The organism is Kribbella sp. NPDC004138 (assembly GCF_053603655.1).
In genome coordinates, this window is the sequence record NZ_JBSGFZ010000031.1 from 57,672 (window position 1) to 114,402 (window position 56,731).

At 69.3% G+C, this 56,731-nt stretch carries 50 protein-coding genes and 1 riboswitch (1 of these 51 running past the window's edge); of the genes, 18 read left to right on the forward strand and 32 right to left on the reverse strand.

Annotated features, from left to right (window positions below):
• Positions 1-296 carry the end of a flavin-containing monooxygenase gene (locus ACWEOO_RS35400; protein ID WP_452146774.1) on the forward strand. The gene continues 790 nt to the left of window position 1, outside the view, so the window shows 296 of its 1,086 coding nt (coding positions 791-1,086); its start codon lies beyond the left edge, outside the window; the stop codon is at positions 294-296.
• A 33-nt stretch (positions 297-329) separates the two neighbouring features.
• Positions 330-1,964, forward strand: coding sequence for a LuxR C-terminal-related transcriptional regulator (locus ACWEOO_RS35405; protein ID WP_452146775.1), 1,635 nt, complete (start codon positions 330-332; stop codon positions 1,962-1,964).
• On the opposite strand, the gene ACWEOO_RS35410 is transcribed toward ACWEOO_RS35405, so the two are convergent.
• Positions 1,949-3,445 (reverse strand): FAD-dependent monooxygenase, encoded by a 1,497-nt coding sequence (locus tag ACWEOO_RS35410; RefSeq protein ID WP_452146776.1) that lies wholly within the window; start codon positions 3,443-3,445, stop codon positions 1,949-1,951. The two genes, ACWEOO_RS35405 and ACWEOO_RS35410, sit on opposite strands and share 16 nt — an antisense overlap.
• A gap of 50 nt (positions 3,446-3,495) precedes the next feature.
• Between ACWEOO_RS35410 and ACWEOO_RS35415 the strand changes: the two genes are divergently transcribed.
• Positions 3,496-4,137 carry a TetR family transcriptional regulator gene (locus tag ACWEOO_RS35415; RefSeq protein WP_452146777.1) on the forward strand — a complete coding sequence of 214 codons (642 nt, stop codon included), beginning with the start codon at positions 3,496-3,498 and terminating at the stop codon, positions 4,135-4,137.
• A 35-nt stretch (positions 4,138-4,172) separates the two neighbouring features.
• Entirely contained in the window at positions 4,173-4,697 is a 525-nt protein-coding gene (locus tag ACWEOO_RS35420; RefSeq protein ID WP_452146778.1) for a hypothetical protein, read from the forward strand.
• Here ACWEOO_RS35420 and ACWEOO_RS35425 read toward each other — a convergent pair.
• Complete coding sequence (locus ACWEOO_RS35425) at positions 4,672-5,679, reverse strand: pirin family protein (protein WP_359932617.1); 1,008 nt, start codon at positions 5,677-5,679, stop codon at positions 4,672-4,674. The two genes, ACWEOO_RS35420 and ACWEOO_RS35425, sit on opposite strands and share 26 nt — an antisense overlap.
• Positions 5,676-6,719: a PHP domain-containing protein gene (locus ACWEOO_RS35430; protein WP_452146779.1), complete on the reverse strand. Its 1,044-nt coding sequence runs from the start codon at positions 6,717-6,719 to the stop codon at positions 5,676-5,678. The genes ACWEOO_RS35425 and ACWEOO_RS35430 overlap by 4 nt, the downstream gene beginning before the upstream one ends.
• Before the next feature lie 34 nt (positions 6,720-6,753).
• Here ACWEOO_RS35430 and ACWEOO_RS35435 point away from each other — a divergent pair, with 34 nt between their 5' ends.
• The 6 genes from ACWEOO_RS35435 to ACWEOO_RS35460 all read left to right on the forward strand — a co-directional run bounded on the left by ACWEOO_RS35435 (position 6,754) and on the right by ACWEOO_RS35460 (position 13,356).
• Positions 6,754-7,968: a PucR family transcriptional regulator gene (locus tag ACWEOO_RS35435; RefSeq protein WP_452146780.1), complete on the forward strand. Its 1,215-nt coding sequence runs from the start codon at positions 6,754-6,756 to the stop codon at positions 7,966-7,968.
• Between the two features lie 79 nt (positions 7,969-8,047).
• Positions 8,048-9,241, forward strand: coding sequence for an acyltransferase domain-containing protein (locus tag ACWEOO_RS35440; RefSeq protein ID WP_452146781.1), 1,194 nt, complete (start codon positions 8,048-8,050; stop codon positions 9,239-9,241).
• Complete coding sequence (locus ACWEOO_RS35445; protein WP_359932605.1) at positions 9,238-10,227, forward strand: beta-ketoacyl-ACP synthase III; 990 nt, start codon at positions 9,238-9,240, stop codon at positions 10,225-10,227. Before ACWEOO_RS35440 ends, ACWEOO_RS35445 begins: the two co-directional genes overlap by 4 nt.
• A gap of 77 nt (positions 10,228-10,304) precedes the next feature.
• A complete protein-coding gene (locus ACWEOO_RS35450) occupies positions 10,305-10,553 on the forward strand; it encodes an acyl carrier protein (protein WP_130380551.1) in 249 nt (82 codons plus the stop codon).
• Positions 10,554-10,693: 140 nt separating this feature from the next.
• Entirely contained in the window at positions 10,694-11,929 is a 1,236-nt protein-coding gene (locus ACWEOO_RS35455) for a beta-ketoacyl-[acyl-carrier-protein] synthase family protein (protein ID WP_452146782.1), read from the forward strand.
• Between the two features lie 2 nt (positions 11,930-11,931).
• Complete coding sequence (locus ACWEOO_RS35460) at positions 11,932-13,356, forward strand: carboxyl transferase domain-containing protein (RefSeq protein ID WP_452146783.1); 1,425 nt, start codon at positions 11,932-11,934, stop codon at positions 13,354-13,356.
• Between the two features lie 263 nt (positions 13,357-13,619).
• On the opposite strand, the gene ACWEOO_RS35465 is transcribed toward ACWEOO_RS35460, so the two are convergent.
• From ACWEOO_RS35465 to ACWEOO_RS35475, 3 genes are all read right to left on the reverse strand, one after another.
• The gene (locus ACWEOO_RS35465; RefSeq protein ID WP_452146784.1) at positions 13,620-14,117 is read right to left on the reverse strand and encodes a DUF3145 domain-containing protein; all 498 of its coding nucleotides are present in this window, start codon (positions 14,115-14,117) and stop codon (positions 13,620-13,622) included.
• Between the two features lie 192 nt (positions 14,118-14,309).
• A complete protein-coding gene (locus ACWEOO_RS35470) occupies positions 14,310-15,293 on the reverse strand; it encodes a hypothetical protein (protein ID WP_452146785.1) in 984 nt (327 codons plus the stop codon).
• Between the two features lie 38 nt (positions 15,294-15,331).
• Positions 15,332-16,342, reverse strand: coding sequence for a LacI family DNA-binding transcriptional regulator (locus tag ACWEOO_RS35475; protein ID WP_359932589.1), 1,011 nt, complete (start codon positions 16,340-16,342; stop codon positions 15,332-15,334).
• Positions 16,343-16,540: 198 nt separating this feature from the next.
• Here ACWEOO_RS35475 and ACWEOO_RS35480 point away from each other — a divergent pair, with 198 nt between their 5' ends.
• Positions 16,541-18,727, forward strand: coding sequence for a glycoside hydrolase family 9 protein (locus tag ACWEOO_RS35480; RefSeq protein ID WP_452146786.1), 2,187 nt, complete (start codon positions 16,541-16,543; stop codon positions 18,725-18,727).
• A 293-nt stretch (positions 18,728-19,020) separates the two neighbouring features.
• Positions 19,021-19,437 (forward strand): hypothetical protein, encoded by a 417-nt coding sequence (locus ACWEOO_RS35485; protein WP_363713982.1) that lies wholly within the window; start codon positions 19,021-19,023, stop codon positions 19,435-19,437.
• A gap of 51 nt (positions 19,438-19,488) precedes the next feature.
• Here ACWEOO_RS35485 and ACWEOO_RS35490 read toward each other — a convergent pair whose 3' ends face one another.
• From ACWEOO_RS35490 to ACWEOO_RS35500, 3 genes are read right to left on the reverse strand one after another with little or no spacing between them, the layout of a single operon-like run.
• Complete coding sequence (locus ACWEOO_RS35490) at positions 19,489-20,442, reverse strand: VWA domain-containing protein (RefSeq protein ID WP_355688744.1); 954 nt, start codon at positions 20,440-20,442, stop codon at positions 19,489-19,491.
• Positions 20,442-21,404 carry a DUF58 domain-containing protein gene (locus tag ACWEOO_RS35495; RefSeq protein ID WP_355484560.1) on the reverse strand — a complete coding sequence of 321 codons (963 nt, stop codon included), beginning with the start codon at positions 21,402-21,404 and terminating at the stop codon, positions 20,442-20,444. The genes ACWEOO_RS35490 and ACWEOO_RS35495 overlap by 1 nt, the downstream gene beginning before the upstream one ends.
• Positions 21,405-21,433: 29 nt before the next feature.
• Complete coding sequence (locus ACWEOO_RS35500; RefSeq protein WP_355688746.1) at positions 21,434-22,468, reverse strand: AAA family ATPase; 1,035 nt, start codon at positions 22,466-22,468, stop codon at positions 21,434-21,436.
• A 277-nt stretch (positions 22,469-22,745) separates the two neighbouring features.
• Here ACWEOO_RS35500 and ACWEOO_RS35505 point away from each other — a divergent pair, with 277 nt between their 5' ends.
• Positions 22,746-23,600 (forward strand): hypothetical protein, encoded by an 855-nt coding sequence (locus tag ACWEOO_RS35505; protein WP_452146787.1) that lies wholly within the window; start codon positions 22,746-22,748, stop codon positions 23,598-23,600.
• Here ACWEOO_RS35505 and ACWEOO_RS35510 read toward each other — a convergent pair.
• From ACWEOO_RS35510 to ACWEOO_RS35585, 16 genes are all read right to left on the reverse strand, one after another.
• Positions 23,597-23,851 (reverse strand): CBU_0592 family membrane protein, encoded by a 255-nt coding sequence (locus tag ACWEOO_RS35510; RefSeq protein ID WP_363713988.1) that lies wholly within the window; start codon positions 23,849-23,851, stop codon positions 23,597-23,599. The two genes, ACWEOO_RS35505 and ACWEOO_RS35510, sit on opposite strands and share 4 nt — an antisense overlap.
• A gap of 23 nt (positions 23,852-23,874) precedes the next feature.
• Positions 23,875-23,940, reverse strand: a riboswitch (guanidine-III (ykkC-III) riboswitch).
• On the reverse strand, positions 23,940-24,758 hold the full coding sequence (locus tag ACWEOO_RS35515) for an aldo/keto reductase (RefSeq protein WP_452146788.1): 819 nt from the start codon (positions 24,756-24,758) through the stop codon (positions 23,940-23,942). (Overlaps the previous riboswitch by 1 nt.)
• A gap of 66 nt (positions 24,759-24,824) precedes the next feature.
• A complete protein-coding gene (locus ACWEOO_RS35520) occupies positions 24,825-27,284 on the reverse strand; it encodes a LamG-like jellyroll fold domain-containing protein (protein WP_452146789.1) in 2,460 nt (819 codons plus the stop codon).
• Between the two features lie 87 nt (positions 27,285-27,371).
• Positions 27,372-28,946 carry a CocE/NonD family hydrolase gene (locus ACWEOO_RS35525; RefSeq protein WP_452146790.1) on the reverse strand — a complete coding sequence of 525 codons (1,575 nt, stop codon included), beginning with the start codon at positions 28,944-28,946 and terminating at the stop codon, positions 27,372-27,374.
• Between the two features lie 58 nt (positions 28,947-29,004).
• Complete coding sequence (locus ACWEOO_RS35530; protein WP_452146791.1) at positions 29,005-29,934, reverse strand: oxidoreductase; 930 nt, start codon at positions 29,932-29,934, stop codon at positions 29,005-29,007.
• A 38-nt stretch (positions 29,935-29,972) separates the two neighbouring features.
• Positions 29,973-31,433 (reverse strand): M36 family metallopeptidase, encoded by a 1,461-nt coding sequence (locus tag ACWEOO_RS35535; RefSeq protein ID WP_452146792.1) that lies wholly within the window; start codon positions 31,431-31,433, stop codon positions 29,973-29,975.
• Between the two features lie 560 nt (positions 31,434-31,993).
• On the reverse strand, positions 31,994-32,224 hold the full coding sequence (locus tag ACWEOO_RS35540; protein WP_452146793.1) for a hypothetical protein: 231 nt from the start codon (positions 32,222-32,224) through the stop codon (positions 31,994-31,996).
• 275 nt (positions 32,225-32,499) lie between these two features.
• Positions 32,500-34,155 (reverse strand): type IV secretory system conjugative DNA transfer family protein, encoded by a 1,656-nt coding sequence (locus ACWEOO_RS35545; protein ID WP_452146794.1) that lies wholly within the window; start codon positions 34,153-34,155, stop codon positions 32,500-32,502.
• On the reverse strand, positions 34,152-35,204 hold the full coding sequence (locus ACWEOO_RS35550; RefSeq protein WP_452146795.1) for a M48 family metalloprotease: 1,053 nt from the start codon (positions 35,202-35,204) through the stop codon (positions 34,152-34,154). The genes ACWEOO_RS35545 and ACWEOO_RS35550 overlap by 4 nt, the downstream gene beginning before the upstream one ends.
• A 92-nt stretch (positions 35,205-35,296) precedes the next feature.
• On the reverse strand, positions 35,297-36,151 hold the full coding sequence (locus tag ACWEOO_RS35555; RefSeq protein ID WP_452146796.1) for a hypothetical protein: 855 nt from the start codon (positions 36,149-36,151) through the stop codon (positions 35,297-35,299).
• Between the two features lie 315 nt (positions 36,152-36,466).
• Positions 36,467-37,087, reverse strand: a complete 621-nt coding sequence (locus ACWEOO_RS35560; RefSeq protein ID WP_452146797.1) for a hypothetical protein — start codon at positions 37,085-37,087, stop codon at positions 36,467-36,469.
• A 189-nt stretch (positions 37,088-37,276) separates the two neighbouring features.
• Positions 37,277-39,289 carry a hypothetical protein gene (locus ACWEOO_RS35565; protein WP_452146798.1) on the reverse strand — a complete coding sequence of 671 codons (2,013 nt, stop codon included), beginning with the start codon at positions 39,287-39,289 and terminating at the stop codon, positions 37,277-37,279.
• Positions 39,286-42,276, reverse strand: a complete 2,991-nt coding sequence (locus ACWEOO_RS35570) for an ATP-binding protein (protein ID WP_452146799.1) — start codon at positions 42,274-42,276, stop codon at positions 39,286-39,288. Before ACWEOO_RS35570 ends, ACWEOO_RS35565 begins: the two co-directional genes overlap by 4 nt.
• On the reverse strand, positions 42,273-42,836 hold the full coding sequence (locus tag ACWEOO_RS35575; RefSeq protein WP_452146800.1) for a hypothetical protein: 564 nt from the start codon (positions 42,834-42,836) through the stop codon (positions 42,273-42,275). The genes ACWEOO_RS35570 and ACWEOO_RS35575 overlap by 4 nt, the downstream gene beginning before the upstream one ends.
• On the reverse strand, positions 42,836-43,123 hold the full coding sequence (locus ACWEOO_RS35580) for a hypothetical protein (protein ID WP_359932543.1): 288 nt from the start codon (positions 43,121-43,123) through the stop codon (positions 42,836-42,838). The genes ACWEOO_RS35575 and ACWEOO_RS35580 overlap by 1 nt, the downstream gene beginning before the upstream one ends.
• A gap of 49 nt (positions 43,124-43,172) precedes the next feature.
• A complete protein-coding gene (locus ACWEOO_RS35585) occupies positions 43,173-44,126 on the reverse strand; it encodes a conjugal transfer protein (RefSeq protein ID WP_452146801.1) in 954 nt (317 codons plus the stop codon).
• 769 nt (positions 44,127-44,895) lie between these two features.
• Here ACWEOO_RS35585 and ACWEOO_RS35590 point away from each other — a divergent pair.
• Positions 44,896-45,771: an aldo/keto reductase gene (locus ACWEOO_RS35590; RefSeq protein WP_452146802.1), complete on the forward strand. Its 876-nt coding sequence runs from the start codon at positions 44,896-44,898 to the stop codon at positions 45,769-45,771.
• Between the two features lie 150 nt (positions 45,772-45,921).
• Positions 45,922-46,311: a thioredoxin gene (trxA, locus tag ACWEOO_RS35595; protein ID WP_359932534.1), complete on the forward strand. Its 390-nt coding sequence runs from the start codon at positions 45,922-45,924 to the stop codon at positions 46,309-46,311.
• Between the two features lie 24 nt (positions 46,312-46,335).
• Here the strand turns inward: trxA and ACWEOO_RS35600 are convergent, their stop codons facing one another.
• The 3 genes from ACWEOO_RS35600 to ACWEOO_RS35610 all read right to left on the reverse strand — a co-directional run bounded on the left by ACWEOO_RS35600 (position 46,336) and on the right by ACWEOO_RS35610 (position 48,661).
• Complete coding sequence (locus tag ACWEOO_RS35600; RefSeq protein ID WP_452146803.1) at positions 46,336-46,785, reverse strand: GNAT family N-acetyltransferase; 450 nt, start codon at positions 46,783-46,785, stop codon at positions 46,336-46,338.
• Positions 46,786-46,790: 5 nt separating this feature from the next.
• A complete protein-coding gene (locus ACWEOO_RS35605; protein ID WP_363714023.1) occupies positions 46,791-47,186 on the reverse strand; it encodes a VOC family protein in 396 nt (131 codons plus the stop codon).
• 209 nt (positions 47,187-47,395) lie between these two features.
• Positions 47,396-48,661 carry an NAD(P)/FAD-dependent oxidoreductase gene (locus ACWEOO_RS35610; protein WP_452146804.1) on the reverse strand — a complete coding sequence of 422 codons (1,266 nt, stop codon included), beginning with the start codon at positions 48,659-48,661 and terminating at the stop codon, positions 47,396-47,398.
• 90 nt (positions 48,662-48,751) lie between these two features.
• On the opposite strand from ACWEOO_RS35610, the gene ACWEOO_RS35615 reads away from it, so the two are divergent.
• Positions 48,752-50,290, forward strand: a complete 1,539-nt coding sequence (locus ACWEOO_RS35615) for a helix-turn-helix domain-containing protein (protein ID WP_452146805.1) — start codon at positions 48,752-48,754, stop codon at positions 50,288-50,290.
• Positions 50,291-50,505: 215 nt separating this feature from the next.
• On the opposite strand, the gene ACWEOO_RS35620 is transcribed toward ACWEOO_RS35615, so the two are convergent.
• The 3 genes from ACWEOO_RS35620 to ACWEOO_RS35630 are packed head-to-tail and all read right to left on the reverse strand — an operon-like array spanning position 50,506 to position 53,095.
• The gene (locus tag ACWEOO_RS35620) at positions 50,506-51,531 is read right to left on the reverse strand and encodes an NAD(P)/FAD-dependent oxidoreductase (RefSeq protein WP_452146806.1); all 1,026 of its coding nucleotides are present in this window, start codon (positions 51,529-51,531) and stop codon (positions 50,506-50,508) included.
• 5 nt (positions 51,532-51,536) lie between these two features.
• Entirely contained in the window at positions 51,537-52,049 is a 513-nt protein-coding gene (locus ACWEOO_RS35625; protein WP_452146807.1) for an isoprenylcysteine carboxyl methyltransferase family protein, read from the reverse strand.
• Positions 52,049-53,095: a type III polyketide synthase gene (locus ACWEOO_RS35630; RefSeq protein ID WP_452146808.1), complete on the reverse strand. Its 1,047-nt coding sequence runs from the start codon at positions 53,093-53,095 to the stop codon at positions 52,049-52,051. The genes ACWEOO_RS35625 and ACWEOO_RS35630 overlap by 1 nt, the downstream gene beginning before the upstream one ends.
• Positions 53,096-53,113: 18 nt before the next feature.
• On the opposite strand from ACWEOO_RS35630, the gene ACWEOO_RS35635 reads away from it, so the two are divergent.
• Positions 53,114-53,926 (forward strand): UbiA family prenyltransferase, encoded by an 813-nt coding sequence (locus ACWEOO_RS35635; RefSeq protein WP_452146809.1) that lies wholly within the window; start codon positions 53,114-53,116, stop codon positions 53,924-53,926.
• A 104-nt stretch (positions 53,927-54,030) separates the two neighbouring features.
• Here ACWEOO_RS35635 and ACWEOO_RS35640 read toward each other — a convergent pair whose 3' ends face one another.
• Positions 54,031-54,903, reverse strand: a complete 873-nt coding sequence (locus ACWEOO_RS35640; RefSeq protein ID WP_359932511.1) for a LysR substrate-binding domain-containing protein — start codon at positions 54,901-54,903, stop codon at positions 54,031-54,033.
• Positions 54,904-55,027: 124 nt separating this feature from the next.
• On the opposite strand from ACWEOO_RS35640, the gene ACWEOO_RS35645 reads away from it, so the two are divergent.
• Positions 55,028-56,551 carry an MFS transporter gene (locus ACWEOO_RS35645; protein ID WP_359932508.1) on the forward strand — a complete coding sequence of 508 codons (1,524 nt, stop codon included), beginning with the start codon at positions 55,028-55,030 and terminating at the stop codon, positions 56,549-56,551.
• Positions 56,552-56,731 lie beyond the last annotated feature (180 nt).

Sequence of the window (56,731 nt, forward strand, 5' to 3'; positions counted from 1 at the left end):
GGGACGGCCGGCCACAGCTCGCGAACGGGCGGGTGCTAGATGTCGCGAACGTTGTGTGGGCGACCGGGTTCCGGCAGGTGTTCGACTGGATCAAGACCCCGGTGACCGGTGCCGACGGCTGGCCGCGGGAGTACCGCGGTGTCGCCCAGGGCGCGCCCGGGCTGTTCTTCTGCGGACTGTCCTTCCAGTACGCGTTCAGCTCGATGGTGCTGCCGGGCGTCGGCCGGGACGCGGCGTACGTCGCCCGGCGGATCGCGGCCCGTGCGGCCGCGGACCGGAGTCTTGCCGCCGCGTGACCCGACGGCGCATGCTCACCTCAAGGGGCACGGATGGGCATTGTCGACGATCTGCAGCGAGCCCGGTCCGCGTACGAGCGGCGGGACTGGGCTTCGGCGTACGACCGGCTCGCCACGGTGGACGGCGAGCCGGGGTCGGCCCTCGGCCCGGACGAGTTGATGACGCTGGCCACGGCCGCGTTCCTGCTCGGCGACACGGACAGCTGCATCCGCGCCCTGCAGCGCGGCTACCGCCTGCGGACCGACGCCGGGGAGGTGCTGGGCGCGGTCCGGTTCGCCTTCTGGCTGGCCCTTGTGCTGAACATCCGCGGCGAGGTGGCGGTCGGCAGCGGCTGGGCCGCGCGCGCCCAGCGGCTGCTCGCGGACCAGCCGGACGACGTGCTCGAACGCGGCTACCTGCGCGTCCACGACTTCTTCCGGTGCCTGGACGCCGGCGACTTCCCCGGCGCGCTCGCGGTCAGCGAGGACATGATCGGCATTGCCCGCCGGCACGCCGATCCCGATCTGCTGGCCCAGAGCCTCGTGTGCAAAGGCCGGCTGCTGATGTACTCCGGGCGGGTGCCGGAGGGGCTCACCCTGCTGGACGAGGCGATGGTCGCCGTCGCGGCCGGTGAACTGTCGCCGATCTTCGCGGGCAACGTGTACTGCGCGATGATCGAAGCCTGCCAGGAAGTTCTGGACTTCGCCCGTGCGTCCGCGTGGACGACGGCGCTGACGCGCTGGTGCGACAGTCAGCCCGACCTGGTTCCGTTCACCGGGCAGTGTGCGGTGCATCGCGGTCAGATCCTGCGGGTGCACGCGGCGTACCCGGAGGCGCTGGCCGAGTTCGAGGACGCCTGCCGCCGGTACGCGGCGTCGGGTTCCCAGGCCGCGGCCGGCCTCGCGCTGGCCGAGCGGGGCGACGTACTGCGGATCCGTGGCGACGTTGCGGCAGCGGAGGCCTCGTACGACGAGGCGGCCGGGTTCGGGTACGAGGCGCAGCCGGGACGGGCGCTGCTGATGGTCGCGCGCGGACGCGTGCCGGGCGCGCTCGCCGCCGTCCGCCGACTGCTGGCGGAGACGGGCGACCCGGTCCACCGGTCGCGGTTGCTGGCGGGCGCGGTCGAGGTACTGCTGGCAGGTGACGCACGGTCGGACGCGGAGGCTGCCGCGGACGAGTTGGCCGCCATCGCGCAGGGTTTCGGCTGCGCGGGGTTGCGGGCGTCGGCGGCGTACTGCTCGGCCTTGGTGGCGTTGGCCGGCGACGATCCGGACAGGGCGCTGCCGCACGCCCGGACGGCGGCGCGGTTGTGGGACGAGCTGCGGGCGCCGTACGAGGTGGCGCGCGCGAAGGTGCTGGTCGGGCGCGCGGTGCGGCTGCTCGGCGACGAGGACTCGGCGGCGGCGGAGCTCACCGCCGCCTGCCGGTCCTTCGCCGAGATCGGTGCGGCGCCGGCGCGGCAGGAGACCGAGAAACTGCTCGGCCGGAGTACGGCGGGCGGGCTCACCGGACGGGAGCTGGACGTCCTCCGACTGGTTGCTGTCGGCAACAGCAATGCCGAGATCGCGCACCGGCTGGTGCTGAGCGACAAGACCGTCGCCCGGCACCTCACCAACATCTTCGCCAAGCTGGACGTACCGTCACGGACGGCGGCCGCCGCCTATGCCCGCGATCACGACCTGATCTGAGGTACCCAGGTCGCCAGCGCCTCGTCCAGTCCAGTCACGGCGCCGTCCGCCGCGGCCCACGCGACATACCCGTCGGGCCGGATCAGTACGCCGGTGAGGTCGCCGCCGTACTTCGTGGTCAGTACCCGCACCCGCTCGGACGCGAGCTCGCGCAGCTGCGCGGAGTCGGACAGGTCCAGCAGCAACGACGTGCCGTCGGACAGGTACTCCCCCAGCCGCGTGCCGTCCGCGAACTCGAAATCGGGCGCGGCCGACCCGACGAGCTCATGCTCGCCCGCGATCGAGTAGCGGTGCAGGACGCCGGACAGCTTCTTCGCCAGGTACGTCGAACCGTCCGCCGTCCGGAGCAGATCGGTGACCACGTCGCGCAATGCGGCGGTCCGGGAATCCGTGCGCATCAAGGCGATCTGGGCCCGCGTCCAGTCCAGCACCCACGCGCCGACCGGATGCCGCTCGGTCGTGTAGGTGTCGAGCAGGCCCTCGGGCGCGGTGCCCTGGATCGTCGCCGCGAGCTTCCATCCGAGGTTGACCGCGTCGCCGATCCCCAGGTTCAGCCCCTGCCCGCCGAACGGCGAGTGCACGTGCGCCGCGTCGCCCGCGAGCAGCACCCGGCCCGTGCGGTACGACGTGGCCTGGCGCGCGTTGTCGGTGAACCTGGTCGCACTGTGCACCGCCGTGACCGTGACGTCGACGCCGGTGACGCGTCGCAGGCTGCCCTGGATCTCGTCCGCGGTGGTCGGCGCATCACGGTCCTCCGGCGGGCCGTCGAACTCGACGGTCAGCACGCGTCCCGGGACCGGACCGTGGGCGTAGAGACCGGTCGGCGTGTAGTTCCAGCTCCGCTGCAGGCCTTCGGCACCCTCCAGATCCACGATCGCCTGGCGGCCCGTGATCGCGGGCTCGGTGCCCGGGAACTCGAAGCCGGCCAGCTTGCGCACCAGACTGCGTCCGCCGTCACAACCGACCAGCCAGCCCGCGCGCACCACGTCGTCGCCCAAGCGGACGGTGACGCCCTCGTCGTCGGCGTCGAACCCGGTGACCTCGGTCCCGCGCCGGACCTCGACGCCGAGCTCGGCGGCCCGGGCGCCGAGGATCGACTCGACCGCCTGCTGCCCGACCGCGAAGACCGACCGCGCGGGTCCGGCGTCCCGGAAAGCGGGATCGTCGAAGTGCACACCGGCCGAGCTGACCATGATCCCGGCGAAGTGCCCGGCCGGCGGCGGGCCGCTCGGGCCCTTCCCGGCCCGGAACGCCTTCATCTGCTCGAACGCCTGCTGCTGGTGCTCCTGCAGAGCCGGCAGCATCCCGCGCCGGTACAGCGCCTCGGCGGTCGGCACGTTGATCGAACCGGCCTTGATCGTCGGGTCGATCTCCCGCAGCCTCTCGACGACCAGCACGTCGACTCCGGCCAGCGCCAGCTCGCAGGCGAGCATCAGCCCGACCGGCCCGCCGCCGGCGATCACCACATCTCGGTTGTCCATGGGACGAATATTAGACCGAGTACAAAATTTGGTCCAGTATAATTCTGGCCATGGCCGAACAGGGGCTGCGCGAGCGCAAGAAGCAGGCGACCCGGCGAATGATCTCCGACGTCGCCACCGGGCTGTTCGTGCGACGCGGGTTCGACGCCGTCACGGTCGCGGAGATCGCCGATGCGGCCGGGGTGTCCAAGATGACGGTCTTCAACTACTTCCCGCGCAAGGAAGACCTGTTCCTGGACCGGCACGACGACCGGCTGCGTGAGCTCGAGGCCGTCGTCCGCGACCGGCCGGCCGGTGAGCCCGTCGCGGTCGCCATGCGCCGGTACCAGCACGAACTGCTGGCCGCGCGCCATCCCCTGTCAGGCGCGATCGAGGGCGTGCGCGGCTTCTGGAGCGTGCTCGAGTCCAGTCCCGCGCTCGTCAGTCGCAGCATCGAGCAGGAACACGAGATCGCCGCGATGCTGGCCGGGGTGCTGGCAGCGGAGACCGGCGACGAGCTCAGCGCTCGCCTGGTCGCCAATCTGCTCACGGCGACCCTCACGACGATCTACCACACCTCGGTCGCACGGATCATCGCCGGCGACGACCTCGCGCAGGTGCAGGCCGACCAGGTCGCCGTGATCGACCGCGCGTTCGACGTCCTGGAGCAGGGAATCGGTCCTGGGAGGGATCGAGTTCACTCCGACGGGTGAGGTAGCGACGTACCGGTCGGGCGGATGCTCGGGGCGTGAGCACAACAGAGCGTCCCGTCCCGCGCTGGGCCTACCGCCTCGCGCACGCGATCCCCTTCCTCACCCTGCCGTCCGGCCTGTGGCGACTCGGACTGGTCTTCGGCTCGTCGATGGGCATGCTCGACGACTCCCACCAGCCGGCCCACCTGATCGGGTTCGGTCAGAAGCTGTACGTGGTCTGTCTGACGATCTTCTCCGAGCTCGTCGCGCTGACCGCGCTCGGCCTGGTCAGCCGGTGGGGCGAGATCGTTCCGCGGTGGATCCCGTTCATCGGCGGCCGTCGCGTCGCGCCGTACGCCGCGATCGTCCCGGCGGTGCTCGGGGCGCTGAGCCTGATCGCGATCTGGACCTACGGCTTCCGCGACGTGTTCTCGAAGGAGTTCATCCCCTTCTCCAGCACGCCGTGGGCAGCGCTGATGATCACGTGTTACGCGCCCTTGCAGCTGTGGGGCCCGTCGCTGCTGGTCCTCACCTGGGCCTACTACCGGCGCCGGGTCAGCGTGCCCGCGGTCGCGGTCTGAGTGTGGTCGCGGGCAACGGCGGAGCCGGCAGCGGATCGCCGTCGTAGCCCGGCACCATACCGAAGCGGTCGTTGCCCGCAGCATCGATCGCGGCCTGCCAGGCGTCCCGGGCGGCGACGATCTCCTCGTGGGTGCGGCCGATGAAGTTCCACCACATCACCAGCTGCTCCTCGAACGGTTCGCCGCCGAGCAGCAGGAACCGCACACCGCCCTCGGCGGCGACGAGGTCGATCGCGTCCCGGCCTGCCCCCAGGTAGACCATCTCGCCGAAGCCCGGCGTCAGGTCCCCGACCGCCAGCGATCCGTCGACCACGAGGACGGCGTACTCGTTGGACGGGGTCAGCGGGAGCGTCAGGGACCGCCCCGGCGCGACCGTCACGTCGGCCCCGACCAGCGGGGTGTACGCCGGTGCGGGCGAGGTGACCCCGGCGACGGTCCCGATCATCACCGTCACCTGCGCGCCGTCGAGGTCGAGCCGCGGCAGGTCGGCGTACGCGTTGAAGGCGGGCGGCGTCGTCGTACGGACAGCGTCCGGGAGCGCGACCCACAACTGGGCGCCGTGCAGCTTCGGCGGCGCGTCCGGCGTGGACACCTCGGAGTGCGCGATCCCGTTGCCGGCCGTCATGATGTTCAGCTCGCCGGGCCGGACGAGGGCGTGCGACCCGACGCTGTCGCGGTGCTCGATCTCGCCCTCGAACAACCAGCTCACGGTCTGCAGACTCGTGTGCGGGTGCGGCGGGACCTGCATACCGCGCTCCCCCGGTACGTCGTAGGAGTCGACGCGCCGGGTCAGGTCGTCCGGCCCGTAGTGGTCGACGAAGCACCACGCGCCGACCATCCGCCGGTTCTTGTTCGGCAGCAGCCGGCGGACCGTGGTGGACCGCCCCAGCACGACCTCCCGGCCCTCGAGCATCTCCAGCGCGGGCCCCTCACAGTCCGCGAATCCCAGGACCTCGGCCGGGTCCTTCTCCAAGTCGCTCATGATGCTGTCCATTCGAGAAGTTGTTGCTGGTCCCAGGTGTTGACGACGCGGCCGGCGGTGACGCCGCAGTCCTCGGCGCGCTCGCAGCCGTAGACCTGCCAGTCCAGCTGGCCGGGGGCGTGCGCGTCGGTGTCGATCGAGAACAGGCAGTCCATCTCGACCGCCATCGCGAGCAGCCGCTTCGGCGGGTCGAGCCGCTCGGGGCGGGAGTTGATCTCGACCGCCGTCCCGAACTGGCGGCACGCCTCGAACACCACCTCGGCGTCGAACTCCGACTCCGGACGGGTCCCCCGGCCGCCGGTGATCAGCCGGCCGGTGCAGTGCCCCAGGACGTCCACGTGCGGGTTCGCGATCGCGCGCACCATCCGCTCGGTCATCGGCTCCGAGGCCATCCGGAGCTTGGAGTGCACACTCGCGACCACCACGTCGAGGCGGGCCAGGATCTCCGAGTCGCAGTCCAGCGCACCGTCGTCGAGGATGTCGACCTCGATCCCGTTCAGGATCGTGAAGCCGTCCAGTTCGTCCTGCAGCTTCTTGTTGAGCTCGGCAACGACCTCGAGCTGCTGCAGGCGCCGCTCGCGGGACAGCCCGTTGGCGACGGTCAGCCGCGGCGAGTGGTCGGTGAGCGCCATGTAGGAGTGCCCCAGCCGGTGCGCCGTACGGGCCATCTCCTCGATCGGGCTGCCGCCGTCCGACCACTCCGAGTGCAGGTGCAGGTCCGCCTTCAGGTCGGCGCGCAGGCCCTTGCCGGCCGTGGTCAGCTCACCCGCCGTCTCCTCCAGCTTCACCAGGTACGACGGTGTGGCGCCGTCCATCGCCTCGACGATCACGGCCTCTGTCTTCGGCCCGATCCCCGGGAGCTCGGTGAGCGTCCCGGCCCGGCGCCGCGCCCGCACCTCGGTGGCCGGCAGCGCGGCGATCGTGTCGGCGGCCCGCCGGTACGCCTTCACCCGGTGCGTCGGCTGCCGGTCACGCTCGAGGTAGTACCCGATCGCCCGCAAGGCCGCGATCGCGTCGGCCACACCCGCCTTGTCCGTCATACGCCCATCATGGCAGTGCGCGTATGGTCTGGGCGTGGTGACGAAGGCACATCTGGCGCGGGCCGAGCGGTTGCAGAACGCGACCGGTGCGCTGGCGACCGCCGCGATGGCGGCGATGGACGCGAAGCTGCCGTGGTTCGCGACGCTGTCCGCGCAGGACCGGTCCTGGATCGGCCTGGTCGCGCAGTCCGGGATCTCCGCGTTCGTCGAGTGGTTCCGCGACCCCGAGGCGCACTCGTCGATGCCGACCCGGATCTTCGGGTCCGCGCCGCGTGAGTTCACCCGGGTGATCTCGCTGCACCAGACCGTCGACCTGGTCCGCACCACGATCGAGACCATCGAGAACACCATCGGCACCCTGCTGCCGCCGGACGACGTGCCGATCGTCCACGAGGCCATGCAGCGCTACGCCCGCGAGGTCGCGTTCGCCGCCGCGACCGTCTACGCGCAGGCCGCCGAGATGCGCGGCGCCTGGGACGCCCGGCTCGAGGCCCTGCTCGTCGACTCCGTGATCCGCGGCGAGGCCGACGAGTCGGTCCGCTCCCGCGCCTCGGCGCTCGGCTGGACCGGAACCGTCGGTACGACGGGATCGGCCGAGGTCGCCGTGGTGGTCGGCCGCGCCCCGGTCGCCGAGACGCCCCCGGCGAACAACACCGGCTCGAACGTCGCGGACATGGTCCGGCACGCGGCGCGCGAGGCGGGCGCTGACGCACTGTGCGCGATTCAGGGCGACCGGCTCGTCGTCGTACTCGGCGGTACGAGCCAACCTGTCGAGACTGTACAAAAACTCGCCCGCTGGTTTGGACCCGGCCCGATCGTCGTCGGGCCGGTCGTGAAAGACCTGATGTCGGCCGTGACCTCGGCCCGCGCCGCCGTCGCCGGTCTGCGCGCCGCGGCGGCCTGGCCGGGCGCCCCGCGACCGGTACCGGCCGACGACCTGCTCCCGGAGCGGTCACTCTCCGGAGACGGCCACGCCCGCCGTCAGCTCGCGACCGAGGTCTACGGCCCGCTCACCGTGGGCGACGGCGTGCTCCTCGACACGGTCTCGGCCTACCTGGACTCCGGTGGCTCGATCGAGGCGACCGCCCGGGCGATGTTCATCCACGCCAACACCGTGCGGTACCGGCTGAAGCGTGTGGCGGACCTCACGGGCTACAACCCGCTGAATCCCCGCGACAGTTTCACACTGCGTGTCGCACTGACCTTGGGTCGCCTGCTGCATCCCGAGCCCGGATCCACCGTTTTGTAGGATCTCCACAAAAGCGGCCCGGTAGAATTCGTGCTCGCCGTGCGGCTCGCGGCGGGCCCGGCTGAGGGAGAGTTGTCACGTGCTCGTCATCGTCGCGCCCGGTCAGGGTGCCCAGACCCCAGGTTTCCTCGAGCCGTGGCTGGCCGATCCCGTGTTCGAGAGCCGGCTGAACTGGCTCTCCGCGGTCGCCGGCCTCGACCTCGCCCACTACGGCACCGAAGCCGACGCGGACACGATCCGGGACACCGCGATCGCGCAGCCGCTGCTGGTCGCCTCCAGCATGCTGGCCGCGCTGGCGGTCTTCCCGCACCCCGCCGACGCGTTCGCGAAGGTCGGCGCGGTCGCCGGGCACAGCGTCGGTGAGCTCGCGGCCGCGGCCGGCACCGGCGTCCTGACCGCCGAGCAGGCGATGGTCCTGGTCCGCGAGCGCGGCAAGGCGATGGCCGCCGCGGCCGCGCTGACGCCGACCTCGATGACCGCGGTGCTGGGCGGCGACCGCGACGAGATCCTGGCCAAGCTCGCCGAGCACGGCCTGACCCCGGCCAACGACAACGGCCCCGGCCAGATCGTTGCCGCTGGCACCGTCGCGGAGCTCGAGGCGCTGGCCGCCGACCCGCCGGCGAAGGCCCGGCTGATCCCGCTGTCGGTCGCCGGCGCGTTCCACACCCGGCACATGGAGCCGGCCGTGCAGACGCTGGCGAAGTACGCGACCGCGATCAGCACCCACGACCCGCGGACCCGCCTGATCTCGAACCGCGACGGCCACGTCGTCCACGACGGCCGGGACGTCCTGCAGCGGCTCGTCACCCAGGTGAACGCGCCGGTCCGCTGGGACCTGTGCCTGCAGACGATGTCCGACCTCGAGGTGACCGGCATCCTGGAGCTGCCGCCGGCGGGCACGCTGACCGGGATCGCGCGCCGCGCCCTCAAGGGCGTCGAGACGTTCGCGCTGAAGACGCCGGACCAGCTCGACGACGCCCGCGCCTTCGTCGACAAGCACGGCAGCCCGTCCGAGATCGACGCCACGCCGACGTGGCGGCTGCTGGTCGCCCCGATCAAGGGCACCTTCAGCCGCGCCGCGCAGACCGGTCGCGAGGCCGGTGACCACGTGGGCGCCGGCGAGGTCGTCGCGAAGGTCAGCAGCCTCCGCGACGAGGTCGAGGTGACCGCGCCGCACGGCGGCATCGTGGTCGAGTGGCTCGTCGAGGAAGGCGACCCGGTCTCCCCCGGCCAGCCGCTGGTCCGCCTGCACCCCGCCGGGACCCCGGCATGATCACCGCGTCGACCGGCGCGACGTACGCCGGCATCCTCGGCATCGGCTCCTACCGGCCGCGCCGCGTCGTACCGAACTCGGAGATCCTCGAGCACATCGACTCCAGCGACGAGTGGATCCAGACCCGCTCCGGGATCAAGGAGCGGCGCTGGGCCGAGGCGGACGAGACCGTCCTGATGATGTCGGTGCACGCGGCCAAGGACGCGATCGCCGAGTCCGGCATCGACCCGGCCGACATCGGCTGCGTGATCGTCTCGACCGTCACGCACCTGTACCAGACGCCGGCGATCGCGACCCGGATCGCGGTCGAGGTCGGCGCCCCGACGGCGGCGGCCTTCGACGTGTCGGCCGCCTGCGCGGGCTTCTGCTACGGCGTCGCGCTGGCCAACGACCTGGTCCGCGGCGGCAGCGCGAAGTACGTGCTGGCGATCGGCGTCGAGCGGCTCAGCGACCTGACCGACCGCACGGACCGCAGTACGGCGTTCATCTTCGCCGACGGCGCCGGCGCCGCGATCGTCGGGCCGACCGACGAGCCGGGCATCGGCCCGGTGGTCTGGGGCTCGGACGGCACGCAACACCAGGTGATCAGCCAGAAGGAGTCCTGGCAGGAGGTGCACGGCAACCACAACTGGCCGCACCTGACGATGGACGGCAACCCGGTGTTCCGCTGGGCGTCGTTCGAGATGGCCAAGACCGCGCAGCAGGCGCTGGACGTCGCCGGGGTGAAGGCCGAGCAGCTCGACCTGTTCGTCCCGCACCAGGCGAACATGCGGATCACCGACGCGATGCGCCGCACGCTGAAGCTGCCCGAGCACGTCAAGGTCGCCCGCGACATCGAGCGCCAGGGCAACACCTCGGCCGCCTCGATCCCGCTCGCGATCACCGCGATGCGTGAGGCCGGCGAGGCCAAGAGCGGCGACCTCGCGCTGATCATCGGCTTCGGCGCGGGCCTGGTGTACGCCGCCCAAGTGATCCGCCTGCCGTAGTTCATAGTTGTCCGGGGCGGCTCAGGTGGCCGCACCGGCTGAAGCAACCAGCAGAAATCCGAAAGGGAACCCAAGAAATGGCCAGCACCGAAGAGATCCGTTCCAGCCTCGCCGAGATCGTGAACGAGATCGCCGGCATCCCGGTCGAGGACGTCCAGCTGGACAAGTCCTTCACCGACGACCTCGACGTCGACTCGCTCTCCATGGTGGAGGTCGTGGTGGCCGCCGAGGAGAAGTTCGACGTGAAGATCCCCGACGACGAGGTCAAGAACCTCAAGACCGTCGGCGACGCCGTCGCGTTCATCGAGCGCGCCCAGAACGGCTGACCTCCGTCACCGTGCTGGCCGGTGCTCATCGGGTCACACCGATGAGCACCACGCAGTACCCCTGAAGCACCCCTGGAGTACCCCGCAGTACCACCCCTCGCTCCCAACCGCAGATCTCTCATGTGAAGGATGAGGTAACCATGTCGAAGACCCGGGTCGTCATCACTGGGCTCGGTGCCACGACCCCGCTCGGGGGCGACGTGACCAGCACCTGGGAAGGGCTGCTGGCCGGCCGCTCCGGCGCGCGGCGGCTGACCGACGAGTGGGTGCAGAACCTGGCGGTGCAGATCGCCGCGCCGGCCGCGGTCGAGCCGACCGAGGTCATCGAGCGGGTCAAGGCCCGCCGCCTCGACCGGACCGCGCAGCTCGCCGTTGTCGCGGCCCGCGAGGCCTGGGCCGACTCTGGCCTGGCGGACTCCGGGCTCGACAAGGAGCGGCTCGGCGTGGCGGTCGCGTCCGGGATCGGCGGCCTGCACACCACCCTGGCGAACTACGACGCCCTGCGGTCCAACCCGCGCCGGGTGTCGCCGCTGGCGATCCCGATGCTGATGCCGAACTCGTCGGCGGCCTACGTCAGCCTGGAGTTCGGCGCGCAGGCCGGTGTGCACACCCCTGTCTCGGCGTGCGCCTCCGGCAACGAGGCGATCTGGCTGGGCCTGGACCAGATCCGGCTCGGTCGCGCGGACGTGGTGATCGCGGGCGGCTCCGAGGGCGCGATCATGGCGCTGCCGCTGGCCGCGTTCGGGATGATGCAGGCGCTCAGCAAGCGCAACGACGAGCCGGAGAAGGCCTCGCGGCCGTGGGACGTCGACCGCGACGGGTTCCTGCTCGGTGAGGGCGCCGGAATCCTGATCCTGGAGTCGTACGAGCACGCCAAGGCGCGCGGCGCGAAGATCTACGCCGAGCTCGCCGGCGCCGGCATCTCCGCCGACGGCCACGACATCGCACAGCCCGACCCGACCGGTTCCGGCGCCCGCCGGGCGATGGAGCGGGCGCTGTCCGAGGGCGACCTGACCCCGGCCGACATCTTCCACATCAACGCGCACGCCACCTCGACGCCGCAGGGCGACATCGCCGAGTCGATCGCGATCCGGCAGGCGCTCGGCAAGGACGCCGACCACGCGGTCGCCACCGCGCCGAAGTCGATGATCGGCCACCTGCTCGGCGGCGCCGGCGCGGTCGAGTCGGTCGCCACCGTGCTCGCGCTGAAGAACCGGGTCTCGCCGCCGACCATCAACATCGACAAGCTCGACGACCAGATCGAGCTGGACGTCGCGACCGAGCAGCGCAAGCTGCCCGACGGCGACATCGCCGCGCTGAACAACTCGTTCGGCTTCGGCGGCCACAACGCCGCCATCGCCTTCAAGTCGGTGTAGCGATGACCGTTGCCCCGGCGAAGCCTGCCAAGCTTCCGCGCGAGCAGGACCCGCGGAACCCGGTCATCCGGCTCACGACGCTGCTGGATCCGGGCAGCCTGGAGCTGATCACCCCCGACAACCTGTCGGGGATGGTCGCGGCCCGCGGGACGATCGCCGGGGCGGCGGTCGTGGCGTTCTGTTCCGACGCGACCGTGATGGGCGGCGCGATGGGCGACGAGGGCTGCGACGTCGTCGTCAAGGCGTACGACGTCGCGCGGGCCGAGCAGGTGCCGATCATCGGCCTGTGGCACTCCGGCGGCGCCCGGCTGGCCGAAGGGGTGCTCAGCCTGCACGCGGTCGGCAAGATCTTCTACGCGATGACACAGGCGTCCGGGAAGATCCCGCAGATCTCCGTCGTCCTCGGCCCGGCGGCGGGCGGAGCGGCGTACGGGCCGGCGCTGACCGACGTGGTCGTGTTGGGTCCGGAGGGCCGGATCTTCGTGACCGGCCCGGACGTTGTCCGCTCGGTCACCGGTGAAGACGTCGACATGCTCCGCCTCGGCGGCCCCGAGCCGCACGGCCGGCGGTCGGGCGTCGTCCACATCACCACCGACACCGAGGCCGACGCCCTCGAGCAGGCCCGTCGCCTCACCGATCTGCTCGCCAACCAGGGATCCGTGGCCACGGACATCCCCGACCTCGACCTGTCCGGGTTCCTGCCCGAGTCGGCCAAGCGCGCGTACGACGTCCATCCGCTGGTCGGAGGGGTGCTCGACGAGGGAACCTCCGTCGAGCTCCACCAGCGCTGGGCGCCGAACATCGTCACGACGCTCGGCCGCCTCGGCGGTCGCACGGTCGGCGTGATCGCCAACAACCCGCTCCGGCTGGGTGGTTGCCTCGACGCCCTGTCCGCGGAGAAGGCGTCCCGGTTCGTGCGGATGTGCGACGCGTTCGGCGTACCGCTCGTCGTCCTGGTCGACGTCCCCGGCTACCTGCCAGGCGTCGGTCAGGAGTGGGACGGTGTCGTGCGGCGCGGCGCCAAACTGCTGCACGCGTTCGCGGAGTCCGTCGTACCGCGGGTGACGCTGGTGACCCGCAAGACGTACGGCGGGGCGTACATCGCGATGAACGCCCGCTCGCTGGGCGCGACCCGGGTGTTCGCCTGGCCGCGCGCCGAGGTCGCCGTGATGGGCGCGGTCGCGGCGGTCCGCGTCCTGCACCGGCGCAAGCTCGCCGAGGTGCCTCCCGAGCTCCGTCCGCAGGTCGAGGCCGAGCTCGCCGCGGAGCACGAGAAGATTGCCGGAGGCATCGACCGGGCCCGCGAGATCGGCGTCGTCGACGAGGTCGTCGAGCCCACCCGCACCCGCACCGCGTTGGCCGCCGCGCTCGCCAAGGCCCTGGCCGACGGACCGGTGCGCGGCAACCACGGCAACATTCCGCTCTAACGTCCGAAGAAGCGGAGGTACGTGTCCGCACTTGTTCGGACGTAAGCGGATTCGGACGGCAAGAAGGGCACGGATCCGCAGATCCGTGCCCTTCACGTGGTGCGGCCGCTGTTGTTAGACAACCACCGGGGGTGTCCCGACACCCGGTGGCCCAGCGGCCACGGCCCCTCCCACCCTTGTACGACGTCTGATGCTCAGTCTCATCGAAAAGTTCGGCGCTGTCCTGGCTTTCACAGGTTTCTTCTGAAGTTCTCAGGATCCGTTCAGACGACCTGATGCAGCCAGCGGACCGGGGCGCCGTCGCCGGCGTACCGGAATGGTTCGAGCTCGTCGTCCCACGGGCGACCGAGCAAACGCTCGACCTCCTCGGTCAGGTCGGCCTCGCCGCTCGCCGCCTTCAGCATCGCGGCCTTCAACCGCTCCTCGGGCACCATGATGTCGCCGTGCACGCCGGTGGTCGCATGGAAGATCCCGAGCTCGGGCGTGAACGAGTAGCGCTCGCCCTCGACGCCGTTGCTCGGCTCCTCGGTGACCTCGAACCGTAGCTTCTGCCAGCCGCGCAGGGCGGAGGCCAGCTTGGCCGCGGTACCGGCCTCGGCCTGCCAGGACAGCTCGGCCCGGTACGTGCCCTGGGCCGCCGGCTGCGGAGTCCAATCCAGTTTCACGGGCACGCCAAGGATGCCGCCCGCGGCCCACTCGACATGCGGGCACAACGCTGACGGCACCGTGTGGACGTACAGAACGCCACGAGTCGTCGCCACCGGGACCTCCTGTGCTCGAGGGGCGCCTTCCCCAGCGTTCTCGAACAGCCGTCGATCCGGCGGATCAGTCTCTTTACAGTTCTACAGGGCACCACAAGACACCCCGCGAAACTTCTGTACATCTTGCACCACCGCCCCCTGGAACACCAGTAACCTCGCCGTGTCAACTACATCACCGTCGTGTCGCGAACCTCAGTCGGTCAGCAGACCCGCGGCCAGGGTCCGGTGGGCTTCGTCGGCCCACCAGTCGAGGTCGGCCCGCTCGCGGGCACGGATCGCCGGGTCCTCGTGCTCGGCGGCATCCAGGGCCTTGTTCCAGCCCAGCCAGAGCAGGCCGGCCAGCAGAGCCAGGCGGAGGGCCGGCTCGTCGCGGCCGGCTTCGACCAGTTCGCGGAAGTCCTCGATCACCTGCTCGCGAGTCGCGTCGACCACCGAGGCGCAGCCGGCCAGGAACCTCGCCAGGTCGAGCGCGGCCGGCGCCTCCGCCGGCATGCTCCAGTCCAGCAACGTCAGCCGCTCCTTCTCGAACGCCATGTTGACGGTCGCGAGGTCGCCGTGCACCAGCGTGCAGGGCCGGGCCTGCAGCGCCTCCACCAGCGGTCCCGGCTGGGCGAGCAGCCGGAGCACCGGTTCGGCGACGTCGGGCGGCACCATGCCGGGGAACAGGTCCCAGCCGCGCAGGACCAGTCCCGGCAACGGGTTGGCACCGCCGGCATGCCGCCGCACGCGATCCGGCGTGAACATGCCGACCAGGGTCGTCAGCGGAGTGAGGCTGGACGGGACACGGCCCAGGAACCCGTCGTACATCGAACCGACCGCGGCGAACAGCCGGCGGCACTGTTCCCGGCTGAGCCGGTCGTCCCAGCTGAGTACGGCGTCGCCCAGGTCGCGCATCACCAGGACGGTGACGTCACCGTCCTGCCAGCCGTCGACGATTGCATGCCCGACCGCGGGCGGAAGCTGGTCGAGCACTCCGCTCGACCACATCAGGTATTCGCGCCCGAACGAGTCACCCGACAGCGCCATCAGCAGGTCGGTATCGGGCGAGGACCGCTTCACGACGAGGCGCCGGCCGTCCGCCAGCACGAGCCGCTCCAGCGTGGCGCCCGACTTCCCGACGTGACCGGACATCGGCGTGCGCTCGACCGCGGTCTCCAGGTAATCGTGAGGTTCCACCCGTCCAGAGTCCGCCTGAACGGCCTGCCCCGCCAGGGTCAGGTCGAGGCGCGCCGGACCAGGCGGGTGGGGAGGATCAGCGGCGTCGGGTCCGCGCCGGACATGACCGCGAGCAGCATCCGGGCCATCTCCCGGCCAAGCGCCTGGATCGGCTGACTGACCGTGGTCAGCGGCGGGCTGGTGTGGCGGGCGGTGCTGATGTCGTTGAAACCGACGAGCCCGACGTCGTCCGGTACGGACCTGCCGGCGTCGCGCAGGACCCGCAGGGCGCCGATCGCCATCTGGTCCGACGCGACGAACACGCCGTCGAGATCCGGGTGCGCGGCGAGCAATTCCTGCATCGCGCGCGTGCCGCCCTCCTCGGAGAAGTCGGCGTGCGCGACGCGGCCCGCGTCCAGGCCGGCCACCGCGAGCGCCTCCTGGTACCCCTTGAACCGCGCAGTGCCCGCACCCTCGTCCATCCGGCCGGTGATGGTCGCGATCCGCCGCCGGCCGGTCGCGACCAGGTGCTCGGTCGCCAGCCGGGCGCCGCCGCGGTTGTCGGCGTCCACGGAGTACCGCGGCTCGAAGTTCACCGGCGAACCGCCGAACACCACCGGTACGTCGGCTTTCTCGGCGAGCTGTGCCAGCGGGTCGTCGCCGTGCATCGACATCAGCATCACGCCGTCGGCCTGCCGCGTCCGCAGCAACTGCTCGAGTCGCGTCTGCCCGCGGCTCGAGGTGGCCATCATCAGCATCAGCTCCAGGTCGGTGTCCTCGAGCACCGAGCTGATCCCGATCACGACCTCCGCGAAGAACGGGTCGGCGAACACCTGCGCGTTGTCGCTGGAGATGGCCAGCACGACGGCGCCGGCCTGCTGGGTCGCGAGCGCGCGGGCCGTTGCGTTCGGCACGTATCCGAGGTCGCTGACCGCCCGCTGCACGGCCTCCCGCTTGGCCTTGCTGACATGCGGGGCGTTGTTGATCACCCGGGACGCCGCCGACCGGGACACACCAGCCCGCTCAGCGACTTCGTCGAGCGTCACTTGGCGTTTCGGGAGGTCGGCCACCGGATCGTCCTTAACGATTGAGTGGCACGAGGGTAAACCATCGGGACGCCGGGTTCGAGCTGGAAGCGCTCCCGAGACTTGTCGCCACACCGGAAAGCGCTGGATTCAAGGTGCTGCGCCCTTGACGCGCCGCCGGTCGGTCGGCACGATGCGGAGTCAAACTGGAAGCGCTCCCGGCCCTCGATGGAGGCTCGCCCCATGCCCACCGCCCGCCAACGCGCCACCGTCACCCTCACCGCCACCGTGCTCGTCAGCACGCTCCTCACGGGACTACCGGCGGTCGCCGCGGACCCTCCGTACGAGCGGGTGCTGAACGGGACGTTCGACGCCGCGAAGGAGCCCTGGTGGTCGAGCGGGAACACCCCGGCCGCCGTCATCGAGGGGCGGCTCTGCGCGCAGGTCCCGGCCGGCACGGTCAACCCGTGGGACTCGATGATCGGCCAGGACGACTTGCCGATCGAGCAGGGACAGCCGTACACGCTGCGGTTCGAGGCGTCGGCGAGCCGCCCGGTCCAGTTCCACGCCGTACTCCAGCAGGCGGCTGCCCCGCATGCGACGGTGCTGAACAAGACCGTCGCAGCCACGACGACCGCCCAGACCTTCACGTTCACCGGGACCTCGCCGGTCACGGACACGCACGGCCAGATCTCGTTCCAGGCCGGCGGCGCGACCGAGCCGTACACGCTCTGCCTGGACAACATCTCCGTGACCGGCGGCATCGTCCCGCCGGGCGGCGTCCGCGACTTCGGCCCGCCGGTGCGCGTCAACCAGCTCGGGTACGTCGCCGACGGCCCGAAGCGTTCGACCTACGTGACCACCGCGACCACACCGTTCGACTGGCGACTGATTGCCGCGGGCAACCAGGTGGTCGCGAGCGGCCGTACCGAACCGTATGGCCTGGACGCCCTGTCCGGCGACACCGTCCAGCTGATCGACTTCGGCGGTTATCGCGGCACCGGGACGGATTTCCGGCTGGCGGTCGGCGACGACGTCAGCGAGCCGTTCGACATCGGCAGCCACGTGTACGCAGGGCTGCGCCGCGACGCGCTCGCCTACTTCTACAACAACCGCAGCGGCATCCCGATCGAGGCGCAGTACGTCGGCACCGGGTACGCGCGCGCGGCCGGGCACCTCGGCGTCGCCCCCAACCAGGGCGATACGTCCGTCCCCTGCTACCCGGGTACCTGCGACTACAGCCTGGACGTGCGCGGCGGCTGGTACGACGCGGGCGACCACGGCAAGTACGTCGTCAACGGCGCCCTCGCCGCCTGGCAACTCCTCGATCTGTACGAGGAGACGGGGCCTGGCGTGAGCCTGAAGATCCCCGAGGCCGGCAACCGTGTACCGGATGTGCTGGACGAGGCCCGGTGGGAGCTCGAGTTCCTGCTCCGCATGCAGGCGCCGAGCGGCATGGTGCATCACAAGGTGCACGACGAGAAGTGGACCGCGCTCGGGACTCCCCCGGCGGCCGATCCGCAGCCTCGCTACCTCTCTCCGGTGTCGACCGCGGCAACGCTCAATCTCGCGGCCGTCGGCGCCCGGTGCGCGCGGGTCTACGCACGTTGGGACCGTCAGTTCGCGGTCCGCTGTTTGTCGGCGGCAGAGCAGGCGTGGAGCGCCGCTCGGCAGCATCCCGCGATCTACGCCCCGCCCGGCGGCGAAGGCGGCGGCGCGTACGACGACACCAAGGTGACGGACGAGTTCTCCTGGGCCGCCGCCGAGTTGTTCGCGGCAACGGGCAGGGCGTCGTACAAACGCTTCATCACAACGACCCTGAAGGCGGCTGACGGGTTCTCCTGGCAGGAGACCGGCGGGCTGGCCGATCTCGCACTGGCACGGGTGTCGTGGCGGTTGCCGATTCTCGACCGGCTCCGGTTACGCCAGCGGATCGCGTCGGTTGCCAACAGCTACCTTGCCGATCTCAGGTCGCAGGGCTATGCCAATCCGTACAAACCAGCTGACGGACAGTACGTGTGGGGCTCCAACTCCGCGACGGCGAACAACGCGATGATCCTCGCGATCGCGGCGGACCTCACCGGCAGCCCGGCGTACCGCTCCGCCGCGCTCGAGTCGCTCGACTACCTGCTCGGCCGGAACGCGATCGGCCAGTCGTACGTGACCGGGTACGGCGAACGGTCCAGCCACAACCAGCACCACCGGTTCTGGGCCCACTCGCTGAATCCCGCACTGCCGTCGCCGTACCCCGGTTCGCTCGCCGGCGGGCCGAACTCGCACCTGCAGGATCCCGTTGCCCAGCGCAACCTCCAGGGCTGCGCCCCGGCCACCTGCTACCTCGACGAGATCGGCTCCTACTCGACCAACGAGGTAGCGATCAACTGGAACTCAGCCCTGGCCTGGCTGACCGCCTACGCCGACACGAAATGACCCGCGAGTAGGCCTTTCTCAGCCAGGCCACGAGGCCTATGGTCGTGGCGAGCCTGGGGGAACCCTGAGACGGCATGGCTCATGGCAACGGTCGCGGTAGGTGAGGCGGCGCCGATCGGCCCCGGTGGTCGGTGTACAACGGGTCGCGCCAGTGCTCGGGCACCGCCGGCACCCGGCCGATCGCTGAGCGAGTTCAGGACGTCGCACGGTCCGCGACCGTGCACGCCACGTCCAGGATCGCTGCGCTCCGCCCCGCAGCCGCACTACGCGCAGTTCCGAGGGGGTTCAACCTCATGCGCAGGTTCATGCTCATGCTGTTTGCGGCGCTCGCCGCTTCGGTGTTCTTCCTGCCGACCGCGTCGGCCGGCAGTCCGCACTTTGTCGGCACCCCGACCGTCACCCGGTCGGACAGCTCGTTGACGGTCTCCGGTAAGGAAGCCGGACTGGGCAACGAGGACCAGGTCCACATCGTCATCTCGGCCCAGGCGGCCTGCCTGAACCCGGGACAGAACTTCCCGTCCGCCGCGAACAAGCAGACGTTCACCGCGGCCGGCGACTTCCCGGTCCAGAACGGGAAGGCGAACTTCTCGCTGACCCTGACGGCGACGTTCCAGCCCAAGTGCAGCCCGCCGATGACAGTGGTCTTCGGTGACGTGACAGTCACCGACACCACCAACAACATCTCGGTGACACTGCCTGGCACCTTCTGATCGCACCACGACGCCCGCGCCCGGACTCCCGCGCGGGCGTCCCGCCCGGCGTTACGGGAAGCGGGTGGCGAGGGCGATACAGGCGCCGGCGGCGGCGAGGGTGAACAGCATCGCGATCCCGGCGTACCGGGCGGTGATCTCCTTGTCCACCTCGTCGTAGCCGACCGAGGAGCCGATGTCCTTGTAGACGTCCTCGAGCTCACCGGCCGACTCGGCGGTGTACGCCTCGCCGCCGCTGATCTCGGCGACGGTGCGCAACTCGGCACGGTCCGGTGGCACCCGCTGCCGGATGCCGTCCATCTCGATGAAGCCGGAGTCGGTGCCGAAGCAGATCGTGTAGACGGGGGTGTTCTTCGCCTTCGCCGCCTGCGCACCCTCCTGGGCAGTGCGGCCGACGGTCCGCTTCCCGTCGGACAGCAGCACGATCCGCGCCGGGGCCGGGTCGTTCGGGTGCTCGGGGTCCGGCGGGACCTGGGTGAGCGCCTGCAGCGAGGTGAAGATGCCCTCACCGGTCGCGGTCGACTCGGCCAGCTCGAGCCCGTCGATCGAGCGCAGCACGGTGGCCCGGTCGGTGGTCGGCGGCACGATGATGGACGCCGTACCGGCGAAGTTCACCAGCGCCACGTTGAACTTGCCCGGCAGCTGGTTGACGAAGTTCTTCGCCGACTTCTTCGCCGCCTCGAGCCGGTTCGGGTCGATGTCGGTCGCCATCATCGACAGCGAGACGTCGATCGCGACCACGATCGTGGCCCGCTCGCGCGGGACCTTGACCTTGTCCTTCGGCTGCGCGAACGCCACGATGCACATCAGCGCGGCCAGCAGCGCCAGCCCGACGGCCAGGTGCCGCCGCCACTGCGGGCGCCGCGGCGCGACCCGGTCGAGCAGCGCGATGTTGGTGAAGCGCAGCGCGTACTGCGAGCGACGATGCTGGAGAAAGATGTATCCCGCGACGATCAGCGGGATGAGCAGCAGGAACCACAACCGCCCCGGAGACAGGAACTCCATCAGCGAGCCACTCCCTTCGGCGGTTGGTGCAGGCGGGGCGCCACCCGCCGGTAGGCGAGCACGAACCGCACGGTGTCCGCGACCCAGTCACGGTCGGTGCGCAGCACCAGATGCCCGGCACCTACCCTACGTAGGGCGGCGCGGGTTCGTTCCCGCTGTGCCAAAGCGGCCGTCGCGAACGCCTCCCGGACCTTGCGCCGCCGGGTGTCGATCTCGCGCACCTCGCCGGTCTCCGGGTCACCGATCGTGACGACGCCGATGTTCGGCAGCTCCAGCTCCCGCGGGTCGACGATCTCGACCGCGAGCACCTGGTGCTGTGCGGTCAGCTTGCGCATCGCCCGCTCCCACGAGGGTTCGATCTGGGTCGCGATCTCGCCGTCCTGCGGGGTGAGGAAGTCCGACACGATCACTCGCAGACCACGCTTGCGCTGGGTACGCGCCATCGACTCCAGCGCCGCCGCCAGGTCGCTGCGGTGCACCTCGTCGTCGGTGCTGAACTGCTCGGCGAGCAGCGCGCGCAGCAGGCCGTAGAGCGCGAGCCGCCCGGACCGCGCCGGCCAGCGCCGCAGCGCCGAGTCGCGCAGCATCAGCCCGCCGAACCGGTCCCCGAGCCGGTGGGTCAGGAACCCGACAGTGGCGACGGCCGCGACCGCGAGCTCCCGCTTCTCCAGCGTCGACGTACCGAAGTCCATCGAGCCGGACAGGTCAACCAGCGCCCAGGTCTCCAGCTCACGGTCCGCGATCAGGTCGCGGACGTGCGGAACCGTGGTGCGCGCGGTGACCGCCCAGTCCATCCGCCGTACGTCGTCACCCACCTGGTACTCACGCGCCTCGGCGAGCTCGGTGCCCGGCCCCGGCAGCAGACCGAGATGCTCGCCGTGCAGATAGCCCTCGAGCCGCCGGACGACGGTCAGCTCCAGCCGCCGCAGCGCACGCTCAGGAGCGAGCTGCGAGATCGTCATCGCAGCTCGTGGATCGGGACGGTTGGGCACTACACGAACTCCGGACGGCCGGTGCCGTCGGCGCCGTCGCGCCAGACCGGTTGCGGCGGCGGGACGGTGGCCAGGATCCGCTCGATCACTGCGCGCGGGTCGATGTTGTCCGCGACCGCGTCGAAGGTCAGGCCGAGCCGGTGGCCCATCACGTCCAGCGCGACGGTCTGGATGTCGCTCGGCAGCAGGTAGTCACGCCCGTGGATCAGCGCCAGCGCCCGGCCGGCCGCGATCAGGCCGAGGGTCGCGCGCGGGCTGACGCCCAGCTCGATGATCGGCTCCAGGTCGGGCAGGTGGAAGTCGGTCGGCGTCCGGGTCGCCATCACCAGGCGGACGGCGTACTCCGCGACCAGGTTGTGCACGAACACCTGCTCCGCGGACCGCTGCAGCTCGAGGATCGTCTCCGGCTGCAGCACCTGCCGCGGCTCCGGCGGGTCGACGCTCATCCGGCGGAGGATCTCGAACTCCTCGTGGCCGCGCGGGTGCGGTACGTCGATCTTCACCAGGAACCGGTCCCGCTGCGCCTCCGGCAGCGGGTACACGCCCTCGGACTCGATCGGGTTCTGGGTCGCGATCACGATGAACGGCTTCGGCATCGGGAACGTCTGGCCGCCGATCGACACCTGCCGCTCGGCCATCAGCTCCAGCATCGCGGACTGCACCTTGGCCGGCGCGCGGTTCACCTCGTCGGCCAGCACGAAGTTCACGAACGTCGGGCCGAGCTCGATGTCGAAGGCCTCCCGGGTCTGCCGGTAGATCCGGGTGCCGACGATGTCGGACGGGACCAGGTCCGGGGTGAACTGGATCCGGGCGAAGGTGCCGCCGACCACACTCGCGAAGGTCCGCACGGCGAGCGTCTTGGCGACGCCCGGAACGCCTTCGAGCAGGCAGTGACCCTTGGCCAGCAGCGACACCATCAGGGTCTCGACCATGTGCTCCTGGCCGACGATCACCCGCTTGACCTCGCTGACGGCCTCGCCGATCAGCCGGGACTGCTGGGCAACCGAACCTGTCGGCACCGTGGTTTCGGTCATGCCTGTCCTTCCGGGGTCCGCGCGCGGACCTTGTCATTCACCGTCGTTCCCCACTTCGCAACACCGGCCATTCCATCAGATCACCGGGGCCAGCAGCCGCAGGGCCTGCCGCAGTCCCTCCCCATCCTCCCCCTCCGCGCCAAATCCCGCCCGCCGACCACACTTGGTGCACGACGTCCGTACGGCGGCGCGCCCGGCGTACGGACGCGGTGCACAAAGTCGGCCCGGGAGGAGTGGCGACGACAGTGCTACCGGGGATGTGGTGGGATTGGGGGTGATGACTGCGACCGAATCCCAGACCGAGGTGCAGCCGGCGGACGTGCCGGCCGGCCTGGAGATTCCGGACGCCCTCCCACTGCAGCCGGAGGACCCGCCGCGGGTCGGCGAGTTCTGGCTCCGCGGCCGCCTCGGCGCGAACGCGGCCGGGTACCTGTACGCGGTCAGTTCCGACGACGGCCGGGAGGCGGTCGTCGCGATGATGACCGAGGGCTCGGCGGACGACGCCGCCGCGCGCGAGCGGTTCGTGTACGCCGTCGACGAGCTGCCCGAGGACGTCGTCCTGGCGCACAACGACTCCGACGACGACGATCTGGCGCTCTGGGTCGCGATCGGGCCGATCCGGGCCGACGACGGGTCCAGCGCGGCGTCCGACGAGCGGCTGATCGCGGAGCGTCGCGGCGAGGAGATCCTGTCCGCGGTGCTGATGGACCGGATCCCGCAGCCCGGCAAGCTCCGCGGCCCGGACTTCCGGCACTACTGGGAGAACCGGCGCCGGCCCGGTCTGTTCCGGATCTGGCCGCTGCCGTGGCCGAACGCGCTTCGCCCGCCGTCGTGGTGGGCGCTCGGATTCGCGCTGCTGACGATGGCCGTGATCATGGCGCTCGCGGTGTTCCTGGCCTGGCTGCTGTTCCGGCACGCCGCGCCGCTGGAGCCGGAGCCCGTCATCCCGACGCCGACCGGCACCACGACGGTCACCGTCACGCCGACCACGCCACCGCCCGGCACCGGCTCCGGATCGGTCACACCGCCGACGACCGGCCCGCCGACGGGCACCCCGACCACCGGCGGTGTCCCGACCGAGGTGCCGACCGGATCGGCCGGTACGGCGACCAACCCGGGCGACAAGTTCTAGTCGGCGTCCTGCCGGACCGGGCGGACCAGGTTGATCAGGCCGAGCAGGCTGATGACGGCCCAGCTGCCCTCGAGCAGCAGGAAACCCCACGACGACTGCACCATGGCGATCGTTGCCAGCACACCTGATCCGATCAGGTTCAGGAGCTGGTAGGTGACCGTGCGCTGCCGCAGGCGGCCGGCCTGCGCGGCCGCGAAGGCGACCAGAACGGTGAGCGCACCAACGATTTCGACGACATCGAGGACATGCATCGGACGACCCCCTCCTGCGGGGTGAGGCGCCGTCTTGGCAGACCGGGTACGACGCCGCTCGTCCGGGGAGCCGCCGGAACGCGAACTCCTACTTCGACGATAGCAAGCGCAGCAAGTCCGGGTCCTTCCAGAGCCGCTGCGGCACGGGCTGCCGGACGAGTGCGGCGTCGGCCCGGATCTCCGCCGGTGTCGACGCCGTGATCAGCACCGAGGTGACCGCGGAATGCCTGGTGGGGAACGCGAGCGCGGCCTGCGGCAGGGACACGCCGTACCGCTCGCAGACTGCCGAGATCCGCCGGGCCTCGACGGTCTGCACCTGGAGGATCTGCGGCGTCAGGACACCGGACACGATCACGGACACCGCACGCGCCGCACACCGGTCGAGCAGCGGCTCGGCCGACTGGTCGAGCAGGCCGTACCGATCGGTGAGCAACACGCAGTCCAGCTCGACGTCCCGCACCAGCCCGTCGAGTTCGTGCCAGTCGTCCGAGGCCGCGCCGACCGCCTTGATCACGCCGTCGCGCCGCAACCGGTCGAGCACCGGGTACGCCGCCTCGTCCTGCGCGAACACCAGGTCGACCGCGAGACCGAGCCGTTCGCTGCTCGCCCGGACCGATTCCTCCGGGTCGGCGCCGGTCACCGTCGTCGACACCAGGAACTCACCCCGCGGCCGGCGCCGCAACGCCGTACCGAGGCGCCGCTCCGAGGCGCCGTACGCCGGGGAGGTGTCGAAGAACCTGATCCCGGCCTGGTACGCCGCGTCGACGGTCGCGATCGCTCGCTCGTCCGCCTCGCCGGCAGCGGTGCCAGGCAGGTCGTCGCCGAGATGGGCGCCGCCGAGCCCGAACCGCGGCGGCCGAAACCGGGCCGTGGAGCGGGGCGCGAGCACTTGGCTGGGTGCGGCCATCGCACTCACCTCCGCTGGTCGGTTACCTACCAGGATCGGGGCTCGGCGGCTTCTCCGCATCTCGAACTAACGCCCGGATTCGTACAGCGTCCGCACCTCCGTGTCGGTCAGGGCGCGGTCGTACAGGTGTACCTGGTCGACCGTCCCGTCGAGGAAGTCGACCGGGTTGCCGCCGAACTTCGCGCGTCCGATCACCGTGTTGCCGGTCGAGCCGGCGTCCAGGGTGCAGGCGCTCTTGGCGGCGACGAGCTGCCCGTCGACGTACAGCCTCAGCTCGCCCTGCACGACGTCCCGGACGCCGGTGACGTGGTACCACTGCCCCGGGTTCGGCTTGGTCGGCGACAGCGCCCGGATCCCGGGGAAGCTCATCGCGAACCGCTGGTCCTGCCCGGAGTACTGGAGGAAGAACGCGCTGTCACGATCGCCGTCCTGGCTGACGAACGTCTGGAACGCTCCGTCGGCCTTGTTGAGCTTCACCCAGGCGCTCGCCGTGTAATTCTTGCTCGTGTCGAGCAGCGCCGCGCCGGTGTCGGCGTACTGGCCGGATCCGTTCAGCGAGAGTCCCTGGCCGTTCTTTCCAGGTCCGTAGACCGCGCCGCCCTGGAGCGTCGCGTCATTGTTGCCGACAGCATCTTCACCGGATCCGTCCAGCGGGTAGAAGTGGATGCCGTCGGCCCCTGGTGTGCCCGGGCCGGGATCAGGGACCCCGCTAGCACTGCCGTCAGCATTGTCGACAATCTGCTCGTTGACTTTCCGCACCTGGGCGAAGTCCATTTTCGGCACCCGCCGGTCGTAGGTGAAGAAGCCGTTCAGCTCGCCCTCGACATCGGTGATCTGGGTGTAGACCGAGCCGCTGATACCGCACTGCTGGGCCGACTTCAGCACGTCGGTCTGGTTCTCGACGTACCTGCGGGTGAGGGTCGCCGAGTCGGGCTCCATCTCGTACGCCGACCCGTCGCCGAACCACATGTGATCCGGCACCTTCAGGCCGAACCCGCCGTGCTCGCCGTCGACCGCGGCACGGTCAGCGGTCGGCGAGGTGGTGGCCGGGCCGAGGTACGCGTGATGGTCGAGGAGGTCGCCGCGGCCGGAGTCGCCGTGCGAGTTGCAGCAGTTCACACCGCTGTGCGCGTTCACCAGCCGGGACGGGTCCTGTGCCTTCACGGAGTCTGCGATCTGGCCCGTCTCGGTCCGGTCCCACTCGCCCCAGCCTTCGTTGAACGGCACCCAGACCGTGATCGACGTGAAGCTCTTGTGTTCCTCGACCATCTCGTGCAGCTCGGATTTCCATTGGGTCCGCCACGGCTCGGGCATCGCGTCGGTCTTCGACGCCGGCATGTCCTGCCAGACCATCAGTCCGAGCTTGTCGGCCCAGTAGTACCAGCGGTCCGGCTCGACCTTGATGTGCTTGCGGACGGTGTTGAAGCCGAGCCGCTTGTGCTGCTCGAGGTCGAAGCGGAGCGCGGCGTCGGTCGGCGCGGTGTTCAGTCCGTCCGGCCAGAAGCCCTGGTCGAGGGTGGACAGGTTGAACAGGATCTTCCCGTTCAGCGCCATCCGAAGCTTGCCGTCGGCCCCCTTCTTCAGGCCGACCGCGCGCATCCCGGCGTACGATCCGACCTGGTCCACCAGTCTGCCGCGGTCGAACAGCTTCACCTTGAGGTCGTACAGGAACGGGTTGCCGGGCGACCAGGTCTTCGGGTGCGGAATCGGCACGCTCAGCTCGGTGTCCGCCATGCCGGTCGCCTTCCCGACCTGCCGGCGCCCGTCGTACGCCGTGACCTCGACGTCGAGGTTCGCGGGACCGCTGGCGGTGTCCGCGGTCACCTTCAGCGTCTGGTTCGGCAGGTCCGGCGTGATCTGCAGGCGGCTGATCGAGGCGGCGTTCACCGGCTCCATCCAGACGGTCCGCCAGATTCCGGAGCTGCCTTGGTAGAAGATCCCGTGGTCGCCGACCTCGCGCTGCTTGCCGATCGGCTGGTACGTCTCGTCGGTCAGGTCCTCGGCCCAGACGATGAGCTCCTGCGGGCCGGTGGCATGCAGCGCGCCGGTGACGTCGACGTCGAAGCCGTCGTACCCGCCGCGGTGGGTGGCGACCTGACGGCCGTTGACCCACACCTTCGCGTCGTAGTCGACCGCTCCGAAGTGCAGCAGCAGCCGCTTGCCCTTCCAGCTGCCGGGGACCTCGAAGGTACGGCGGTACCACATCCGGTCCTCATGCTTCTGCAGACCGGAGAGCGCGGACTCGATCGGGTACGGGACGAGGACCTTCTCGCCGAGCGTGCGGCCGACCGGCGGCTGCTCGCCCGGCGCGGCGGCGGACCACTCCCAGAGGCCGTTCAGATTGCGCCACTCGGGGCGGGTCAGTTGTGGTCTCGGGTACTCAGGGAGCGCGTTCGTGGGCGAGACGTCATCGGTCCACGGGGTCGTGAGCGGCGGTACACCGACCTGCCACTCAGGCGCGGCCTGGGCGGTGGGGACCAGGACGGCTGCCGCCACGAGGGCTGCTGCGGCCAGGATCTTGAGCATGGGCGGGTCCTTTCAGGGGCGGAGAAAGGCCATCCCATGGAAACGTTCTCACGACAAAAGCGCAAGAGCTCGCGCACGATCAAACATTTACCCTGCCACTGGAATGCTGATCCACGACGGATCCCCAGCCGGTGAACTGAACGTCACCGTGGAGCCCAGCACACTGCGGCCGAGATACCGCGGGTCGACCGTGTCCACCACCAGGACGAGGTGATGTCCGGCCGGCACCTCCCAGCTGGTCGCCTCGAGCCTGACGTCGAGCGGGACCGCCTTCCCCGGCGTCGCGCCGCGCAGTGCGTACGGCTTGTGCGAGATCAGCGAGCCCACGCCGAGCGCGTCGACGTCGTACAGATAGGCGAACAGCGACGTACTCCCGGCCGACGGCTTCACGGTGAGATGCGCCTTCGGCGACCCGTTCACGACAGTCGGTCGATCAAACGCCGGCCCGGACCACACCCCGGCGAACGTCCTGTCCACCAAGGGCGTCACGACCCCGGTCGGGATCGACAGCAGGCCCTGCAACGCGCCGGACAGGAGAGCAACCCCGCTGTCGGCAACGGTCGGTACACCGGCACCGATGGTGCGGCTCCAGCCGGTCGACTCCTTCGTCTGCAGCACACCCGCCTTGGTCAGGTACGACGTACGCTCCTGCCCGACCGCCGACCAGCCCGGATACCCCCGCCACACGCCGCGCTGCGACTTCAACTGTACCGGCGCCTCGGTGTCGGCCCCGTTGTCCGCGCCAGTGAGGTAATGCCGCAGCCAGCCGGCCAGCTCGCTCCACGCCTCATTGGGCAGGCCAACGGCACCGCTCGCCTCCGGTGTCGCGTGATCGCCGTGCGCCAGCAGCAACCGTTTCGGGCCGGTGAGGGCGGTGAAGAAGTCCGTGTACTGCGTGGGCGGGAAGATCGAGTCCTCGAACGCGTTCGCGAGGAACACGGCCGGCCGGCGGGCGTTGATCTGGTCCACCACGGTCGCCGCCGACCGCACCGGCGCCAGTTGCTTCGCCTCCCCGATCGCGCCGTCGAAGTCGCCGGTGACGAACTTCGTCTGCAGCGACGCCATCTCCGGCCCCGGCCAGCCAGTCACGTTGCCCAGGGCAAGCAGACCCGCGACCGCCTGGAGCGAGACCGTCTCGTTCGGATTCAGCGACCGGATCAGATCCGCCCACCCGCTCAGCGCGCCGACCGCCGTGATCCGCGGGTCCTGCGCGGCGGCGAGCAGCGAGGTACCGGCGCCGTACGAGATCCCCACAGCGGCGACCCGCTCGGTGTCGGCGGGCGTGTGCTGGTCGGCCCAGTCGATCACCTTGCTCACGTCGGCCACGGTCGGCGGGCCGGCGATGTCGATCCCGCCGCCGGTGTCCCAGAAGCCGCGGCTCGAGTACGAGATCACCTGGAATCCGGCGGTCGCCAGCTTCGCACCCTGACCGACGTACTCGACGTTCGGCACACCCCAGCTCGACGGCATCACCACGAGCGGGAACGGTCCGTCGCCCTGCCCGGTCGGCGTGAGCACGACGGCGCCGATCTCGATCCCGCCGGCGCCGGGAATGCGCTCGTACGACGTACTGAAACCGGCGGCGGTCTGACTCGCGTCCGCGCGTGGACCGATCGTGATCAGGGTCAGAGCGACAGCAAGGGCGGCGGCAAGTCTGCGCACTGGGGGCCTCCGGCAGTTGGAATTACCGGAGGGTAACCAGAACGATGCCGCTGTGTCACTAGCTCGGTACGGTGAGTTTCGGATCGACCCCGGTCGCCTCCACCGACCAGGTCCAGAGCCGCGCGGCCAGCTCGGGGTCCTGTGCGAGGCGGGTCGGCAGCACGACCTTCGGCGTACCGCGGTACTCGAAGAAGCTCGGCCCGACGAACGATCCGGGACGCAGGTCCGGGTACGTCGCGGCGTACAGACTCGGCCAGGCGCCGGCCGCCGCGGACTGTGCGACCAGGCGCGTCGCGGCAGCCCACAGCTGCGCCTGCCGGGCACGGCCGGCGAGCTCGGGACCGGCGGCCTGCAGATGTGTCGATGCGTACCCGGGATGCGCGCCGACGCTCAACAGGTCAACACCCGCCGCGCGAGCGCGTCGATCGAGCTCGAGCATGAAGAGCAGGTTGGCGAGCTTCGACTTCCCGTACGACTCCCACTTGCGGTAGTTGCCCGACGGGCGGCGCAGGTCGCTCTCGCTGATGCCGCGCACGGTCTTGTGCATGAACGAGCTGACCGTGACGACGCGGCTGCCTTTGACCAGCAACGGGAGCAGTCTCCCGGTCAGCGCGAAATGCCCGAGATGGTTCGTGCCGAGCTGCAGCTCGAATCCGTCGACGGTCTCCCGGTGCGGCGGCGCCATCACGCCGGCGTTGTTGACCAGCAGATCGAGCCTGTCGTACGACTTCACGACCTCGGCGGCGGCCTGCTCGACGCTCGCGAGATCGGCGAGGTCGAGCTCCAGAACCGTCGGCGCCCGCCCGGCCTGCTGCGTCAGCGTTTCCGCCGCCCGCGCGGCCTTCTCCGGGTTGCGCGCCGCGACCAGCACGTCCGCGCCGTGCCGGAGCAGTTCGCACGCGGTCTCGTACCCGATCCCGCTGGTGGCGCCCGTCACGAGCGCCAGCCGTCCGGTCAGGTCAGGAATGTCCGCCGTGGTCCAGGTCATGCGCCCACAGTAGTCGTGGGCGCATGACCGGGTGATTCCTAGAGGATCTTGCGGGCCTTGAAGGCGTCGGTCACCGTTTGCGCGGCGGCCTTGCCGTAGAGCAGCCGGGCCGCCTGGACGGTGTCCTGGGCCGCGGCGGCGAACGAGGTGTCAGGGTCGTAGAAGAACGTCGCCTCGAGGATCAGCTTGTTCGCCTTCGTCCGGCCGAGGGCCTTGTGGATGTCCCACAGCGCGTTCGACCAGATCTCACCGTCGTCGTGCACCTCGCCGGTCTTGTCGTCGATCGTCTTGCCGGTGTCCGTACGGCGCAGGCAGTGCGGCTCGGTCGAGGTGTACGAGGTGGCGTCCCAGTCCATCACGCACGGCAGCTCGAAGCCCTTGCTGACCGGGACCGACATCGTCACCGCCCAGTAGTCGCCGAAGCCCTCGCCAATCGCGCCGGCCTCCTCCGACTCACCGAAGCCCGGCACCACGTCGTCCTGGATCGCGTGACCGTACTCGTGCCAGATCACCTCGGCGTCCTCGGCGTCGTCGACCCCGCCCTCGCCCATCGTGATCATGTCCGTGGACGGGTCGTAGAACGAGTTGTCACCGGAGAACGTGTCGATCGAGAAGTCCTGCGACTCGTTGTTCACCTCGGTGAAGCCGAGCTGGTGGATGTACTCCTGCGTCTGGTTGACGTGGTAGTACGCCATCACCTGCTCGAACTTGTCGTTCTGCCGCTGGTACACGAACGTGTTGGTCTTGCTCTGCGCCAGCCCGCCCTTGGCTTCCTTGATGTTCACGTAGGTGCCGTTGAGCTTGCCGGAACCGTCCAGGTTGCGCAGGATCACGTTCTTCTGCGCGAGGAACAGCTCGTCGGTGTTCTTGTCGTTCTGGTCGGTCAGCTTCTCGTTCTGCTCACTGACCACCGGGTTCGGGTCGAACACCGAGCCCCGGCCGTCGACGTTGTCACTGATCACCTTCGACTCGACGACGCTGCCGGTCTTCGCGTCGACCAGCGACCGGCTGACCCCCTCGGTCGAACGGCTCGTGACATTCCAGACCAGGCGAGCATCCGGACCACCGATCACCGCCAACTGCGCAGCGCCACTGGTAGCGGCCGGCTGCAGCACCTCACTCTTGTTCGGCCCCGCGACCCGTCGCGCCCTCGCGGTCACCGCAGCATTGGCAGACTGCGTCGCCGACGCCGACGCCACCTTCGCGCTCACATCCAGCGTCGCCGGTACGGCGTCGCGCCCGTCCGCGATCTGCACCGCCCCGTCCTTGGCGACGTGCTTCGCGTAGTACCCGTTGATCACCGGCAGGCCCTTGAACGTCTGCTGGTACCAGTAGTGCTTGCCGAGCAGCGACGTCTTCGTCTTGATCAGCTTCAACCCGTTCGGATCAGCCGCCCCGGCCTGCGGCACAGCCCCCGCAGCACTGGTGAACGACAACCCAAGCGACACACTAACCACCCCAGCAGCAACAGCCACCAGCGCCTTACGGCGTCTCCTCATCCGTTTCCCTCCCACGCTCCTGTTGCGTAACGCAACCACTACGATCCGTAGAACCCTAGATCGGTGGACCGCACGCTGGGAAGGGAAACGGCGCGCCGCCGGATGCCCGCAAGGGAAACCCCTCTTACCGCGGCCCTCCCGGAAGTACTGCCACACAATCCGAATCGATGGCCTGCTGCGCACCAAGCCCAACCCCGAGACTCAGCAACGCCACAGCACATTCCCCAGCCGGGATCAGCAACTCGACATCGAATACGTCCGTCAAGCGGTTGGCGGGCGACGACCGCGGGCCCACGACCGACTCGGTCGCTCGCGCCGACAACACGGAGCACATGGCGGCCTTCACGCGATCCCGCTCGTCGGAGTAGCGGACCGACACTGAATGCTCCTCCACATGCGGTGGCGCGACTGCGCTACCTGCGGGCCCTGAACCTCGTCTCCTTCACCCCTGACCCCGAAGCCTGAACCTCTCGAGAAACGGAAGCCAACTGAACGCGCACGAGCCACCCACCAACGCATAACAGCCCGACCCCGAAGGGTCGAGCTGTTATGCCTCGCGCTTACGAACGCCGAACCTGCAGCAGCAGGGCCGACATCGCAGCCACGAGCGGCAAAAGCCCCGGGCAGAACACCCCGACCACGGCAACAACGATGAGGACCACCTGAACGGCCTGCCGAAGCATGCCGATCAAATTCGCCAGCAACGCTGTCAACGCAACCAGATTGGCATTCCAACGCTCAACTCTCTTCTCGAAAGAAGTGCGCTTACGGCGGGTGATGGCAACAGTCATGTGGATCGAGCTCCTGCGGACAGGTGAGCGATCGCCAATGGCTGCGCCAACAACCACACGGCGAATCGATCACAAGTGAACGAAAGCACCGTGTGGTACTTCTGTCTTTCCGCAATAGCGTAGCAACACGCGGTCACTCAGCGCGACGCCTCGATACGCCCGTCGATCCTCGTCAAGGTAGGATCGTCAGAGTCGACGGAGGTGCGCCAACACCGATGAAGTCGATGAGGCCGCGGCGCATTCAACGGATCGAGCTCCGTGCGCCGCGGCCTGCTTTACCCTCGCAGGTTGACCAGCACAGGACCGACGCGAACACCGTTCGAGCGGGCGAGCGAGATCAGAGCGTGGCCAGGCGGAACACCGGTGATGATGTCCGACACCGTCCACCGAGCGCGCTCGATACGGCGTGCGCTGTATCCGGACGTCCGGCTCTCGGACCGGCCGCCCATAGACCCGAACTGGTTGTACTGCACTCCGGACGTGGCACTCCGGTTGATCGTCGTCTCGGTGATGTATCGCTCGCCGAACCAACGGGAGAACACATCCGCATCCTCCGGATCGATTCCACCGAAGACCGCTTTGCATCCGGTCGACCCGAACACCGTCGCGCGAATCTCCGGCGGGAAGTCCGACATCGTCTGCGACAGCAGCACCAAGCCGGCGTTGTTCGAGCGCAACTTCTGCACGCCTCTGGCAACGTAGTCGTCGACGAATCGGCCTGCCTCGTCGATCACCAGACCCTTGAAGATCGACCTGTCGGTCTCAGTGGACGACGTTATCTGGACGAACTGCGAGACCACCAGACGAGCAAGGATTCGCGACGCGTCCGGGTACTCCGCCTCCGGCAACGCCACCCGCACCCGCACTGGGCGATTGAGGTCGCGCATCTGGAATGTCGGGCCGGGATGATCGAAAAGATTCCGAAGCGACGGCCGGTCCAGGAGAGCGAACCGTTCGACCAAGCTCGCCGCCGGGTCAGCGGTTCGCTGAGTCTGAGCCTTGCGGCTGTCGAGGAGGGCCTTCATCTCCTTCGCCCCCGGGCCTTTGAGTCGCTCCTTCACCCGGTCTGTCGCCGCCTGATCGGCTCTGAGAAGCCCCAGCAACTCTGGCACAGTCGGCCACCGCTGATACGCAGCTTCGAACGGAGCCAAACAGGCGTACAGAGCATTCTTCGACGCGTCGATGAAGTATGCCTTGTCGTCGCTCACTCGAGGCGGCAAGAGCGCGGATGCCAACCGATCGGCCGCGACATCAGCTGTCCGCGATCCTCCGAAGAGGCTGAATCCGCAGGTGGGATTCAACGGATCGATCGTGACATCGAACCACCCGTCGTACGCGAAGTCTGTTGACTTCGGATCGACAACGACCATGCTCGCCTTGCCGGTCAGCGCCGCGAGGGACAGGTGCTCGACGATCGGCGTAGCAACCCCACGCGTCTTCCCGGACCCGGGCGGACCGATCACGAGGAGGGACGTCCGCAAGACATCCAAGTCGATGCCGAAGTCTCCGGTGACGTCGAAGTCGCTTCGATGGTCGGCAACGACCTCTCCAAGCCGGACTTGACCAGCCAGGAGGTTGTGACGAGCGAACCTTTGGCCCGGCAGGTTCCGCTGTCTTGACGGATGCACGAGTGCAGCGCCATTGTCGCGCTCGATCGCGCGAGTGAGCATCTCGAGCTCGGCAGGGTTCGCCGCGGAACGTTCGATGATGTGTCCGATGCGAGCGCGGTCCACGTCGCCGAGGTCCGCCGATCGTGCAAGCTCATCCAGCTGTCTGGCGAGATCCGCGTGCGACTCACGGATCGACTCCCATGGCTGCACGCTACGACGTGGCTCGGGTGCCGGCGGCGGAGGCGTCTGTCCACTGACAGCGGCGGCGATCGCTGCCAGCCTGTCTTTGAGCGACTTGAATTGGTCCCGGTTCTTGTTCATGACCCGGTGGCCTGCACGTAGCGCTCGAGCGTTCGGATGCGGTCGGCGATCGGCGGATGTGTTGCATAGAGAGCGCCACGCCATCCAGCCGCGCGCCTGGCGACATCCTCGCCTTGTGACTGCAGGTCGTAGAAGAACGCAATGGTGTCGCGGGCATAGCCAAGATCAGCCGCAACGCGATCCGCGACCAGTTCGGACCGCCGACTCATCCAGGCGAGCGGCACAGGCACAACGAACGGCAAGAGCGCGTAGAGGGTCCATCCCCAGCCGCCGAGCACCAGGGACTGAAGGAGCAGGCCGCCGATCATGAGTCCGATGAACGCCGCGACCAAACAACCAAGCACGGTGATCTGCGAACCGAGTCTCAGGAGAGCCTGGATCACTGCAAGCATCAGCCGCGCAGGCTGCGCGTACCAGAACACCAGCAGAGTTGCCCACGGATGGCCGCCGCTGTGATGTCCCAGCTCGTGGGCGAGCACGGCCTGCAGTTGGCGCGGCGGCAGATTGTTGAGTGCCCACCGCGTCACCGCGACTGAGCGGCCGGCCACGGAGACGCCATTGACGCTGTCCGACTCCTCTACCCACAGCTTGTGATACCCGGGGTCAACACCGGCCCGGGCGCAGACAGCCCGCCATGCGACATCGAGCTTCTGTTGTTCCAGCAATGTCGGCTTTCGCAGTCGACACAGATACTTGGCGACGTAGTCCTCGGTCACGGGTAGCACGATGAGCAGTCCCGAGAGTACCCATAACGTGATCACGAGCAGCTCGATGAAGCCGTCGAAGATCCATGCCGACAGGGTTGACACGACGCTGAAACTCCAGAGCGCCCACGGGACGCCGAAGAGCAACTCGGCAGCGGAATGCCTGGAGAACGCCACCGCAGCCGGCGCCTGACGCCCTGCGGGACCTTGGTTCCCGGCTCCGAATGAGCCAGGAGGACTGTCGGGCGCGTTGGGCGCCGAGCCACCCGGCCTGCGCTGTTCTGCGGGCTCCCAGTCGTCAGGCGAGAACGATCCCGGTCGGTCGCGGTCGTCAGGGCCGTTCATGCGTCACCTCCGACCTGTCGGTCGATTCCACAGTTCAGCATCCCTTCGCCGCATCTCCCCACCCTCGACACCTACCACGTCGGCCCGCCGACTCAGTACATCGATACGTGGACGTGGTCATAATGCCCACCGGTTGCGTCCGTCGGATTGTAGACACCACCTCCGTTGTACTCCCGCCACTGGCCGGTTCGCGCACTCCAAATCTTCCCGTACCAGATGACGTACCGCACTCCGGTCTTTCCAGCGGTGCTGATGGTCCAGTTCGCATATCCGTCGCCCTTGGCTCGCTCGGCCGGCGACTTCCGGGCATCTCCGCCGACGAAGACGTCACACGCCTTGCCTTTCGGGTGGTCGCTCGTCGGGTTCCAGGCGTGGGCGTCCCAGCAGGACATCCCCGGATTCTGAAGTGCGAGTCGCGCAGCCTTCACCCATGCAGCAGTCCGCGGAGTCAGGAGGCCACCGGTACCAGTGGGATCCGGCACACTCTGGACCTCGGCGGGCCACTGCCCCGCAATAGGTCGACCGTCGATCAGCCCTCCCCCGCACTGGTCGCTGGATTGCCCCCCGGGTAACGCGGTGCCTGCTCCGGACGGCCGAGAACCGGATCGGCCGGCGTACGGATCGCCGGCTCGGTTGAGGTCGATGCCGGCCTCCTCGGCGATCTCTCGAGCGGTGTTCTCCTGCCGCGCATAAGCGTCAGGGAATGCCGAAACCTGAACGGCCTGAGCTGCGACCGTGTACGGCATGGACTCCCAGCCCTTGATGTCGACCAACCCTGGAGGGCTTGGTGGATTCGGACCGCCGAAGAACGCGTTTGCCGAGTACACGGGATCGAGGATCTGTTCCACCGTCCCCCAGCCGGATGAGGGTCGCTGCTGAAACAGACCGACCGAGTCCCGGTCGCCGTACGTCAGGTTCTGCAACTGTGATTCTTGCAGCGCCGTCATCAGTGCGACCAAGGTGGCTTGGCCTGGCAATCCACGGCTCGCAGCGACGCCGTCAATGATCCTCGCGTAGGAGATCTGAACCGCTCGCAAGCTGCCACGCGCCGGCGGATCGTCCGCGCCGCCGGGTCCACCGGGCGGACACGCAGCGCTGACCTCACTGCCCCCAGCGCCGAACGGAGCCAGGATCACGACAACCGTCAGAGACAGTACTGCTGCCACAGCCGCGATCTTCGGCCCAAGACTCTTGGCCCCGGCAAGCCCTGCAGCCTCCGCGAGGTCTCTGCCGCTAAACATCGTGGTCAATCCGACAACTACTCACGGCCCGGTCCCCCCGTCGACAGCGCTGACGAGCCACCGCGCGCCTTCCGGAACCACAGTCACGAGCAACGGCACGGCAAATTGCCCTGCGTCTTTCCCGGTGGTCTCGACGTTGACGTTCACGAGACGAGTGATCCTGGTCGGCGTATCGACGGGGGCCGTATCCGGCCTTGGCTTCGTGACTGCCACGGACAACACCTTTGACGTCCCACCGCTGGCGCGCAGCGCATCGTAAGTGGCGTCGCCTGACGCGGTGAAACTGTCGGCAAGCTCGCGTGTCGTGAACTGAGCCGCGCGCTCGACAAGCTGAGCGTAAGTCTCTGTTGCCGGCGTCCGCTTGTAGAACAGATTTGCCCAATTTCTCGTCGCTTGATCTGCCGCTGCCGTCGCTTGAGCCGCGGGACGCTGTGTTTGCGGCGGCGGAGTGGACAGGGGCACGGGGTTGCTCGGCGTTGTCTCCGGAGCAGTCGTCGCGGGCGCTTCAGGCGCGTTGGTAGCCGCCTCGCCGGGAGTCAGAATGCCTGATGGCCCTTGCTCGCCCTTGCTGCCGAACAGGCGTGGTAAGCCGCCTCCGACTCCGAGAACCACAACCGCCAGAATGATGATGACCGCGATCACACCGACCGGGCTTGCCGGCTCACTGCGCCGCCGATCGCGAAGGAGGGCGCGTTGCTGGGCAATGTCATCTCGACGGCGCTCGCGCCGGCTCCTGGACTGCTGAGAGCCGGTAGTGGGGTCTGACGAGTCCGATGAGTCGTCCGAAGAGGAACCATGCTCCCGCCGGTCGCCATGCAACGCCACGATCGGTCACCGCCCACCCACACGTCGGCTCGTCGGGCCGCTACCGCGGGCCGCCGAATACTCCCGAAAATGCCGAGCGGAGGAAGCCGGCACCTTGCGAACCGCCCGGCCCACCTTTGGCGGACCTTCGCGCAGGCTGGCCGAATGCACCAGAACACGCCTCGGCTCATACCCGCCCTGCCTGAGTTGCGCCGCAGCCGGAGAAGGCTTCATGTGACGCCCGGTGCTGAGATCGCTCGACTTACGGGCCGAAGCGCCCACTGTCCTGCTGGAATCGCCCGAGCCACCTTGGTAGATCGTCTCGTTGCCACGTCGTCGGGACCCTGCGTCTTCCCGCTTACCCGGCTTCGCGTTGCCTGCCGAGGCGGATCCCGCACCGGCCGGTGCGGCGACGACGCCACCCAGCCGGTTCCTGGCGGGCCGAAGCGCATCCGAACGTCGACGGGAACCACCCACTCTCGTGCGGCCGATATCAGATTGCCGCTCACCACCTAGTGATGCGCGCTCCTCCCCATCCACAGGTGGCCGACCACTCCCGATCGGCGGCATGGTCCGGTAGGTGCGGTTGGTCTCTGCACGTTCGTCCGCCGGCGTGCTGCCCGCCGTGCGGCCGCTCGTTTTCGGGCGATCAGGAGTCGGTGCTGTGCCTCGGCTACGCATCGCCGTCACCACGCGCCTCACTGCCTGAACGGCGCCTCGCCGCGCGTACGAGCCCATCATCATGCTCCCGATTCCGGGCCTCATCATCGTAGTCAGATTTTCAAGCAGCTTCCGTAGCCGGAAGGCTGCGACCAGAACGACCAGCGCGAGACAAGTGACCGGCAGCCATCCCAGGCTCTCGCTCAACGTGAACACGGCAGTCAACATCGACAACGCAATACCGAAGACAAGCATCGCGGCAACGGACTGCAGCACGAGGCCGAGCAAGGATTCGAGCCAGTTCATGCCCCACTGGCGCGATCGGCCTGGAACGATGAACAAACAGGCGAAGATCACCCCGACGACCAGCAGGAGAAGGCATCCAACGAAGGCCATCAAGGCGGTCGTGGCCAAACCGATCGTCAGGAAGGCGAACATCGCGGCCGCGACAGCTGCGACGACCAGTACACCGACCCGGCCGAAGGGATTCTCGCCCTTCGCCCACTTCACCGTCGGAGCGTCGCCGCTCCCTTCGCCCTTCGTGACCTGCTCGTTGATGTAGTCAAGTCGCTTGTCGGAGTCTACGCCGATATCAAGCATTCCCTTCCCGTAGCGCTTACAGGCTTCGATCGATCCGAATTCTGCGATACACCACGGCGTTGCCGCGAATCCTCGCCACGCGGCATCACCAGACTTGCGCAACATCGTGTCCCTGCTAGATCCAGGAAACGCCGGCTCATCCATTTCGATGGGCGATTTCATCGGCTTGCCCAGAATTTGATCCGATGCACCCATGACCGTCTGTGCTCCAACCTGGCGTGCACCGTCGACACCCTTGAGCCAGGTGGTGGCTCCGAACGCCAAACTGACGGCGAGCAGGCCAGCAGCAAATACCCAGACCAACTGGCCGAACGCGGTGCCACTGGACTTGCGGTGGACATATGCCGCAATTGCACCGAACGCGAGGGCTGATGGCAGCAGCCATCCGGTCAGTTGGCCACTGATTCCGCCGATCGCGCCCGATGTTGCATTCATCAGCGGCTTGATGTCCGTGAACGAGAACAGCCACCACCCGATCGATATCGCAGCCCTGGTAGCGGCAACAACGAACAGCATCAGCAACTGCGCGAACGAGTTGAAGATCGGCCTGAGCGGATCCCGGAGGCTACCTTCGTAATCGAGGGTGTAGGCCATCGGATTGTATTGCTCGAAGAGTGTTCTCGTATCGCCGTGCGTCAGGTCGGGCGTGGGCAGCAGGTCGGCAAAGCCTGCCGGAGTTGTCTGCTGATTGGGATCGGCGGCGAGGGCGACCTGCGTACTGACAATCACCGAAATCGCGAGGACGGTTAGCGCCGTGCGGGTGCGGCGCTGCCATCTCATGCGACGTGCTCCTTGCCGCTGGGGGTTTCTTGGTCGGAGCCGTTGGGGGGTGGCTCTTTGGTGTCGTAGGCGGGGTACATGGCTTCGTTGTAGGCGGCCTCGTCGGCCTCCTGGTCGTAGACCTCGTCGGGGCCGATCGGGGACTCGTAGCGGAGGGGGTAGCTGTGGTCCTCGTTGTGGTCTTGGCCGTTGGGGATGGGGGGATGGCCGTTCTGCTGGGCTACGGCGGCAGGGGGTGGTGTCTGCTGGGGAGCAGGCGCGTTGGCGGCTGCGGGCTTTGCGGTGGGCGCGGGCTCGGGTGTGGGCGTCTCAGCGGGTGCCAGTTGGATCGACATCGGCGTGGAAGGCGTGGAAGGCGTGGGAGCCGTGGACGGCGGCGTCGGTTGGGTGGGGGTGTCTTGCGGTGAGGGCTGCAGGTGTGCGGCCTCGGCTTGGGCGTGGGCGGAGGAGGCCGGCTCGTAGAGCTCCTCGTCGTCGGCGAACGGGTCTTCGGGCTCGTAGTCGGGGAGGACCGGGGCCGGTTGGGCCTTGTGTTCGGATTCCGGGGTGGTGCGGAGGAGGGCTGCTACTTGTTGGCTGGGGATGTCGATCTGGACTGTGGCTACCTCGTCCCAGCGGTCTCGCATGATGCAGTGGCCGTGGCGGATGGATTTGCCGTTGGCGGCGGTGTTGATGCCTCGGACCAGGGTTTGGTACGGCGGGGTCTGCGGGCGGCCGAGTAGTTCCAGGAGGGAGTCGACCTGTTCGCGGGAGCGGAGGCTGAAGGCGAACAGGGTGGTGATCTGCTCGACGAGGCCGGGGAGTTTGAGGATCGACGCGGGGTCCTGGGTGTCGAGGACCAGGGAGGCGCCGAGGGCGCGGCCGACGCGGGCGATGTAGTCGAGGAAGGACGCGCCGTCGGGGGTCTTCGTCAGGAGGTGGACCTCGGGGACGATGACGACCTTGGAGCGGCCGCGGAACTCGCGGCGGCCCGTCGTACGGATCATCCAGGCCAGGCAGCCGCGGAGGCAGGCCATGCCGACGCGTTCGATCGGGGACCAGGACTCGGGCGCCGACTCGGGTGACGGCAGGGTCAGGCCGGGCATCTGGACGACCCAGAGGCCGGGGTTGGTGGTCAGGGAGGACAGGCCGGACGGCGGGCCGGCAACGACGGAGCCGAGGCCTGTCTCGACCAGGTCGCGCAGTGCGAAGCCGACCGTGCGTACGGTTTCCTCTTCGGCGTTGCACAGCCGCTGGATGACGCCCCACGAGGAGGGGTCGGGCGACTGGATCTCCGCACGTGTCGCCGCGACGACCGGGGCCTCAGCGGCACCACGCAGATGCGGCGGCAGCAGGAGCATCAGCTGGGAAGGTGCCTGCAGCAACGCGTCGTCGACGGGCAGCACCCGCAGCAGGTCGGCAGCACCGGAGAACTGCGCGGTGATCTCGATGACAGCAGTCGGTACGCCGTACTCGGCGGCGACTGCTGACACACCAGCGGCGTCGCCCTTCAGGTCCAGCAGCGGCACCCACGCACCGGCGAACGCCGAGTCCAGACCGCCCATCATCGCGGCAGTCGTCTTCCCTCGACCGGACCGGCCTAGGAACAGCGTTGTGGTCGCGTCACCGAGCGCAGAACCGGCCGCGGCGTCAAAACGCACCAGACCGGGAGTGGAGCCGGTCAGATAGCCGATGGCCGGTCCAGTGGCGTCACCGATCGACGCACCGCCCCAGAACCAGGACCCGAAGAACGCGGTCGACTCCCGCACGTGCCCGAGGTCGGGAACGCGCAACTGGTCGCCCGGCAAGGACTCCAGCCACAGGTCGCGCTGCTCGTCGGCGCCGGTGGCGACAGTGATGCCGCGGTCCGCATAGTGCGCGATGACCGCGTCGACATACGCCTCGAGGTCTTCGCGGGTGTCCGCGCTGACCAGCAGACGTGGGTGATCCTCGACCAGGGTCAGACCGCTCCGGTTGATGTCGCGCTTGACCTCGCGCATCACGCGCTCGGTCTCCACGATCTCGTCGGCGGTCTCCTCCGCGGTGCCCTTGGCGGCCGAGCGTCGCTGTTCCTTCGCGCTCTTCCGGGTCTCGTCGACCAGGTGGCGCGCGGTTTTCTTCGTCAGTACGCGGAACCGGACCGAGGCCTCGACGGTGACGTCGATCTCCTCGCCGTCGTCGTCGATCGCCTTGATCTCGGACAGGGTCCGCAGCCACTCCCCCGCGCCCGGTGTCTCGAGTTCCTCGGGGAAGTCGGTCATCGCCAGGACCGACGTGTACGCCGCGACCTGGCCGCGCGTGTCGTAGATCCGCAGGTGGTCGGTGTACGGCACGACGCGCCCGGACGTCAGCCGGGCGAGTGAGGCGCCGGTGATCAGACCACGGCGCGGAGCCGCGACCGCGCCGCGGTGCATCTCGCGGCTGATCAGCCAGGAGATCACCTCCGCCGGCGCGGTGTGCGCCCGCCAGACGGTCGAGCCGAGCTGACGAGCGAGCTTGCGCACCCGCTCGTCGAGGTGCGCGAGCTCGCGCGCACTGACCCGCCACGAAGTCGTACCGAGCGCGTCGCTGATCGAGCCGCGGACCTGGGCCGTCGCCCTTGGGTCGCGGTCGGACAGATGGACGCCGAGCGCGACGTACCGCTCGGGCATCCGCATCTCGTCGATCCGGTCGGCCCGGGTCTGCGCCCACGCCTCGTGGTCGCCGAGCCGGTAGTGGCCGCCGACCGAGTCGATGTAGTCCTGACCGGTCGATCGGCCCCAGACCACCTTCAGGTGGCTGAGCCGGTCGCCGAGGATCGTCGCCGCGGCGCTGACCGCGGCGTCCAGGGCGGCGTCCTGCTCGGCCTCGGTGGCCAGGTCGGTGTTCGCCACCGAGATCAGGAACCATGCCTCGGCGCTGCGCTCGGTCACCAGCAGACCGTCGGCGATAGCAACAAGACGAGGTGGCGGTAAGCCGCGCTCGCGGCCGACCCCCACCAGGTTCAAGAGCTTGTCAGCGATCTTCATTCGCGGCCCTTCCCTGACGACGTCCTGCGACTCACCCGTTGTACGTAATCAGATCCCAGCAGGCGGGCCCGCTGGTTGACGGTGATGTCCGCACCCGCGCGGACCCTCGGGTCGACCTCCACGACGACCTCGCGCTCCCACTCCGGCGTGACCCGGGCCTTGGCCAGGTCGGCCACCTTCCGGGTCGAGATGCGTTCCCGCCAGGGCAGGTACTCCGACTTGTCGGCGGCCCGGGCGCCCAGGCCGATGATCGGGCGGTGCGCCCGCAACGCGTACCGCACCGACAACGCCCACTCGGTCACCCGCCGGCGCCGTTCGTGGAACTTGCCGGACCGCCAGCCGAACGCGGTGATGACGAACGGCGGCACGATGTACAGACTGACGGTGGGCTTCTGCGGTACGCCGACGAACGGGAACAGCAACGCGACCCAGAGCAGGATGACCACCGCACCGAAGATGATCATCCGGCGCCGGGCGCCTTCTCCGAGGTCGATCCCGAGCAGGTCGTACTGCCGGGTCTCGATCTCGAAGTGGTGGGTAAGGGTACGGCCGACGCGCATCAATTACCCCCGGAGAGCAATCCCCAAAAGCCCTTGAGCACGTTGATCGTCTGGTTGTTGGCGTAGATCAGCCCACCGACCAGCACCCCGGCCGCGATATGGCCGAACAGTTCGCCCCACTCGCGCTTGAAGTAGTGACCGATGGCGCGCAGCACGAGGATGGCGATGAAGATGTTCCCCGCGATGACCAGGACCCAGTCCTTGAAGTCCGCGCCGGTGGGAACATTCGGATCAGCCATGGGCAGAGCAAGCTGAACCACGCTCGCGGCCAGTTCGTGCGTCATCATTGCGGTGTCTCCCTTGTTGCTTCGGTCATCCGATGGCCAGTCGCTGGATTCATCCGACGGCAGCCACTTGCCATCGCTGTGCTCCGTCCGTGGCGACAGTACGCCTCAGCGTGAGCGTGTAGGTCTGGTCCAGCGTGGTATCACCCACGCCGTTCCAGGTGACGGCGGCGGTCGCCCGCCGCTCGTCGTCGTTGCCGGCGTACACCTGCCAGTCCTTCAGTTCACCGAACTTCACCGCACCGTTGAGGCTGCGGATCGTGGAGCCCGGCGCGGTCACCGCGGACACCTTGTTGTCGGACTCCGCATACGCCGAGAAGAAGGCTTCCGCGTCCTTCTCGGTCGCCGTGGTGAGGTCCTCGTCGGGCTTGCCGGCGTCCGGCATGTTGCTGGGCAGCGGCGCCCGCTCGTCCGGGACGAACGTCGGCGGCCCGCTGACCACCACCCGGGACGTGGTCCGTGCGACCGGCACCGAGATGCGCTCCCAGGTGATCGGCCCGGCGGCCCAGTTCTTGCCCTGCCGGGTGAACGTGTACACCCGGACACGGACGTCGACCACGGCCGTGACGCCGTTGGCGTCGGCCTTGACCTCCCCCGGATACGCCACGTCGGCGGTCTGCTTGCCGCGACCGTTCCAGCCCGCGCGGCTGTCCAGACCGGAGGCCAGGTCGAGACCTATCTGCGCCGGACGGGCGTCCGGGTTGTTCTCGTCCCAGGTCAGGTACGAGATCGCGTACCGCGTCGCGACCGCGCTCGCGTCGGCGGCCGGGAAGTTGCTCTGTCCGCTGACGACCGTCTCAGGCTTCTTGTTCGGGGCGATCCAGGAGCGGATACCGCTGATCGCGGCCAGCAGCAGCACGACGACCACGAGGCCGCGGAAGAACCGCCGGGCCCAGGTGGAGAACGAGGACTCCGGCTCGGTCGACCAAGGTGTCTGCCCGGGCTCCAGCACCTCGCGGGCCGGTCCGGCCGCCGGGTGCGAACCATGCGGCGAACGCTGTTTCAAACGTTCGGGTGTGCGGCGGCCCGGCTCCTGCTGCGGGGTCTCGGACGGGCGCTGGGGACCTGGACGACGAGGAGGAGCCATCACGCCGCCGGGCGGCGGGCCCTGGGTCGGCGGGGTCTGGCTCTGTGGAGCGGAGTACTGCGCCGCGACCCCCTGCGCCTGGCGAGGGGTAGGTGACACCGGACCGCCGGGGTGGGCCCACCACTCCGGCGCGGTGCTCTGCGGGCGTCCTTTGCCCGGCTTCCTGGTCCGGCGCTGGTCCGACCAATGCTCACCTTTTGGCGGCAGATTCAGTACCGTTCGCCACCAACTCATCCCTACCCGCCCCTCAGACAGCAGTTACGCGGACAGTAGCCGGGAGGATACGGCAAGCAACCGCCCTCCGGGAGACCTGAAGCCAGGATCCCGATGGTCCATCGCTCCCCGCAGCCATACTGTTACCCCGCTCGCGGGCAGTGCCATCCTCGCCGTCACAGTTCCCGGCCAAGAGTGACACCTTCGGTACCGTCGTCATAGCTCCTCTCCCATGCCCGCTCGGGTCGGCCGGGCAGCGCACACCATGCCACACGCCGCGGACAGGTTCGAAAATCCGTGCGAAGAGCATGATAAAAGAACGCACTCCTGATCACGCATAGTAACCGATCCGATGGTCACCCTGTGGAAAACTCTCCCGCGCCGACGGGGTCAAATTCGGCTGTGGACAACCGCTTGCCGACGGCGGTCGCGGGCATAAGGTCGGAGTGACCCCTGCTACCCCTGGAGGACCAGGATGGAAACTCGCCGACTGGGCAGGCTCGGCCACCAGAGCTCGGTACTGATCTACGGCGCCGCGTCGCTCGGCGGCGTCGACCAGGATCGCGCCGACGCGTCGATCCAGGAAGCCCTCGACGCCGGCCTCAACCACTTCGACGTGGCCGCCGACTACGGCGACGCCGAGCTGCGCCTCGGCCCCCGGATGCCGGAGATCCGGGACCGCATCTTCCTCGCCACCAAGACCGGCCGCCGGACGTTCGAGGAGGCCTGGAGCGAGATCAACCGGTCGCTCGAGCGGCTGCAGACCGATCATGTCGACCTGATCCAGATGCACGCCGTCTGCGACCTGGAGAACCTCGATCTCGTGACCGGCAACGGCGGATCGCTCGAAGCCGCGATCCGGGCCAAGGACGAAGGCATGGTCCGGGCGATCGGGATCACCGGCCACACCGCGCAGGCGCCGTCGGTGCACACCGAGGGACTGCGCCGGTTCGACTTCGACAGCGTGCTCACGCCGCTCAACTACAAGCTGTCGACGGATCCGCAGTACGCCGCCGACTACGCCGCCCTCGTGGACGCGGTCAAGGCGTCGGACGCCGCGCTGATGACGATCAAGATGATCGCCCGGCGGAACTGGGCCGAAGGCGAGCAGAAGTCGTACGACACGTGGTACCGGCCGTTCGACGAGCAGCGCTACATCACCGCCGCGACCGCCTGGCTGCTGAACGGTCATCCGGAGATCACCGGCCTGGCTACGGCGGGTGAGACCCGGCTGCTGCAGCAGATGATCGTCGCAGAGCGCGAGCGGGCCGACCTGACCCCCGAGGCCGCCGCGTCGATCCTCGACGAGGTCAAGGACTACGCGTCACCCTTCGTCGACATGCCCATCTGACAACGTGGCCCAGGTCACATACGAGACTCCGCATTCCGGGCACGCCGTACGCCGTACGGGATCTCCGTACGGCGGCCGCCGCGGCGCGGGAACAAGTCCGGGGGCGGTCGGTGTTGACTACGTCGTACTCATCTACTTTCGGAGGTCGTAGTGGCAACGGTCGAGCTGACCCAGGAGAACTTCAACGAGGTGGTCGGTAGCGACGGCCTGGTGCTGGTGGATTTCTGGGCAGAGTGGTGTGGCCCGTGCAAGATGTTCGGGCCGGTGTTCGAGAAGTCGTCCGAGACGCACGGTGACATCACCTTCGGCAAGGTCGACACCGAGGCTCAGGTCGAGCTGGCGCAGGCCTTCCAGATCCGGTCCATCCCGACCCTGATGGCGGTCCGCGACGGCGTCGTCCTGTACTCGCAGGCCGGTGCGCTGCCGGCGGCGAGCCTGGAGGACCTGATCGGCCAGCTGCGCGCGGTCGACATGGAAGAGGTCAAGTCCCAGATCGCCGCCCACGAGGCAGAGCACGGGTCCGAGCCGCACACTCACTGACACAACCCCCACAGATCCGGGAGCTCAGCTCGAGCTCCCGGATCTGTTGTGTCCGAGGCGGGGGTCGGTCGTACGGCGCATCAGGTGGGACGTGCCGACCTCGGTGGTGAAGCCCCAGCGGGCGTAGAACGGGAACAGCTCGGGCTGGCAGACCAACTCGAGGCTGCGGACGTCGGCGAGCGCCGGGTGGGTGACCACGGCGTCGAGCAGCGCGGCGCCGACGCCGGAGCCGCGATGAGGCTCGGCGACGATGACGTCGAGGAGTAGGGCGATGTGCGCGTAGTCGGTGAGGACTCGCGCGAAGCCGGCCAACTGGTCCGTCGACTCATGGGTGATGGCGAAGAGCAGATCCGAGTGGTCCAGCAGGTGAGTGACATCGGCGGCAGTGCGGTCCGTCATCCACCAGGCCGTCCGCATCAACGCGGTCAGCTCGGGGATGCGGTCCGGGGCTACCGTGAATTCGGTCCTGAGCACGTGGCTCAGTAGTCGCGAGAGCTGAGGACACAGAACTCGTTGCCCTCAGGATCGGCGAGGACGGTCCAGGTGGACTCCTCCGACTGGCCGACGTCCACGCGTCGGGCGCCCAGAGCTTCGAGGCGGGCGATCTCGGCGTCGCGGTCCTGGCTGGTGTGCGGGGCGAAATCGAGGTGCAGACGGTTCTTGACCGTTTTGCCCTCAGGCACCGGGACGAACACCATGCCGGGGCCGATCCGCTCCCACGCGATGACGGTGTCCAGCTCGAGCCAGCCCGGCACGTTCACACATTCGTCGTCGGTCTCGATGATCGTTTTCCAGCCGAACGCCTCGGCCCACCAGGCCGCCTGCTTGCGGACGTCGTGGCAATCGATCACGACCGTGTACCACCTGAGCACCATGGCAGCACCGTCCCACAGCCCACCGACAGAAAAGAGCGGGCCCTGGGCAGGAGAAAGGTCGCCAGGGCCCGCTCTCGGGGCTGACCGGAGCGGCGTCGTGGTGGCCGGGTGGTGGCGGGCAGGTGAGGTGGCTGCCCGAGGAGGGTCACCGAAAGCGCTACACGATCAGCGGGACGGAGGGGCCACGTCGCTGGAGCCCCTCCAGGTCGTCAGCGGAGCGGGTTGAAGGGACGCAGCTCCTCCGGAGTGCGGCCGGTGGTGATGGTCTCGGCCAGCAGCTGCCCAGTGATCGGGCCGAGCGTGATGCCCCACATGCCGTGCCCGCCGGCGGCGAAGACCCGCGGCGAAGCGGTCGCGCCGATCAGCGGCAGGCCGTCCGGGGTGCAGGGCCGCGGCCCGACCCACTCGAAGGTCCGCGCGTCCAGGTCGGCGTCCCGCAGCAGCGGCCGGGCGCCCTCGACGATCGCGTTGATCCGGCGCGGGTCGAGCTTCGCCCCGGGCTTGCGGAACTCCATCATCCCCGCGACGCGGAGCCGGTCCCCCAGCGGCGTGCAGGCGATCCGCTGCGCCGGGAAGTACACCGGGCCGGCCGGTACGTGCGCCATCGGCACGCTGAAGCTGTACCCGCGGCCCGCCTGGACGATGGTCTTCACGCCGTACTGCCGCGCCAGGTCGCCGAGCCACGCGCCGGTCGCCATCACGACCGCGTCGAACGAGTCGGTCTCGCCGTCGCCCGTGACGAGGCGGACACCGCGGATCTCGTCGACGATGTCGCGCACGTCGACGCCGCTGATGATCTTCCCGCCGCGGGCGCGCACCGCGTCGGCGAGCAGGCCGACGTAGTCGCCGGGGTTGATGAAGCGCTGCCCGTGCAGCCGGATCGCGGCGCCGATCTGGTCGGACAGCGACGGCTCGATCTCGCGGGCGTCGTCACCGCTGATCGCCTCGAACTCGATGCCCTGGCCGGCGGCGTGGATCTGCTCGATCTCCTCGAGCAGCACCGTGCGCTCCTCGACGGTCCGGTACGCCGCCAGGAACGACTTGGCCTCGTACGTCTGCGCCTCGACGCCGGCCTCGGCCAGGAAGTCGAAGGCGGTCAGGGCCTGCCGGTTGATCGGGACCAGCGCGTCCATCGCGGTCTTCCAGCGGCCGGCGGTGCTGTTGCGAGCGAAGCGGGTGAGGAACGTGAGGAGCCGCGGGCTCGCGGTCGGCGGGACGTACACCGGCGAGGAGGGGCTCAGCACCGCACGGACGCCGTACTTGAGGACCGCTGGTTCCGGCAGCGGGGTGGCCAGGCCGGGGGTCAGCCAGCCGGCGTTGCCCCAGGACGCGCCCGCGGCGACACCCTCACGGTCGAGCACGGTCACCTCGACGCCCGCCTCCTGGAGGAACCAGGCGGTGGCCAGGCCGACCATGCCCGCGCCGACGACGGCGACGCGATCGGGGACGAGGTGAGTGGATCCAGCTGTGGTCATGTATCGATGGTGGGGCCGCCGCGAGCGGCTGTCATGGTGCGATCACACCATATCGGCGACAAATGACTGTGCTCGGCGCACAATAACCTCATGGCCTCCTCCTCCGATCTGATCGTGGCTGTCGGTCCTGCGCTGTTCGAGGTCGTGGTGCCCGGCAAAGGCGACAGCGAGGTCCGGGACGTGTTCCTGGCCGACCCACAGGAGCCCGCGACCGGTCAGCCGGGCGATCTGGTGCTCGGACTCGGTCTGCGCGACGCAGAGGACGCTGTGGAGCTTGTGGAGCGCTGCGCCGCCGGCAACGCGTCCGGAGTGGTTCTGCGTACGGCGTTGGCGCACGAGCCGGCTGTTGTCGCCGCGGCGGAGCGGGAAGTCCTAACACTGGTCGCACTGCAGCCGAGCGTCACCTGGGCGCACGTGGTCTGGCTGCTCCGCGGCGTACTCGACCGGGCGGCCGCACCGGACTCTCCCGCCGCCGGAGACGCCGGTGTCCATCAAGAGCTCTTCGCGCTGGCAGATGCCGCCGCTGCGATCGTCGACGCACCCGTGACGATCGAGGACAACCAGTCCAGGGTCTTGGCGTACTCCTCCGGTCAGGACTTCACCGACCCGGCGCGGGTGTCGACCATCGTCGGACGCCGGGTGCCGCCCGAGGTGATCGCGCATTTCCGGGCCCGTGGCATCTTCCGACGGCTCGCACGGTCCAGTGAACCGTTCCTGGTGCCAGCCGGACCGAACGGCATCCGCCCGCGCCTCGTCGTACCGGTCCGAGCTGGTGGTGAGTGGCTGGGTTCTATCTGGGCCGTTGTCGACGGTCCGGTCAGTGATGCGGTCACGACCGAGCTCAGCAACGCCGCGTCCGTCCTCGCGTTGCACTTGTTGCGGCTGCGCGCACAGGCCGACGTGGCGCGGCGGAGTGCGATCGACCGGCTGCGGACGATCCTGCGGCAGTTCTCGCCGGACAACCCGATCGACGTACGGCTCCCGCCGCAGCCGTGGCGGGTTGTCGCGCTGGGGTCGCCCGACGGGTACGACGTACCGCAGCAGCTGGACCTGTGGGAGTCGACCGGTCGTCGGCACGGGTGGAGCGAGCCGCAGCTGGCTGACCTCGACGGGACCGTGCTCGCCGTCGTCACGGACTCCGACGGGCCGGGGTCCTGGAACTGGCTGCAGAAACTCGTGCTGGAGCAAGCACCCGGCACCTACGTCGCGGCGGGCGGTCCCGCGCGCGGTCCGGCCGATCTGCCGAGCTCACGGGCCGAGGCTGTCGAGCTGCTGGGACTGGTACGGCGGGGTGTCGCACCGGGGCCGGCGTTGCGGGTCGAGGAGGCGTGGCACGTGCTGACGGTGCACCGCGCGGTGACGTCGCTTGATACCACCAAGATGGATGGTCCGCTCGCCACGCTGCTGCGGCACGACATCGAGCACGACACGGGCTACGTGGAAACGTTGCAGGCGTGGCTGGACTTTCCGGGGCAGCCGCAGCGGGCGGCGCGAGAACTGCACGTGCACACCAACACGTTGCGGCACCGGATGAAACGGATCGGGGAGATCGCCGCGCTGGACCTGTCGGATCCGCGGGAGCGGTTGGCCCTGCAATTGCAGATCGCCGCGGTGCGTACAGAACACTGAGATCTACGCCACAGGTCCATGTAACAAGGCTTCATATTCCGGCAACTGCTGGGCAACATCCGCCTGACAGAGTCTTCCTTGTCAGCAGGTCCGACCTTTCACCAGGAGGCCGGAAAGGCTGCGGGTCCGAGCTTTTCACCAGGAAGCTCGGGCCACCCGTGGGCCCGGCGGTTGTCTGAGCGATCGCCGGGCCCCGCGGTATTTCCGGACGTTGCCTAGGACAACCTGTTCACGATGGTGCGGTAGACACCCGGCAGGACGGCCGCGGCGGGGACGATGCGCGGCGCGAGGAGCGGGCGGTTGCGGGCCCACAGCAACGACGCGGTGAGCAGGCGGCACTCCCAGGAGACACGGCGCCAGGCGGCCTCGTAGTCCTGCGGGCGGTCGGCGCGGAGGCAGTCGACGAGTTCGGCGGACGTCCGGAGCGCGACGGCGATACCTTCGCCGGTCAGCGCGTCGACGTACCCGGCGGCGTCACCGACGAGCAGGACCCGGCCGGCGGTGCGGGCGCGGACGCGTTGGCGGAGCGGGCCGGCACCCATCACAGCATTTGCCGCCGGGGCGTCGCCCAGGCGACGCTTCAGGGCCGGGAAGGCGTCGAGGTGCGAGTCGAAGGTGCCGCGGGCCGAGGTGAGGATCGCGACGCCGACGAGATCGTCGGCCACAGGTGTCACGTAGGCCTCCCCCAGCTTTGACCAGTAGACCTCGACGAGATCGGTCCAGGGCGGTACCTGGAAGTGCTGCCGCAGACCGCGTCGTACCTCACCAGAACTTCCACCACACAACTCGAGCTGGCGGCGGATGGGTGAGTGGAGGCCGTCCGCAGCTGCCAAGTAGCGGGCGGTCAGGCCGCCGGCGGTTACCAAGTCCGGCGTTTGGGTGATCGGGCCCACCCGGGTGGGGATGACGGGGATGTTCAGAGATGCCAACCGGGACATGAGGGCCGCGTGGAGGGTGGTACGGCGTACTCCGAGGCCGGGTCCCGCGGTGAACAGGGCGTCGACGGAGTGGGCGTCGTCGAGGTAGCGGATTCCGTGGAACGGGCGGCCGGTGAGTTCCACGCCCAGGCGGGACAGGTACGAGACCGCGCTGTGGGCGATGCCTTCGCCGCAGGCCTTGTCGATCGGGGCCGAGCGGGGCTCGACGACGACAACCGACAGGCCGGCCAGGGCCGCGCGGATGGCGACAGCAGCGCCGGCCGGCCCGGCGCCGGCAACCAGCAGATCGACATCGGGCCGCATTCGGTTCACGGCACGAGGGCGGATTTCAGGGCCGCGTTCTCGGTCCGGATCCGCACAGCCAGCAGCGGGATGTTCAGCACCGTGAACACCAGCGCCGTCACCCAGGCCGTGTGGACCAGCGGCAGGGCGATGCCCTCCAGCACGACCGCCACGTAGTTCGGGTGTCGCAGCCAGCGGTACGGGCCGCGGGCGACCAGGTGGAGACCGGGTACGACGATCACGCGGGTGTTCCACTGATGCCCGAGCACCGCGATGCACCACCACCGCAGCCCCTGCGCCAGCAGCACCGCCACGAACATCGTCCAGCCGAGCCACGGAATGAACGGCCGGTGCAACGCCTCCACCATGCACGCCGCCAGCAACAACGTGTGCAGGGCGACCATGAACGGGTAATGCCCGCGCCCCGACTCCACACCGCCCCGCGCGAAGCTCCACCGCGCGTTGCGCAGCGACACCACCAGCTCCGCGACGCGCTCGGCGGCGACCAGCAGCACCAAACCCAAGTACCAGCCGTACATCACCACTCCAGCAGGACGAGTTCCGAACAGAAACCCGGCCCCATCGCCAGCAACAGTCCGGGACCAGCAGGATCCAGCTTCATGGTGTCACCGAGGACGTGCAGCACCGAGGACGACGACAGGTTGCCGACCGCATCGAGCGACTTCCAGGTTACGTCCAGCGCCCCCGGCCGTAACGACAGCGTCTCCGCGACCGCCTCGAGCACCTTCGGGCCGCCCGGATGGCTCACCCACGTCCCGATCTCCGGCACCGTCAGCCCGGCCGAGCCGAGGAACTCCCGCACGTCGCCGCCGAGGTAGGTCCGGACCACTTCGGGCACGTCCGCCCCGAGCACGATCCGGAACCCGCCCGCTCCGACATCCCACCCCATCACCCGCTCCGAGTCCGGGTACAACCGCGAACGCGTCGCCACCACCGACGGACCTGAGGCCGCCGGATGCTCCGATCCCGTCATCACGACCGCCGCCGCGCCGTCCCCGAACAACGCCCCGCCGACGAGGTTCGGCAACGACGCGTCGTCGCGCTGCAACGTCAGCGAACACAGCTCGACCGACAGCAGGACGGCGACATGCGAAGGCCAGGCCGTCAGGTAGTCGTGCAGTCGCGCGATGCCGGCCGCTCCCCCGACGCACCCGAGCCCGAACAACGGCAGTCGTTTCACGTCCTCACGCAAGCCCAGCCGCACCGCCACCCGTGCGTCGATCGACGGCGCCGCCACGCCGGTCACCGTGGTGAACATCAGCAGGTCGACGTCGTCGAGTGTCAGCCCGGCGTCCTTGACCGCTCCCGCGACCGCTTCGGCGCCGAGGTCGACCGCGGCCGCGATCCACGCGTCGTTCGCCGCGCCGAAGTCGTCGAGCGCGGCGTACTGCTCCAGCGGCAGCGCGAGATACCGGTGCGACACCCCGGCGTTCGCGTGCAGCCGGCGGAGCAGCGCCGTACCGCGGCCGTCGGACAGGCACATCGAGGCGAACGCGTCCGTTAGCGCCGACTGCGGATAGCGGTACGGCGGAAGCGCGGGCCGGACCGCTGCGATCCGCGTCATCGTGGCATCGTTACATCGGTGAGAGCACTGCGGACCGCCGAGGGTCTGGCTCTCGCCTGCCATCCGGGGCCGACCGTCGCCGTCACCGCCCTGGTCACGGCCGTCGCATGGTCGACCGGGCGAAGTCCGGCCGGGTGTCTCCTCGTCGCAGCAACGATCCTCACCGGCCACCTCTCGATCGGCTGGAGCAATGACGCGATAGATGCCGCCCGCGACACCATTGTGAACCGACGGGACAAGCCCGTGGTGCGTGGACTGGTGAGTCGCCGGACGCTTGCGGTGGGTGCGGGCGTCATGCTGGTCGTCACCGTTCCGCTCTCCCTCGCCAACGGCATCGCGGCCGGACTGATGCACCTGCTGTTCGTCGCCTGCGCCTGGGCGTACAACCTGGGGCTCAAGTCCACCGTGATCTCGTGGCTCCCGTACGCCGTGGCGTTCGGCGCACTGCCCTCGTTCGTGACGCTCGGGACCGCGCAGGTCTGGGCGCCGTGGTGGGCGACAGCGGCGGGTGCACTTCTAGGGGTCGGTGCCCATCTGGCAAACGTCGTACCCGATCTGGCCGACGACCTGGCCACCGGTGTCCGCGGCTGGCCGCAGCGCCTCGGCTCCTACGCCCGGCTGCTCGCGCCGCTCCCGCTGGCGGCCGCGACAGGCCTGCTGGTCGTCGCCCCGGCCGGCGCGATCGGCGTCATCGGCTGGATCGCCCTCGCGCTGGTCGCCGCCCTGCTCGTCACGATCCTGCTCTGGCGCAACGCACCGTTCCTGATCACGATCGCGATCGCCGCGGTCAGCGTCATCTCGCTGGTCCTCCGCGGCGACGCCCTCGTCTGACCGGCAGCTCGACAGTACGTATACGTCCACTGCGGCGCCGCGGGCGGTCGGCTGAGCGTGGCTGCGGCGCGGCCGGCCGGACACCTCCTGTCGAGCTCCCGCTCTCAGCCTGCGTCGGGCTTGAGTGGTGCGTTGCTGCCGAGGATCGCGGCGGTGAGCGCTTCCGCGGGCTCCTTGGCGGCGCGCGGGTTCGTGATCAGCACCAGGTCGATGGACGGCAACTCGGGCAGCCCGGCGCCGGGCGGGGGCTCGACCAGGTCGGCGGGCATCAGCGAGCGGGCGAAGATCGCGATGCCGAGCCCGGCCCGGACGGCCGCGAGTACGCCGTTGACGCCGCGCACGATGCACGTGATCCGGCAGGTCCGGCCGGCCTGCTCGAGGGACTGCACACCGAGCGACCGGCTCAGCGAGGGCGCCTGGTAGGCGACCAGCGGCACCGGCCCGTCGGGGGCGATCCGGGTCCCCGCGATCCCGGCCCAGACCAGCGGGTCGCGCCGGACCAGGCGGCCGTTCGGCTCGTAGCCGCCGCCGGCGCCGTGCTTCACGTAGGCGAGGTCGAGGTGCCCGGACTCGACGCGGCGGAGCAGGTTCGGGCTCTGGGCGACGGTCAGCTCGAGGTCGATCCGCGGGTACAGCTGGCGGAAGTCGCGCAGGATCTTCGGCAGCGGCGTGAGCGCCAGGTCGTCGGTCACGCCGAACCGCAGCCGGCCGCGCAGCTCCGAGCCGGTGAAGTACCCGGCGGCCTCCTCGTGCGCGGCCAGGATGGTCCGCGCGAACCCGGCCATCGCCTCCCCGTCCGCGGTCAGCGTGACGGTGCGGGTGTCCCGGACGAACAGCGGCCGCCCGACGGCCGTCTCGAGTTTGCGCACATGTTGACTCACGGTCGGCTGCCGGATGCCCAGCCGCTCGGCCGCCTGGGTGAAGCTGAGCGACTGCGCCACCGCCAGGAACGTGCGCAACTGGTCCGGGTCGTACATCGATAGACCTCCCATTACGTGACGCAATAAGACTAATAGGAGTAATTCGCTGGGGGAATCCAGCACTCACCCCTGAGGATGGACCTGTCCTCCCCTGACCAGTTCACTCGCGTAGGGATCGCTCTTGACCTCCCGGGCCACCGGCACCGTCCCGTCCACCGACTTCCATCTGCACCGCCCCACCGACTCCACCAGCAAGCTCCGGGAGCAGCGCCGCCCGGGCTTCAAGGACACCTTCAGCGCACTGCGGGTCCGCAACTTCCGCCTCCTGGTCAGCGGACTGCTGGTCAGTTCGACCGGCGGCTGGATCCAGCGCATCGCCCAGGACTGGCTGGTACTCACGCTCACCGGCAGCGCCACCGCGGTCGGCATCACGACCGCCCTGCAGTTCCTCCCCACCCTCGTGCTCGGTCTGTACGGCGGCGTGATCGCCGACCGGTTCCCGAAGCGGAAGATCCTGCTCGTCACGCAGATCACGATGGGCACCTGTGCCGGCCTGCTCGCGCTGACCGCCTTCACCGGCAGCGTCCAGGTCTGGCACGTCTACACGATGGCCTTCGTCCTCGGTCTGGCGACCGCGGTCGACAACCCGACCCGGCAGTCGTTCGTCACCGAGCTCGTCCCGCGGGACACGGTCCGGAACGCGATCAGCATGGTCTCGTCGACGTTCCAGCTCGGCAGCCTGATCGGCCCTGCGCTCGGCGGTCTGCTGCTCGGCACGATCGGCGCCGGCTGGGCGTTCGCGCTCAACGGGCTGACGTTCTTCGCGTCGATCAGCGCGCTGCTGCGGATGCGCGAGAGCGAGATGCCCGGGTTCCACGCCGCGCGCACGGCGAGTGCCGGGATGCGGATCCGGGACGGGCTGCGCGACGGCGTCCGGTACGCGTTCCACGAGCCGGCCGTCCGCTGGGCGATCGCGCTGGTCGGGATCTACGGCATGTTCTGTATCAGCCTGCCGGTGACGCTGACCGCGTTCGCCGACCGGGTCTTCCACACCGGCGCGTCCGGGTACGGCGTGCTGAACTCGGTCGTCGCGTTCGGCGCCCTCGCCGGCGCGCTGCTCTCGGCGCGCCGCGTCCGGCCGAGCCGGCTGCGGAACCTGATCGGCATCGCCTGCCTGCTCACGATCACCGAGGTGCTGGCCGCCCTCCAGCCGTCGCTGTGGACGTTCATCCCGGTGCTGGCGTCGATGGGCATGGCGACGCTGATGTTCCTGACCGCGGCCCAGTCGATGGTCCAGCTGACCACTCCGGACGGCCTGCGCGGCCGGGTGTCCGGGATCTACAACCTGGTCTTCATCGGGGGCGGCGCGATCGGCGGACCGCTGGTCGGCTACCTGGCCCAGCATTTCGGTGCCCGGTGGGCGCTGATGCTCGCGGGTCTGGTCCCGGCGGTGGCGACGGTCGCGATCGGCCTCCGGCTGCGGCGCGACGGCCGGCTCCGGCTGGTCCTGGTCCGGACGCGGTCGCCGTGGCACCAGGTCCCGATCCGGCTGAACCTGCAGCAGACCGAGATCCAGCTGTCGGCCCCGAAGAGCACGCCGATCACGCGCACGTCGCGTCCCTTCATCCTCGGTCGTCGGCAACATGCGCGCATGGACTCGCATCTACGCCCGATGCGCACCCGCCGCCGCCCGCAACACCAGTGAACTCCTGGGGCGGGGCTGCGCTGCCTTCCCGGCCCTGCCCCAGGCTCTTTGGGCACGCACCAACCACTTTCTCCCGCGACGCATGGGGCGGATTCAGCCGGTCGTCGCAACACCTGAGTTCTGGAGGTGTTGTGATGGCTGGTCGTGGTCGTCCTGCGTTGCCGCGGCAGGTGCAGCGCG

Coding starts and splice junctions, on each gene's coding strand:
- ACWEOO_RS35450 (WP_130380551.1), top strand. CDS start 10,305: ATGGCCAGCACCGAAGAGATCCGTTCCAGCCTCGCCGAGATCGTGAAC.
- ACWEOO_RS35415 (WP_452146777.1), top strand. CDS start 3,496: ATGGCCGAACAGGGGCTGCGCGAGCGCAAGAAGCAGGCGACCCGGCGA.
- ACWEOO_RS35575 (WP_452146800.1), bottom strand. CDS start 42,836: ATGCGCGTCGGCCGTACCCTTACCCACCACTTCGAGATCGAGACCCGG.
- ACWEOO_RS35545 (WP_452146794.1), bottom strand. CDS start 34,155: ATGAACAAGAACCGGGACCAATTCAAGTCGCTCAAAGACAGGCTGGCA.
- ACWEOO_RS35540 (WP_452146793.1), bottom strand. CDS start 32,224: ATGACTGTTGCCATCACCCGCCGTAAGCGCACTTCTTTCGAGAAGAGA.
- ACWEOO_RS35445 (WP_359932605.1), top strand. CDS start 9,238: ATGATCACCGCGTCGACCGGCGCGACGTACGCCGGCATCCTCGGCATC.
- ACWEOO_RS35630 (WP_452146808.1), bottom strand. CDS start 53,095: ATGACGCGGATCGCAGCGGTCCGGCCCGCGCTTCCGCCGTACCGCTAT.
- ACWEOO_RS35455 (WP_452146782.1), top strand. CDS start 10,694: ATGTCGAAGACCCGGGTCGTCATCACTGGGCTCGGTGCCACGACCCCG.
- ACWEOO_RS35610 (WP_452146804.1), bottom strand. CDS start 48,661: ATGACCACAGCTGGATCCACTCACCTCGTCCCCGATCGCGTCGCCGTC.
- ACWEOO_RS35605 (WP_363714023.1), bottom strand. CDS start 47,186: ATGGTGCTCAGGTGGTACACGGTCGTGATCGATTGCCACGACGTCCGC.
- ACWEOO_RS35535 (WP_452146792.1), bottom strand. CDS start 31,433: ATGAGGAGACGCCGTAAGGCGCTGGTGGCTGTTGCTGCTGGGGTGGTT.
- ACWEOO_RS35615 (WP_452146805.1), top strand. CDS start 48,752: ATGGCCTCCTCCTCCGATCTGATCGTGGCTGTCGGTCCTGCGCTGTTC.
- ACWEOO_RS35555 (WP_452146796.1), bottom strand. CDS start 36,151: ATGACGGCGCTGCAAGAATCACAGTTGCAGAACCTGACGTACGGCGAC.
- ACWEOO_RS35500 (WP_355688746.1), bottom strand. CDS start 22,468: ATGACCGAAACCACGGTGCCGACAGGTTCGGTTGCCCAGCAGTCCCGG.
- ACWEOO_RS35510 (WP_363713988.1), bottom strand. CDS start 23,851: ATGCATGTCCTCGATGTCGTCGAAATCGTTGGTGCGCTCACCGTTCTG.
- ACWEOO_RS35490 (WP_355688744.1), bottom strand. CDS start 20,442: ATGGAGTTCCTGTCTCCGGGGCGGTTGTGGTTCCTGCTGCTCATCCCG.
- ACWEOO_RS35620 (WP_452146806.1), bottom strand. CDS start 51,531: ATGCGGCCCGATGTCGATCTGCTGGTTGCCGGCGCCGGGCCGGCCGGC.
- ACWEOO_RS35580 (WP_359932543.1), bottom strand. CDS start 43,123: ATGATGACGCACGAACTGGCCGCGAGCGTGGTTCAGCTTGCTCTGCCC.
- ACWEOO_RS35495 (WP_355484560.1), bottom strand. CDS start 21,404: ATGACGATCTCGCAGCTCGCTCCTGAGCGTGCGCTGCGGCGGCTGGAG.
- ACWEOO_RS35550 (WP_452146795.1), bottom strand. CDS start 35,204: ATGAACGGCCCTGACGACCGCGACCGACCGGGATCGTTCTCGCCTGAC.
- ACWEOO_RS35460 (WP_452146783.1), top strand. CDS start 11,932: ATGACCGTTGCCCCGGCGAAGCCTGCCAAGCTTCCGCGCGAGCAGGAC.
- ACWEOO_RS35430 (WP_452146779.1), bottom strand. CDS start 6,719: ATGACGGACAAGGCGGGTGTGGCCGACGCGATCGCGGCCTTGCGGGCG.
- ACWEOO_RS35520 (WP_452146789.1), bottom strand. CDS start 27,284: ATGCTCAAGATCCTGGCCGCAGCAGCCCTCGTGGCGGCAGCCGTCCTG.
- ACWEOO_RS35570 (WP_452146799.1), bottom strand. CDS start 42,276: ATGAAGATCGCTGACAAGCTCTTGAACCTGGTGGGGGTCGGCCGCGAG.
- ACWEOO_RS35425 (WP_359932617.1), bottom strand. CDS start 5,679: ATGAGCGACTTGGAGAAGGACCCGGCCGAGGTCCTGGGATTCGCGGAC.
- ACWEOO_RS35410 (WP_452146776.1), bottom strand. CDS start 3,445: ATGGACAACCGAGATGTGGTGATCGCCGGCGGCGGGCCGGTCGGGCTG.
- ACWEOO_RS35405 (WP_452146775.1), top strand. CDS start 330: ATGGGCATTGTCGACGATCTGCAGCGAGCCCGGTCCGCGTACGAGCGG.
- ACWEOO_RS35590 (WP_452146802.1), top strand. CDS start 44,896: ATGGAAACTCGCCGACTGGGCAGGCTCGGCCACCAGAGCTCGGTACTG.
- ACWEOO_RS35485 (WP_363713982.1), top strand. CDS start 19,021: ATGCGCAGGTTCATGCTCATGCTGTTTGCGGCGCTCGCCGCTTCGGTG.
- ACWEOO_RS35640 (WP_359932511.1), bottom strand. CDS start 54,903: ATGTACGACCCGGACCAGTTGCGCACGTTCCTGGCGGTGGCGCAGTCG.
- ACWEOO_RS35480 (WP_452146786.1), top strand. CDS start 16,541: ATGCCCACCGCCCGCCAACGCGCCACCGTCACCCTCACCGCCACCGTG.
- ACWEOO_RS35565 (WP_452146798.1), bottom strand. CDS start 39,289: ATGAGATGGCAGCGCCGCACCCGCACGGCGCTAACCGTCCTCGCGATT.
- ACWEOO_RS35515 (WP_452146788.1), bottom strand. CDS start 24,758: ATGGCCGCACCCAGCCAAGTGCTCGCGCCCCGCTCCACGGCCCGGTTT.
- ACWEOO_RS35530 (WP_452146791.1), bottom strand. CDS start 29,934: ATGACCTGGACCACGGCGGACATTCCTGACCTGACCGGACGGCTGGCG.
- ACWEOO_RS35505 (WP_452146787.1), top strand. CDS start 22,746: ATGACTGCGACCGAATCCCAGACCGAGGTGCAGCCGGCGGACGTGCCG.
- ACWEOO_RS35625 (WP_452146807.1), bottom strand. CDS start 52,049: ATGTACGGCTGGTACTTGGGTTTGGTGCTGCTGGTCGCCGCCGAGCGC.